The following is a 56234-nucleotide window of genomic DNA, read 5'->3' as shown; positions in this document are numbered from 1 at the left end:
GCGCCCATCGTCCATCCGACCCTACAGCGCCAATATGCGAAATCTGACCCCCGGCCCGTGCAGCGGCCACTGACATATTCGCACCCTTTCCACCCAAAAACCGATCCAGACGGTTGGCCGAAAGGGTTTCTCCGGGTCCCGGCAGGTGCGGAACGTCATAGATCATATCCGCATTGATCGAGCCGAGGTTCCAGATTGTCATGGTTTGCCCGAGATATCGCATGAGGCCAGAATGGCCATGTTCAGGATGTCATTCGCTGTCGACACGGTCGAGCAGATCTGAATCGGCTTGTCGACCCCAGACAGGATCGGGCCAATCACGGTCGCGCCACCCATTTCCTGCATCAATTTGGTTGAGATCGAGGCCGAGTGGCGCGCGGGTACAATAAGGATGTTGGCAGGCCCGGTCAGACGCTGGAACGGGTAAGTGGCTTGCTGATCCACGTTCAACGCAACATCCACGGTCATTTCGCCTTCGTATTCGAAATCAACGCCACGCTGATCCAAAACAGCAGGTGCGCGGTGCATTTTTTCGGCCCGCTCGGACACCGGATACCCAAAGGTCGAAAAGCTGACAAATGCCACGCGTGGCTCAAGCCCCATATGACGCGCAACGGCGGCCGAACGTTCGGCAATATTGGCCAGATCATTCTCATCCGGCCATTCATGCACAAGCGTGTCGCCGATAAGTACGATCCGCCCCTTGTGAAGCAACGCAGTCACGCCTGCAGCACCGTGCGCGGCATCGGCGTCAAAGACATGGTTGATCCTGTCCAGAACATGCGCTGATTTTCGCGTGGCACCTGTCACAAGGCCGTCACCATGTCCGTGCGCCAGCATCAACGCCGAGAACACATGCCGGTCCCGCGCCGCCAGACGGTGGATGTCCTTGCGGTCAAAGCCTTTGCGTTGCAGGCGCTGATACAAAAAGTTCGAATAGGTCTCCAGATGCGTTGTATTGGCGGCATTCACAACCTCCAACTCGCGCACAGCGTCACCCAGACCCGCTTCTTCCAGCTTGGCCTTTACATCATCGGCGCGACCCACAACCAATGCCTTGCCAAAGCCCGAGCGTTGGTAGGTTACAGCGGCACGCAACACACGTGGATCATCACCCTCGGCAAAGATCATTCGGCTTTGTGCCGCGCGGGCACGCGCGTTCAGACCTCGCAGAATGCTAGCCGTTGGGTCCATACGGGATTTGAGACTCAGCTCATAAGCCTCCATGTCGATGATGGGGCGTCGCGCTGCGCCTGTATCCATTCCGGCCTTGGCCACGGCAGGCGGAATGCGGTGAATCAAACGTGGATCGAAGGGCGTGGGGATAATGTAATCCCGCCCGAATGTCAGCGACTTGCCATAGGCCATTGCGACCTCATCCGGCACATCCTCGCGCGCCAGACGCGCCAGCGCATGGGCACAGGCGATCTTCATCTCATCATTGATGGCGCGGGCGTGGATATCCAAGGCACCGCGGAACAGGTAGGGGAAGCCCAGAACGTTATTCACCTGATTTGGATAATCACTGCGCCCCGTGGCCACGATCGCGTCTACGCGAACCTCATGCGCCTCTTCCGGGGTAATCTCAGGGTCGGGGTTGGCCATGGCGAAAATCACAGGGTTATCGGCCATGCTAGCGACCATATCCTGCGTCACGGCCCCTTTGACCGACACGCCCAAAAATACGTCCGCGCCCTTCATCGCGTCTTCAAGCGTCCGCAGGTCAGTCGAGATCGCATGGGCCGATTTCCACTGGTTCATGCCCTCGGTCCGGCCCTGATAGATAACGCCCTTGGTGTCGCAAACGATGCAGTTCTCGTGCTTTGCCCCCATGGATTTCAGCAGTTCGATACAGGCGATACCCGCGGCCCCGGCACCGTTCAGAACGATTTTGACGTCTTCGATTTTCTTGCCAGAAATATGCAAAGCGTTCAGCAATCCTGCTGCGCAGATCACGGCTGTCCCATGCTGATCGTCGTGGAAGACGGGGATATCCATCTCTTCCTTAAGGCGCTGTTCGATGATGAAGCATTCCGGCGCCTTGATGTCTTCCAGATTGATGCCGCCAAAGGTCGGACCCATCAGTTTGACAGCGCGGCAGAATTCATCCGGGTCTTCGGTATCCAGCTCGATATCGATCGAATTCACATCGGCAAAACGTTTGAACAGAACGGCCTTACCTTCCATCACCGGCTTACCGCCAAGCGCACCTAGATTGCCAAGCCCCAAAACAGCCGTACCGTTCGAGATTACGGCCACCAGGTTACCTTTGTTGGTATAGTCATAGGCCGTCTCGGGCGCTTCGGCGATGGCCTCACACGGAACGGCCACACCAGGGCTGTAGGCCAGCGACAGGTCGCGCTGTGTGGTCATGGGAACGGTGGCCTGCACCTCCCATTTGCCGGGGGTGGGGTCCAGGTGAAAGGCCAGTGCCTCTTCTTTGGTGATCTTCGTTTTGGGCATGGGATATGTCGTTTCTTTACAACTTCGGGCTTTAGCGTCTTAGCCTAGGCCCGTCTGTGTCTCAACGACAATAGATTTCACCTTTCGTCGCGGGGGCCGGGTTTGTAAGGTCGCCCGGAATACGCCAGAAGGGATCAGCCTTGTCCACAGTCACGCCAATGATGGCGCAATATCTCGAGATCAAAGAGGCCCATTCCGACGCCCTGCTGTTCTATCGCATGGGCGACTTCTACGAGATGTTTTTCGAAGACGCCGTCAACGCCGCCGAGGCGCTGGACATCGCCCTGACCAAACGCGGTAAACACAACGGGAATGATATCCCCATGTGCGGCGTGCCTGTCCACGCAGCCGAAGGTTACCTGCTGACCCTCATCCGCAAAGGGTTTCGTGTCGCGGTTTGCGAGCAGATGGAAAGCCCGGCCGAAGCCAAGAAAAGAGGCTCTAAATCAGTCGTAAAGCGGGATGTCGTGCGATTGGTGACACCCGGTACCCTGACCGAAGATGCCCTGCTGGAAGCGCGCAGACACAACTTTCTGGCAGCCTATGCAGAGGTCCGGGATGAGGCCGCTTTGGCTTGGGCCGATATTTCAACCGGCGCGTTTCACGTGATGCCTTTGACGTCGGTACGGCTTAGCCCAGAGCTTGCTCGATTGGCACCATCCGAATTAATCGTTGCAGACGGCGCGCAAGACACATTGAACGAACCGGTCCGGGATCTTGGCATTTCACTGACACCCATCGGACGGGCCAGTTTTGACAGCACGGCCGCGGAAAAACGCATCTGCGCTTTGTTTCACGTGGGTGCATTGGATGCTTTTGGCAGTTTCGGTCGCGCCGAAGTGTCCGCGATGGGTGCTTTGATCGACTATCTGGAGATCACACAGAAAGGGAAACTGCCCCTACTGCAAACTCCACTGAAGGAATCCGAAGACCGGGTCGTGCAGATTGATGCCGCCACACGACGCAATCTTGAACTGACGCGCTCGCTTTCTGGCGGTCGTGCCGGATCGCTTTTGTCCGTGGTGGATCGGACCGTGACACCGGGTGGTGCGCGGCTTTTGGAACAGCGCTTGTCCAGCCCGTCGCGCAATCTGGATGTCATTCACGCCCGGTTGGATGCAGTAAGTTTTGCAGCCGAGGATAGCCTGATCGCGTCCGATCTGCGCGAATCCCTGCGCAAGACTCCGGACCTGGACCGGGCTTTGTCCCGTCTGTCTCTAGAACGCGGCGGTCCCCGTGATCTGGCCGCAATCCGCAATGGCTTGACCCAAGTCAACGCGATCGCCGAGCTTTGCGAGGGCCAGGACCTTCCAGTTCTGTTGGCCACTGCACTACAAAACCTCGTCGGGTTTGATGATTTGCTCAATCTGCTGGACGAAGCACTGATTGCAGAGCCACCGCTTCTGGCGCGTGACGGCGGGTTTATCGCACCGGGATTCGATGCGGAACTGGATGAGGCGCGCACCCTGCGTGACGAAGGCCGATCCGTCATCGCGGGATTCCAACAGAAATACGCGGAACACACCGGTATCACTTCGCTGAAGATCAAGCACAACAATGTGCTGGGTTATTTCATCGAAACCACGGCCACTCATGCCGAAAAAATGCTCAACCCGCCGTTCAGCGAAACCTATATCCACCGTCAGACCACTGCCAATCAGGTACGGTTCACCACAGTCGAACTGTCCGAGATCGAGACGCGCATTCTGAACGCTGGCAATCTGGCGCTTGAGATTGAAAAGCGGCTCTATCAAAGGCTTTCTGACGAAATTCTTTCCCTCGCCGCCCGTCTCAACCAAGCGGCACGCGGGTTGGCCGAGCTGGACCTGACGACTGCGCTGGCCGATCTTGCCCGCGGCGAAAACTGGGGCCGCCCACAGGTTGACACGTCACGCGCCTTCGACGTGCGAGGCGGTCGCCATCCGGTCGTGGAACACGCGCTTCGCCAACAAGGAGGTGACGCATTCATAGCTAATGACTGTGACCTTAGCGCGGAGGACGGGGCCGCCATCTGGTTGCTGACCGGTCCCAATATGGCAGGTAAATCGACCTTTTTGCGACAAAACGCCTTAATCGCACTATTGGCTCAAATGGGGAGTTACGTTCCGGCAGAGCGGGCACATATCGGCGTTGTGAGCCAATTGTTCAGCCGTGTCGGCGCATCGGACGATCTGGCACGCGGTCGGTCAACCTTTATGGTCGAAATGGTGGAGACCGCCGCAATTCTAAATCAGGCAGATGAACGTGCGCTGGTCATCCTTGATGAAATTGGGCGCGGAACTGCCACCTATGATGGCCTTTCGATCGCCTGGGCCACTTTGGAACACCTGCATGCAGCCAATCAATGCCGGGCCCTGTTTGCAACGCACTACCATGAACTGACAGCGCTTGCCGGAAACTTGAAAGGCGTGGACAACGCCACGGTGGCCGTCAAGGAATGGGAAGGCGAAGTCATCTTTTTGCACGAAGTCCACAAAGGTGCTGCGGATCGGTCCTATGGCGTGCAGGTTGCTCAACTTGCTGGTTTGCCCGCATCAGTTGTCGCGCGGGCGCGTGTTGTGCTGGATCAGTTGGAAAAGACCGAGCGCGAAGGCGGCAAGCAAAAGGCCCTGATCGACGATTTGCCGTTATTCTCTGCCGCTCCTCCGCCACCGCCGCCTGCGCCGAAAAACTCGCCCGTCACAGATATGCTGGATGACATTTTACCAGATGAGTTAACGCCACGCGCGGCGCTGGACCTGATTTACAAACTAAAAGAGGCGGCCAAATCCTGACCGCCTCGTGATTGTCAAAAAGGTTCGATTAGCTGGCAGGGGTCGACGACACGCCAACTTGCGCCGGACGCAGCAGACGATCGTGCAGCATGAATCCTTCGGCTGAAACCTGAATGATATCGCCTGCACGGGTCCCCGGAACCGGTGCCTCGAACATCGCTTCGTGAATGTTGGGATCAAACCGATCGCCCACTTCGGGCGTGATTACCTCGATCCCGTGTTTCTGAAAGACATCCTTCAGCGCACGCATGGTCAGTTCAACACCTTCCAGCAAACCGGCAGCAACTTCTTTCTGCTCGTCGGTCGCAGCCTCAAGCGCGCGTTTCATGTTGTCGTAAACCGGCAGCATGTCACGGGCCAGTTTCGACCCACCGTATTGTTCCGCATCGCGACGCGCCTTGTCGCCACGCTTGCGCGCGTTTTCGGCGTCAGCCAATGCACGCATGAATTTGTCTTTGAAATCGTCCCGTTCCGCGCGCAAGGCATCAATTTCCAACGCTTCTTCGCTTATTTCAGCGAATTCCTCGGCCAGTTCCTCGGCCTCGGCGGTTGCGATATCGTCTAGAAAATCTTCGTTCTTGGGCTCTGCCATCTTTTACCCTCTAGCTCCGGTCGGATATCAGCTTGCCGACCAGTTGCGCCGTATAATCCACGATAGGCACGATCCGTCCATAGTTAAGACGCGTAGGTCCAATGACCCCGACCGCACCAATTATCTTTCGATCAGCGTTCATATATGGAGACACCACCAAAGAGGAACCCGAAAGTGAGAAAAGTTTGTTCTCAGAACCAATAAAAATGCGAACGCCTTCACCTTCTTCGGTCAATTCCAGAAATTCGGCAATATCACGCTTGCGCTCGAGATCGTCAAACAGGACCCGAATACGATCCAGCTCTTCCGCCTCGCCCGAATCCGCCAAGAGATTCGCCCGCCCGCGCACAATCAACCGGGCCGAGTCGCCAGCGTCCCCGTCCCATGCAGCAATCCCGCTTTCCACCATTGCGCGTGCAAGCGTATCAATTTCCTGTTTACGCGCGTCGATCTGAGACAGCATCTGGCGGCGCACCTCACTGATCGTGCGTCCCTCGATCAACGCATTCAAAAAGTTCGCAGCCTCTCGCATCGAACTGGGCGTCTGTCCGGGCGGTGGCGTAAACAACCGGTTCTCTACGTGGCCGTCAGAAAACACCAAAACCACCAAAGCCCGGTCATGGCCTAACGAGACGAACTCGATATGTTTGATTTCCGCTTCATGTTTGGGGGTCAGAACAAGCGACGCGCCTTGTGTCACGTGTGACAAAGCGGATCCAACCCGATCCAGCATTCCGCCAACATCCCCAGCGTTAGAGCCTAAAGTCTCATCTAATTTCTGTCTGTCGGCGGGTCCCAAATCCCCGACTTCGAGCAATCCGTCGACAAACATCCGCAAGCCTTGCTGCGTCGGAATTCGACCGGCACTGACATGCGGGCTGTCGAGCAATCCCAGAAATTCAAGATCCTGCATCACGTTGCGAACGGTTGCCGCGCTGACTTTTTCGGACAACGTCCGTGTCAGAGTACGGCTTCCAACCGGCTCACCGCTTTCCAAATAGCTTTCGACGATCAGCCGGAACACCTCACGTGACCGGTCGTTCATCTCATTCAGAATTTTGCTTGCTTCGCTCATCCGCGGTCCCCTGCTGGTTCGTCATTAAATCGCAGGTAAATGAAAGGTCAATCGGGGTTGCATCGTAACGCCGTGGGACGTTATCCCCAACCCAGCAAACAAAGGAATTTCCATGCGACCCTCAGGACGTAATCTAGACGAAATGCGCGCTGTTTCCATCGAGACAGGTTTCACCAAACATGCCGAAGGTTCCTGCCTGATCAAGATAGGCGACACCCATGTGCTGTGCACCGCCACGATCGAGGATCGCGTGCCGCCCTTCATCAAGGGCTCAGGCCTGGGTTGGGTCACCGCCGAATACGGCATGCTTCCCCGTGCAACCAACACCCGGATGCGGCGTGAGGCGGCCTCGGGCAAGCAAGGTGGTCGCACCGTGGAGATCCAGCGCCTAATCGGCCGCGCCCTGCGCGCCGGTGTCGACCGCGTTGCCTTGGGTGAACGTCAGATCACCGTCGACTGCGATGTGATTCAGGCCGATGGCGGAACCCGCTGCGCCTCGATCACCGGCGGTTGGGTCGCGCTGCGTCTGGCGGTGAACAAGCTGATGAAAACGGGCGATGTGATTTCCGATCCTCTGGTCGATCCGGTGGCTGCCGTGTCCTGCGGCATCTACGCCGGTCAGCCAGTGCTGGATCTGGATTACCCCGAGGATAGTGAGGCCGGAGTAGATGGCAACTTCATCATGACCGGTTCCGGCAAACTGATCGAAGTGCAGATGAGCGCCGAAGGCTCGGTCTTTAGTCGCGCGCAGATGGATCAGCTGATGGATCTGGCCGAAAAAGGCGTGGGTGAACTGGCCGCCGCGCAAAAGGCCGCCACCGCATGACCCGCAAGTTCGACAGCGACAGGCTGCTGGTCGCCACGCATAACAAAGGCAAGCTTGAGGAGATGGCGCATCTGCTTGAGCCCTTTGGTGTGACCGTGATTGGCGCGGGCGAAATGAACCTGCCCGAACCGGAAGAGACCGAGGATACCTTTGTCGGCAACGCCCGGATCAAGGCGCATGCTGCGGCCAAGGCGACCGGCCTGCCTGCCCTGTCGGACGATTCCGGGATCACCATCGATGCGCTGGACGGCGCGCCGGGTGTTTACACTGCCGATTGGGCCGAAACCGGAAATGGCCGCGATTTCCTGATGGCGATGACCCGCGCCCATGATGAGCTTGAGGCGAAAAACGCCCCCCACCCCCGCACCGCACAATTCCGCAGCACGCTGGTTCTGGCATGGCCCGACGGTCATGACGAAGTGTTCGAGGGCATCGCCCCCGGCCATCTGGTCTGGCCCATTCGCGGCGAAGGCGGGTTTGGCTATGACCCAATGTTTGTCCCCGACGGCTATGACATTACCTTTGCGGAAATGGATCGCTGGGAAAAGAACAAGATCAGCCATCGCGGTCGTGCGGTGGAGATGTTCGTGAAGGGCTGCTTTGGCGGATGATTGGCGCAACGGGGGCTTTGGCCTGTACGTGCATTGGCCCTTTTGCGAGGCCAAATGCCCTTATTGCGACTTCAACAGCCATGTTTCTCGTAATATCAATCAAAAACAATGGCTTAACGCTTATCTGAGCGAATTGCGCCGCTCAGCCGCGGAAACACCGGATCGCGTGTTGAACACGATCTTCTTTGGCGGTGGCACCCCGTCTTTAATGGACCCTGAAACCGTTTCCGCCGTGATTGATGAGGCTCGGGCACTGTGGCGGCCCGCCAATGACATGGAAATCACGCTTGAGGCCAATCCCGGCTCGGTCGAGGCCGGACGCTTCGCCGCCTATCGCGATGCCGGGGTCAACCGAATCTCCATGGGCGTGCAGGCGCTGAATGACGAAGACCTGCGCCGTTTAGGTCGCATTCATACCGTCGCGGAAGCACGCGCCGCGTTCGACATCGCTCGCTCCTGTTTTGATCGAGTGAGTTTCGACATGATTTACGCGCGCCAGTACCAGACGCGAGAGGCATGGCGCGCCGAACTGACCGAAGCCTTGTCAATGGCGGTGGACCATCTCTCACTCTACCAACTGACCATCGAAGAAGGCACCGCCTTTGGTGACCGCTATGCCGTCGGTAAACTGCGAGGACTACCCGAGGATGACCACGCCGCAGACATGTATTTGGCAACCCAGGAAATCTGCGACGCACATGGCCTGCCGGCGTATGAGGTATCCAACCACGCTCGTCCTGGCGCGGAGTCGCAGCATAACCAAATCTATTGGCGCTATGGCGATTACGTCGGAATTGGTCCAGGTGCGCATGGTCGCATCACCATTCAGGGGCAGAAATTCGCGACTGAAACCTATCTGTCGCCGAACGCATGGCTAAATGCTGCCTCCAATGGATCCGGTGAGAAAGAAAGGGCACCACTATCATCCCAGGATCAGGCCAATGAGTACCTTATGATGTGTCTTCGTTTAGTAGAAGGCCTAGATATAGACAGATTCAACCAATTATCTCTGCACCCGATAGCGTTAGATAAGCTGGAAAACCTGTCAGAGCTTGGAATGATCGAACACGCAAACGGACGCTTAGTTGCTACGACAGATGGCCGGGCCGTCTTAAATGCCGTGATCCGGGAATTGTTGGTGTAGAATGCAGTATATTTGGGCCGCTTTGGGATTGATCTGTGTGGCGCTTGCGTTCGTCGGAATCGTTTTGCCGCTGCTGCCCACCGTTCCTTTTCTTTTGCTGGCTGCTTTTTTCTTTGCGCGTTCATCCTCTCGGTTACACAACTGGCTGATGACACATCGTGTGTTCGGCCCGATGATACTGGATTGGCAAAGATCGGGTGCAATTCGTCCGGCCGCAAAAAAAGCAGCAACCGTTTCGATTGCCGCTGTCTTTGGGATTTCTATATTAATTGCCGTCCCGACTTACGTTCTGCTTATTCAGGCCGTGGTGTTGGGCGGCGTTCTGATCTTTATCTGGTCCCGTCCTAACGGCTGAGTTTAGCACAGAGATCATCCAGCTGATCGAGGTTTTCATAGGTCAGGACCACCTGCCCTGTTTCGGTCCCAGCCTTATGATTAATCGTCACCTTCATCGCCAAAATGGCGGACAAGTCCTTTTCCAAAGCCCTTGTATCTGCATCTTTACCCGCATCCAGATTTCGTGACTTAGGTACCGATTTTACAGGATCTTCGTTCTGCTTCTTGACCAAAGCCTCAGTGGCACGCACAGAAAGCCCGTCGCGCACGACAATTTTTGCCAGCTCAGACGGATCTTCGGCGGTAATAAGCGCCCGGGCGTGACCCGCCGAAAGCTTCCCTTCGATTACCAACTTCTGAACATCCAAAGGCAAAGACAACAACCGCAAAAGGTTGGCGATGTGACTGCGGCTTTTCCCTAGTGCCTCGGCCAGCTTTTCCTGGGTATGTCCAAAGCGATCCATAAGCTGCTTGTAACCCGCCGCCTCTTCTACCGCATTCAGGTCAGCGCGTTGGATATTTTCAATGATTGCGACTTCCAGAACCTCGGTATCGTCAAAATCACGAACAATAACCGGTATGTCGTGGAGCTGGGCCATCTGAGCGGCCCGCCAACGGCGTTCCCCTGCAACGATCTCATAATCGCCTTCCGAAATCTCGCGAACAATCAGAGGCTGGATAATCCCCTTCTCTTTGACCGAGGATGCAAGTTCATCCAGCTGTTCCCGTGAAAACGTTCTGCGTGGCTGATTGGGGTTGGCATGCAGCTTTTCAATCGGCACCGTCATATCGGGTCGCCGTGGTTCAATCGGAGAGCGGACTTCGGTGTCCTGAGTCACATCCGCCATCAGGGCAGACAAACCACGTCCCAGACCACGGGGTTTTGCTTTTTTGGCGGCCAAGTTGCCCTCCTCCTACCGCTCAGGCGGCGGCTTTTTTGTTTTTATGGATGACTTCTCGTGCCAAATGCCGATATGCCATCGCCCCCAGAGACCCGGAATCATATTGCAGCACAGGCAACGCATAAGACGGAGCTTCGCTTACCCGCACATTCCTGGGTATCTTGGTTTTAAATACCATCTCACCCAGATTGTCACGCGCGTCTTTTTCGACCTGGCGGGACAAGTTGTTGCGGTTGTCATACATGGTCAACACAACACCTTCGATTCTCAGGTCTGGATTTGCGGTCTGACGAACCTCTCGGATCGTCAGCATCAGCTGGGACAAACCCTCCAACGCAAAAAACTCACTTTGCAGTGGGACTAGCACAGAATGAGCCGCAACCATGGCGTTTACCGTTAGAAGGTTGAGCGATGGAGGGCAATCAATCAGCACAAAATCCAACTCGAACTTGTCGATTGCGGTTTGTCGCAAGGCATCATGCAACAAATAGCTCCGTTTTTCGTTGGATATCAGCTCAATGTCAGCTGAGCTAAGGTCAACAGTCGCCGGGATCACGAACAAGCCACCGATTTCTGTTTCCTGAACCACGGCTTCCAATGGGGCGTCATCCAGAATCAAGTCGTATGTTGTCCAATCCCGATCTTCGACCCCTAGACCTGTCGAAGCGTTTCCCTGCGGGTCAAGATCAACCACCAGCACATTGCAACCAGCCTCTGCCAATCCCGCCGCCAGATTGATCGCCGTCGTCGTCTTTCCAACCCCGCCCTTTTGGTTGGCTACCGCAATAATCCGGGGCCCGGCTGGACGAGACAGATCAACCACGAGATACTCCTTTGATCTTAAGGATAACGGCTTGGGGTTCAGTTAAACTTGTAATCTCCTCAGCATCGAATTTCCATTCTTGGCGAGCGTCTTCAACTTCTTTTTTCCAGTTTGCGCCTTTCGGCAACAATGCCACCCCGGTTGGGCTTAAATGTCTGTCACAAAAAGAAAATAGCGTTTTCAAATCCGCCAAAGCACGGGCCGATAGCACTTGCGCATTCAACGGCTCTACAGCTTCGATGCGCTTTGCGAGAATACTGCAGTTTGCACCACACTCCCGAGCTACGTTTCTTAGAAAAGCAGCCTTCCTTTGGTCACTTTCCACAAAAACAAACTTTGCCTCAGGGTTTTCAATAGCGGCGATTATCGCACAAACCATACCCGGGAAACCGCCACCGCTGCCTAAGTCCACCCAGTTTTCAAAATGGTCTACGCATCGATAGACCTGAACGGAATCATTAATATGCCGGCTCCAGATGTCTTTTAAACTATTTCTGGAAACAAGATTTATCTTTGGGTTCCAGCGATTCACCAACTCAACATAGGTCTGCAACCGCTCAGATGTTTCACGTGAAACATTTAACTCAGCTAGAACACCTTCGCTCATGCTTTCCGTACTCGTTGATCGCGACGAAGCTTCGCGAGAACCAAAGTCAAAGCGGCAGGCGTTACACCCTCTACGCGTCCGGCCTGTGCAATGTTTTCAGGCCGAGCTTTTGACAGCTTTTGCTTCATTTCCGACGACAATCCTTCCAACGCAAAGAAATCGAAGTCATTTGGTATTTCATAGGCTTCATCCCGCTTCATCGCTTCTACATCTTTTTTCTGTCTTTCGATGTAGTTGGCATAAAGCGCGTCTCGTTCGATCTGCTGACGGATGTTCTGATCTACCTGCTCCAATTCGGGAACCAATGGAATTACATCCTCAAAAGTCACGTCTGGAAATGCAAGAACTGCCATTCCGTCTCGTCTGTTTCCGTCCTGGTTCACGTTTATACCAGCTGAGCGAACCTCTTTTGGTGTATAGGTATTCTCAGTTAACAAGGCTTTCGCAGAAGAAAGTTTCTCCATCTTTCTTGTGAATGCCAATTCTCTCTTGGGACCGACACATCCGATATCCAGTCCAACCGGCGTCAGGCGTTGGTCAGCGTTATCTGCACGCAATGAAAGACGGAACTCTGCCCTGGATGTAAACATCCGATACGGCTCAGCCACGCCGCGGGTCGTCAGATCGTCAATCATGACACCAATATAGCTATCTGATCGTGTAAAATGGATCGGATCTCGACCCGATACAGCCAGAGCGGCATTCAAACCCGCAACGAGGCCCTGCGCTGCTGCTTCTTCATATCCTGTTGTCCCGTTAATCTGCCCTGCAAGGTAAAGTCCCGGAACATCCGGCAAGGCCAAAGATGAACTCAGAACTCGCGGATCGACGTAGTCGTACTCAATAGCATATCCCGGTTGCAGTATCTCTGCATTCTCAAGCCCTTTTATGGACTGGACATACTCTTTCTGAACGTCTTGGGGTAAAGATGTCGAAATACCATTCGGGTAAATCGTATTATCGTTTACCCCCTCGGGCTCAAGGAAGATCTGGTGGGACTCCTTATCAGCAAATCTTACAACCTTATCTTCGATCGACGGGCAATATCTTGGTCCCACGCCATCAATATGGCCGCCATACATAGCTGATCGAGACAGATTCTTTTCAATAATCTCATGTGTTCGCGCGTTTGTATGGGTGATCCCGCATGAAATCTGCGGAGCCACGACTGATGTAGACATGAACGAAAACAGTGTTGGAACATCGTCTCCGTCCTGTTTTTCCAGATCTGACCAGTCTATTGTGCGACCGTCCAACCTGGGGGGGGTTCCTGTTTTCAGACGACCTAAAGGTAGCTGGAAACTGTCCAACCTCTCCGCAAGTTTGACAGAAGGCCGGTCCCCCATTCGGCCGCCTGGACGCGCAACATCGCCGATGTGGATGACACCACGAAGAAAGGTTCCGGACGTCAGAATAACCGCGCTGCAGTGGAGCTCGGATTCATCCGCCAGCTTAATACCTATCACTTTGGATCCGGACATCAGGAAGTCTACAACTTCTCCGACGATTACTTCCAAACCAGTCTGAGCCTGAGTTTCCTTTTGCATCGCAGCACGGTACAGCGCACGATCTGCTTGGGTTCTTGGGCCTTGTACAGCCGGACCTTTACGGCGATTCAGCAGTCGAAATTGGATACCTGCCGCATCAGCGACACGGCCCATTACGCCATCCAGCGCATCGATCTCACGTACCAGATGCCCCTTACCCAGCCCACCAATGGCTGGGTTGCATGACATCACTCCGATATCTGAAGCAGACAATGTAACCAGCGCAGTCTTTGCGCCCATGCGCGCAGATGCATGTGCTGCTTCGGTCCCAGCGTGACCAGCGCCAATAACAATGACATCGAATTCCGAATGTTTCACGTGAAACACTCCTTACTTACCAAGACAAAAGCTCGAGAATATTTCATCCAAAAGATCCTCGACCCCTATTCTGCCAACCAACGATTCGAGCGCCCGAATAGCAATACGCAATTCCTCGGCAGCGATATCATACAAGTCCGGACCTGATTCCAGAACAGACATTGCTGATTGCAAAGCATCAAGCGCCTTGTTCAACGCAACACGGTGGCGTTCCCGCGTGGCTATCCCAGATGTAGTAGATCGCTTACTAAGTTCACACGATATATCGGAAATTAGACGATCAATACCTTCACCCGTTTTGCCAGATATTCCACCTTTCTGATCTTTCCTCAGATCAGATTTTGGCAAGACCTGAATATCCCCGACCTGCATTTCAATACCAAGAGTCAGAGGATCCTCTGCCAGAAAAACTCTTAAATCCGCAGACTCCGCTCGTTTGCGAGCAAGTTCGATTCCCAGATTCTCGACATAGTCCGCAGTCTCCCGAAGCCCAGCCGTATCCAGCAATGTGACCGGTAGGCCATCTAGATCCATCCTTACTTCGATAACATCGCGCGTCGTACCCGCGTATTCCGAGGTTATGGCCGCGTCCCGTCCAGCCAACGCGTTCAACAAAGTCGACTTTCCGGCATTCGGTAAACCAACAATCGCGACCTCAAAACCGGTCCGAATGCGTTCTGCGATCCTCACACCCTCTGCCTGATGCTGTAAATCTCGCATCACACCAGACATAAGATCCCGAACCTCTGGTGTTACGTCGGTCGGGACCTCTTCGTCTGCAAAGTCAATAACCGCTTCCAACAGGGACGCTGCCCGGATCAGATCTTTGCGCCACCGTTCAGCCAGATCACCCAAATCTCCGGCGAGAATGATTTGGGCTTGGCGGCGCTGTGCCTCGGTTTCTGCATCAATGAGATCCGCAAGCCCCTCGACTTGTGTCAGATCCATTTTACCATTCTCAAGGGCACGACGCGTGAACTCACCCGGTTCTGCCAACCGCAAACCCTTTGTATCTGACAGACATTGCAGCACTGCGTTTACCGTTGCCGTACTGCCATGTATCTGCAGTTCAGCAACATCTTCACCGGTAAAGCTCGAAGGGGCTGCAAAGGTTAAGACCAAACCATCGTCCAGACGCTGCCCATTGGGCGCGGTAAACGTGCGAACCCGCATTCCGCGAGGCGGCAATGCGCTGCCGGTCAACTCGGCCGCAGCAGCATGCGCTGACGGACCAGAGAGGCGGATAACCGCCACCCCGGCTTTGCCTTGCGCGCTGGCCAAGGCGAATATCGTATCCATTCGAAGGCCTCGCGTCGGTTAAGACCTGTGTCAGGTATTCATCGAATCGAAGAACTCGCCGTTTGTCTTCGTCTGCTTCAACTTCGATAGCAAGAACTCGATCGCGTCGGTCGTGCCCATCGGGTTGAGGATCCGGCGCAGAACGAAGGTCTTGGCCAGGTCGCCCTTGTCGACCAGCAAGTCCTCTTTCCGGGTGCCGGACTTAAGGATGTCGATGGCCGGGAACACGCGCTTGTCTGCAATTTTGCGATCCAGAACGATTTCCGAGTTACCGGTGCCTTTGAATTCTTCGAAGATCACTTCGTCCATCCGGCTACCGGTATCGATCAGAGCGGTGGCGATAATGGTCAGTGAGCCGCCCTCTTCGATGTTCCGCGCGGCACCAAAGAAGCGCTTGGGCCGTTGCAGCGCGTTCGCATCCACACCACCGGTCAGAACCTTACCTGAGGATGGGACCACGGTGTTAAACGCTCTACCAAGTCTTGTGATCGAATCGAGCAAAATAACAACATCTCGTTTATGCTCGACCAGACGTTTTGCTTTTTCGATCACCATCTCAGACACGGCGACGTGACGCGTCGCCGGTTCGTCAAAGGTCGAGGATACAACCTCACCCTTCACCGAGCGCTGCATGTCCGTCACCTCTTCGGGGCGTTCGTCGATCAGCAGGACGATCAGATAACACTCCGGGTGGTTCTGTTCGATCGAATGGGCGATGTTCTGCAGGATCACCGTCTTACCCGTCCGCGGTGGCGCCACGATCAGCGACCGCTGGCCTTTACCAATGGGCGCAACCAGGTCGATCACACGGGCCGACTTGTCCTTGATGGTCGGATCTTCGATCTCCATCTTCAAACGCTCGTCCGGGTACAGAGGCGTGAGGTTGTCGAACAAGATCTTGTGCTTGGCCTTTTCGGGATCTTCAAAGTTGATCTTGGTGACCTTCGTCAACGCAAAGTACCGCTCATTATCGTCGGGCGCCTTGATCTCACCTTCGACCGTGTCACCAGTCCGCAGCGAATGCAGGCGGATCATGTCGGGCGAGACATAGATATCGTCAGGACCCGGCAGATAGTTCGCCTCAGGCGAACGCAGAAAGCCAAAACCGTCTTGCAGGACCTCAAGCACGCCATCACCGCCAACAGTCCAGCCCTCATCCGCGCGTTCGCGCAGAATCTGGAACATCATTTCGCCCTTCCGCATGGTCGAGGCGTTTTCGATCTCCAGCTCTTCGGCCATCGCCAAAAGGTCTTTGGGGCTTTTGGCCTTTAGGTCAGCCAGATTCAGGGATTCATTGGACATAGTGATACGAACCTTGGCCGTAGGGATCACGGCACGGATTTGAATTTCAGTACGGAAGATACGCCGCCCGGACGGGCGTGTTATGCGTTACATACGCATCCAGAGAGCCCGAGTCAAATGACCCTCTCAGAACTTCAGAACGACCGCCAAAACGATGATAACCATCAAAACGGTCGGAACCTCGTTCATCATGCGATACTGGCGTCCTGACAGCTTGTTTTGGCCTGCCAGGAAATCCTTGCGCCGGGCCATCAGCCAGTGGTGGAACCAGGTCATACCGATCACGCCAGCACCTTTCAGCCAAGGCCAGGTCCAGTCCCATCCGACGATCCCCGGCGTGAACACCATGATCAACCCGCACAGCCACGCTACGATCATCGCAGGGCGCATGATCACACGCAGCAGCTTTTCTTCCATTTCAAAGAAAATGTCCTGCGCGCCTTCCACGGCTTGCGCTTTCTCAACATGATAGACGAACAATCGTGGTAAATAGAACAATCCGGCCATCCAAGAGATCACAGCCATGATATGAAGGGACTTCACCCATGGGTAAATCGCGAAAAGAAGATCAGTCATTCTGACTCCGTCGATTGCTCGGGCTCTTCCCTAATAAAAAAATAAGAAAAGAAAAAGGAAGATGGTTTTGTAGGGTGCTTAAATTCCGTGGATTACTTTTTTACACACGCGTTTTCCCCAAGTGGATTAATTCCCAGATGATATGAGTGATTCTGTTGAGGGAATTTATTTCAACATAAAAACAGTTACTTATATAGAATATGAATGTGAATCTCTGGGGATAACTCTATGGTTAAGTTCTGGCAGAACGGTTATCCTCGGGGTTGAAGTTATCCTTGTCCTGATTGGACAGAACTTGAGCGAATCTGGGAAGTTCGCAGCAAAAATCCCGGGCTTGCGTGTCAACTGGAAAACCATACAAACCATCCCGGAACCGTTAACGATTTGCTCAGGGGGTTTTCCACATGTCTGTCCCCATCATCTTGGCCTCGGGGTCGTCCATTCGGGCTCAGCTGCTGAAAAACGCGGATGTGCGATTCAGGGTGGAAACCGCACGGGTCGATGAAGATACAGCCAAACAAGCGTTGTTGGCCGAACAGGCCAGTCCGCGCGATATTGCCGATACGTTGGCTGAGATGAAAGCGCGCAAGGTCAGCGACAAGAATCCCGGGGCCATGGTCTTGGGGTGTGACCAGGTGCTGGACTTTGAAGGACAGCTCATGTCCAAGCCGAAAACGCCCGAGGATGCTTTTGCCCAGCTTAAGAAGATGCGCGGCAAACGGCATATGCTTTTGTCTGCGGCTGTCATCTATGAGAATAGCGAGCCGATCTGGAGGCATGTCGGTCAGGTCCGACTGCGAATGCGTATGAGCTCGGATGCCTATCTGCGTGACTATGTCGACCGTAACTGGGACAGCATCCGACACGCTGTCGGGGCCTATAAGCTGGAAGAAGAAGGTGTTCGCCTGTTTGCAACCATTGACGGTGACTATTTTAACGTCTTGGGTATACCCCTGTTGGAGTTGTTGAATTTCTTGGCCGTCAAAGGGGTGATTGATCAATGAGCAAGGCAAAAATTCCTTTGGCCGGTGTAATTGGGCACCCTGTGGCGCATTCAAAATCTCCGCAGCTGCATGGGCACTGGTTAAAAACCTATGGGTTGCCGGGTCATTATGTTCCTATGGATGTCGCCCCCGAGGATCTTGATACGGTTTTACGTGCGCTGCCTAAGGCGGGTTTTGTTGGAACGAACGTCACGGTCCCGCACAAAGAAGCTGTTCTGAAACTGGCGGATGAGGTCACAGATCGCGCGCGTAAAATCGGTGCGGCGAATACTCTGGTTTTTCGGAATGACGGGACGATCCATGCCGACAATACGGACGGATACGGGTTCATGGAGAACTTGTGTAGCGGCGCGCCAGATTGGAAACCCGGTGATGGGCCAGCGGTGGTTATCGGCGCCGGAGGTGCTGCTCGGGCTGTGTTGCAGGCGTTGGTCGATGCAGGCTTGCCCGAAATATTGCTGACAAACCGAACAAAAGAGCGCGCGGAACACCTGAAAGAAGAGTTTGGCCCGACCATCAAGGTGGTTGATTGGTTGCAGGCCGGGAATGTCCTGGAACTGGCTGAACTTGTGGTTAATACAAGTTCACTTGGTATGCTGGGTCAGCCGGAACTGCGCGTGCCTTTGGACGGATTACAACCGGGTGCCGTTGTAACCGATCTTGTCTATGCGCCTTTGAAAACGCACCTCTTGAAAGCGGCCGAAGAGGCCGGATGCACGACTGTCGATGGGTTGGGTATGCTGTTGCATCAGGCTGTTCCCGGATTTGAAAGCTGGTTTGGTGTTCGACCCGAAGTGAATTTCGATCTGAGAGCCGCCGTTTTGTCATGAGTTTCGCACTTGGACTCACGGGCTCGATCGGGATGGGCAAAAGCACGACCGCGCAGATGTTTGTCGACGAGGGCTGCGCGTTATGGGATGCAGATGAAGCCGTACATAGACTCTATTCAAGGGGCGGAGTCGCAGTTGAACCCATGCAAGCTGCATTTCCTGATGCAGTCGTGGACGGCGCGGTCAGCCGAGAGATGCTTAAACAAATCATCGGACGCGATGCTGACAGCCTGAAACAAATTGAAGCGATCGTGCATCCTTTGGTTGCCGCTGATCGTGCAGCGTTTCGGCAAAATACATCGGCCGACATACTGGTTTTTGACATCCCCCTGTTATTCGAAACCGGAGGGGACGCGGCGATGGACGCCGTTGCCTGCGTTTCAATTCCCGCGACAGAACAAAAACGCCGCGTGATGGAGCGCGGTACGATGACCGAAGCTCAGTTCGAACAGATCCGCGCCAAGCAGATGCCGAATGACGAAAAATGTGCGCGTTCGGATTTCGTGATCGTGACGGATACGCTGGACCATGCCCGCGCGCAGGTGCAGGATGTGGTCAGGCAGATACGGACGGGGATGGCAGATGCGTGAGATTGTACTCGATACCGAAACCACGGGGTTTGATCCCGAAAGCGGCGACCGGATTGTCGAGATCGGCGCGGTCGAGCTGTGGAACCATGTCGCCACGGGTGAGACCTATCACGTCTACATCAACCCCGAACGATCCATGCCCGAAGAGGCGTTCGGCGTGCATGGGATCGGCCCGGACCTGCTGGAAAACCCGCGCCCGCCGGAAAAGGGTGAGGTGACGCTGAAGGACAAACCGGTTTTTGCCAAGGTCGGCCAAGGATTTCGCGATTTCATCAAGGATTCCAAGCTGGTGATCCACAACGCGTCTTTCGATATGAAATTCCTGAACGCCGAGCTGAAATGGATGGGCCTGCCGCAGATTCCGATGGATCAGGCGCTGGATACGCTGGCCATTGCGCGCAAACGCTTTCCCGGATCGCCCGCATCACTGGATGCGCTGTGTCGGCGGTTCAACATCGACAATTCGAACCGGACGCTGCACGGGGCCTTGCTCGACTCGGAAATTCTGGCTGAGGTCTATCTGGAACTGATCGGTGGGCGGCAGCCGGATTTCGGCCTGTCTACATCAGCGGCTTCAGGTGCCGGAGGGCAAGATGACTGGCGGCCCGTGGCACGCCCGACACCTCTGGCGTCGAAGATCACCGAGGATGAACGCGCGGCGCATGAGGCTTTCGTGGAAAAACTGGGCGAAAACGCCTTGTGGACCCGCGCCTGAGCTGATCTCTGGCGCGGGTCAAAGATTTTAGGCGTCGGCCTTTTGCGCCTCTGCTTGACGGCGCATCAGTTCGTTGCGGTAAAGGGCGACAAAGTCGATATTGTCCAGGTTGACCGGCGGATATCCACCATCGCGGGTCACGTCACTGACGATGCGGCGCAGGAATGGGAACAACATCCGCGGGCATTCGATCATCAGGAACGGGTGCAGCTGATCTTCGGCGACACCTTCCACGTGGAACAGACCACAATAGTCGATCTCACACAGGAACAGGACATCTTCCAGACCTTTGGCCTTGGATTTGAGGTTCAGCTTGATCGAAACTTCGTACTGGTGCTCGGCGCCGCGTTTTTTGGCGTCCAGATTAACCTGAACAGAAATCTCAGGCTGTACATCACCAGACACGCCCTTTTGGGCCATTACGTTTTCAAAAGACAGGTCACGAATGAATTGTCCCAGAATGCGCATCTGAATCTGAGGGGCGGCTTGGGCCGCGGTGTTTTCTTTGGCGTCTTCTTCGGCCATGGATCTACTCCGAAACTAAAATTCGCCACTGCTTAGCAAGTTGGGCGCGCCACCTCAATGCAGGTCACGGCCCTTCTACCCATTTCGATGGCTTTGTGGGGTCTTTGCGGGGGCGAACCTCGGTAAATTCTCCGTCAATTATGTCATCCTGTTCGAAAGGATCGGCCCCTGTGTGAAATTGCGCACCCGTTCCCATTTGAAAGTGGGTGACGTTGACCTTTGACTTGAGGTAGCGAAAGACGGCGAAGCGAATACCAGGAACAAGCAACGCGAATCCAACAGCATCGGTGAAAAACCCAGGTGTCAGCAGCAACACACCTGACAGCAAAATCATTGCCCCGTGGGCCAAAGGTTCAGTCGGATCATCTAGTTCCGCAAAAGACCGCTGTAGATTGGCCAGCGCCATGCGACCTTGTGTCCGCACCAAAGCCGTGCCCAAAACCGCTGTCAGGACTACAATCGCGAGTGTTGGCCACAGGCCGATCAAACCGCCAACCTGAATAAACAGGGCGATCTCGATGATCGGAACCAATAGAAATGCCAAAAACAGATACATATGCGTTATCCTTTACAGCGGGTCGGGCGGTGGACTTGCCCCAATCTGTCACCTACATAGTGGCATGAGGTCGCGTATACAAAGCCGCGGTCTGATAAAGAGGATGAAATGAACGAACCGATGATCCAGTTGCTGGTCCTGGCCGGAATTGCCGTTTTCCTGATCCTGCGCCTGAAAAGCGTTCTGGGTACACGGGAGGGTTTTGAAAAACCTCCTGTTCAACAACAACCCGACACAGGTAAGTCGCGCCGTGACTTTGAGGTGATCGAAGGTGGCCCCGACCACGACATCACCGACCACGTCGAAGAAGACAGCGAACAGGCCCAAACCCTGACCGCAATGAAGCGAATCGAGCCCAGTTTCTCGGTCAGTGAGTTCGTGCAGGGTGCGCGCGGCGCCTATGAGATGATCGTCATGGGGTTCGAAAAGGGTAATCTGGATGAAATCCAGCCCTTCCTGTCAGAAGAGGTATTCGACACCTTTGTCTCGGTCGTCGCAGCCCGTGAAGATCAGGGCCTGACCATTGAGGCAGAGTTCATCGGTGTGCGTGAAACATCTCTGGCCGACGTCAAGTTCGACAAGGACACTAATGAGGCCGAGATCACCATGAAGTTCGTGGGTGAGCTGACATCGGTCGTACGCGATCGCGGCGGTGATATTATCGAAGGCAACCCGAACACAGTGAAACGGCAAAAGGACAGCTGGACCTTTGCCCGCGTGATGGGTTCGGATGATCCTAACTGGCTTCTTGTTGCCACGGACGCATGATTGCAACGCTTCGGTCGCTATTGCTGGTTGCTTTCATGAGCACCTCTGCCGGCGCCGAAGCGACACGTTCCATTGTCACGTTTGATGATCTTGATGGCTGGGCCGATGATGACCACGGCGCAGCCCTTTCTGTATTTCTGAATACATGCGGTGATCTGAAAGACCCTGATTGGCGTGCTCTGTGCCGAGTTGCGCGCAGTTATGGGCCAGAAGCTGCTCGTTCCTTTTTTGAGTTGTTTTTCAGACCGGTTCTAGTTGAGGACGGCAAGGATGCGCTGTTCACCGGTTATTTTGAGCCGGAACTGGATGGGTCCAAAACCCGCACGGAACGATACAGATACCCGGTCTATAAAATGCCACCCGAGGCGCGGCGTGCAGAACAATGGCTGTCCCGTCGCGAGTTACTGTCAGGCGACGTCATGCAAGGCCGTGGCCTGGAGATCGCGTGGGTGGACGACCCGGTCGAGCTTTTCTTTTTGCAAATTCAAGGCTCGGGGCGCATCCGTTTACCGGACGGCAGCGCGCTGCGTGTCGGGTACGGAGGTGCCAATGGGCACCCGTATCGCTCAATCGGGTCCGAGTTGATCCGGCGGGGCGCACTGGCTGCGCATCAGGTCAGTGCTCAGATGATCAAGTCATGGGTTCGAAAAAACCCTGAGGCTGGGGCCGAATTATTGTTCCACAATCCCTCTTATGTCTTTTTTCGCGAGGTGACGCGTGTCGCACCCGAATTTGGACCACTGGGTGCTATGAACCGATCTGTAACAGAGATGCGCAGTATCGCCGCCGACCCCGCTTTCACACCACTCGGTGCGCCGGTTTGGGTGGAAAAGGACGGCAAACAACCTTTGCGTCGGCTGATGATCGCGCAGGATACGGGATCAGCTATCAAGGGCGCACAGCGGGCCGATATCTTTTTCGGCACCGGGGATGCCGCCGGAAAGGCGGCCGGGCGTTTGAAAGACCCAGGCCGCATGGTCGTTTTACTGCCCATTCAGCGCGCATATGCCCTGCTTCCGGATGAGTTTTGATGTCACGCCGCAAGCTGACTGCAGACGAAATAGATTTGTGGCGCAAGGTCGCCAAACAGACGGAACGCCTGCACCCAGAGCTGCCTCAGACCGTGCACCCCACTTCCTTGCCGAAGCCCAAACCAAATAAACCACCCAAAACACGGCTAGAACCCTTTGAGCTTGGCCGAAACGTCAGTCTCAAACCGTCCGGTAGTGCGCTGAAACCAACCGTAACCGAAAGCCTTCAGGCCAAACCGATCCAGATGGACAGCAAGGCATTTGGCCGAATGAAACGTGGCAAGATAAAGCCCGAGGGCAAGCTGGATCTGCACGGAATGCGCGTGGACACGGCGCATCCTGCGCTTATTCGCTTTGTTCTGACGGCGCAGGCCCAGGGGAAACGGCTTGTGCTGGTGGTAACCGGAAAGGGCAAGGATCGCGACGAACCAGGCCCAATACCCACACCGCGCGGTGTTCTGCGCAATCAGGTTCCGCAATGGCTGTCATTGCCACCTTTGGCGCATGTGGTTCTGCAAGTGACACCTGCCCATATCAGCCATGGCGGCGACGGGGCCTATTACGTCTATTTGCGGCGCACGCGTTAAAGCGTGTGTGCCACACGTTTGATCCCGATCCAGACCAGCGCGCAAACCCCGAGGAAAAAGAAACCGATCCACAAAAACTGTGCGTCGAGTGGAATTCCTTGATCAATCAGAACACCGGTTAGCCCGGGGCCAATCGCCGACCCCAATACCATCAGCGATGTGGCTATTGCTTTGATCGCCCCGATATGTCGGGTTCCGTAGAACTCAGCCCAAAAGGCGCTGGGCAATGTACTGTTTGCACCCACTGTCACGGCCAGAAACGTCAGGGCAAGCGCAGCTGTACTCGGGGTCGCCATGACAGATACGATCATAAATCCAATGCCCATTGGCAGTTGGTAGAACGGCATCATCCGGGCCGTTCCCCACCTGTCCAAAGCCCAGCCCGCGGCAAACATCGAAACAACCGAAACACCAGTATACAGAGGAAACAGGGCAACAAGGTTTATGTGCTGCCACCCTTTGATTTCCGCCAAATGGACCTGGTGGAAAAAGAATGCAGTCGTAAAGGCCGGGGGCGCCATCAAGGCGGGGGCGATAAGCCAGAACAGCGGGTTGAACAGCGCTTCTTTCCGTGTCCAGTGGCGGCCTTCCATTCCCGTGGCAGAATATTCGCTGGCCAGGCTTTGCGGTGTACGCTCCAGACGCAGCATGCGCCACAACACGGGGATTCCGATCATCACGATCCCGGCTGAGATCACCCAAAGCCAACGCCAATCCAGATAAAGCATTGCTGCCACAAAGGTGACCGGCAGAATGGCTTCGCCGATTGAAAAACCAGCTGATGCTATGGACAAAGCTTTGCCGCGTGTTGCGGTGAACCAGCGCGCCATTGCGACGGCGGCCAGATGGGTGCTCATCCCCTGCCCGAACAGACGCAGCAGAAACACGACCACCGGCAGCAAGAACAACCAGCTGTTTAAGGCCATAGCCAAAGTGGCCAGCGCCAGCCCGGCCAGAACGGCGGGGCCCAGAACGCGCACGCGAAATATGTCGGTCAGCCCACCGGCCCAAATCATGACAATTGCAGAGGCGGTTGTTCCCAGAGAATACAACCCACCCCAGGCACCATGGGTCAGGCCAAACTCAGCCCGGATTTCTCCAGAAAAGACCGAGATGAAAAACGTCTGTCCGAAACTGGACATGAACGTCAGCAAGACCCCGGCGCCTAACCAGGCCGTATTGTCACGCAGATACCGGCCCAGGTTAAATTGTGTCACGGAGCGCTAACCTGCGCCTGACCAGTTTCTGACAGAACTATTTCCGTCGCACCGTCCGGATTGCGGACGCTGGCTGGCGCGATCACATCAAGCCCACGCTGTTCGGTGCCGAATGTGTTGCTGATCCTTCGGGCTGAATTGATGATTGCCAGCAAAGCCGGAGATGTCGCGGCCACAAAATGCGAGGATTCTGCATCATCGTTGAACGCCGTCGTATCCAGAATGTTGATCTTGTATTCAGACAAAGCTTCGGCGGAGCTGATATTGCCCAACCGCTCGCCCTTCGTGGTTCCGCGCAGCCGGGCTGAGATATTCAACAACTTGTCCTTTTGCGAGACCATCACGATGAAAGGATCAGGCGGCGTCTTGATCGTATCCATTTGCGACCGAAACAGATCCACATCCAGATCCGGTGCGATCAGTACCACACCTTCGATATTCTTGTTCGACCAACCGGGTTCTCGCAGTTCGGCCTGCCGCATCATCTCCATCGTCAGGGCAGTACCCATGGAATGCGCAACCAGAACCACGCGCCGTACCCCGATTGATTTCAAATCCCGAACCGTTTGTTCCAAACCATCTCGGGCAAACAACATGCTGTCCAGATCATAGGCATAGCCATATCCCGTAGCCTGGCTGGGCCAGGAATAAACCATTGTGGCACCTGGGATTTTCAGATCATAGCTGAGCTGCGCTGCCCGAAACGCGGTTTCAGATTGGGTCGTGTTATACCCATGAATAAAGATCGAAACCTCGTCTTTTCCCTGCAGGCGCGACCTCAGATCGCTTGGACCCTGCAATTCGTCCACGCGGGCCATGACGAATTGCTTGTCTGGATTGGGATTCGCATATGAGAAATCCAGTGTTCCGGGCGTGTGATTGGGCGGTATCGAGACTGTCATTTCCAGAAACTGCAACGCCTCACCGCGCCGAAACCCATAAGAGCCGTCCGCTTCGCGTGCCCGCGTCGTGGTGGCAAACACAGTTTCCGGCGTACCCACGTCCAACGCGGTGGGTACGGTCTGGGAAACAGTGCGATCGACACAAGCTGTCAGTGTCAATGAAACGAAAGTAATCAAAGCAAAACGAAACACGTTTAAATCCTCAGAGAATCTTGCGCAAAAGCTAACCGATTTCAGCCCTGCGTACAGCGACGCAAGGTGAAAGGCACGGCAAAAACCGGCTTATACTGTTACAGGACGTAACGGCTGAGGTCGGTGGACTTGGTCAATTCGCCAAGGTTTTCGTCAACGAACGCGGCGTTCACGGTAATCTCGGTGCCAGCCTTGTCGGGTGCGTTGAAAGACAGTTCTTCGAACACGCGTTCCATAACCGTATAAAGCCGGCGCGCGCCGATGTTTTCTACAGTCTGGTTCACATCCGCTGCGATCTTAGCCAGCGCTGCAATGCCATCTTCGGTGAAGCCCACCGTGACCTCTTCGGTTCCCATCAGGGCAGTGTATTGGCGGGTGAGCGCATTATCCGTCTCTGTCAGGATGCGTACGAAATCCTCTTCGGTAAGGGCACGCAGTTCGACACGGATTGGCAAACGACCTTGAAGCTCTGGTAACAGATCCGACGGCTTGGCGATGTGAAATGCACCCGAGGCGATAAACAGGATATGGTCGGTCTTGACCGGGCCATGCTTGGTTGAAACTGTGGTGCCTTCGATCAGAGGCAGCAGATCGCGCTGCACACCTTCGCGGCTGACATCCCCGCCGCGCGCATCCGAGCGCGCGCAAACCTTGTCGATTTCATCCAGAAACACGATGCCGTTCTGTTCGACCGATTCAAGTGCCACACGGTTGACGGTTTCATCGTCCAGCAGCTTGTCGGCCTCTTCCCCGATCAGTGCATCATAGCTTTCGGCCACGGTCATGCGTTTCTTGACGGTGCGCCCGCCGAACGCCTTGCCGAAGATGTCGCCCAGGTTCATCATGCCCATCTGACTGCCGGGCTGGCCGGGAACGTCAAACATCGGCATCGGATTCGATGTGTCGGACAGTTCCAGCTCAATCACCGTATCATCCAATTCTCCGGCTTTCAGCTTTTTACGGAACATGTCGCGGGTCGCTTCGCGGGCGTCCGTGCCTGCGATCGCCTCGATCACGCGGTCCTCGGCAGCCTGATGAGCCTTGGCCTTGACGTCTTCGCGCATGAATTCGCGGGTTTGGATGATTGCCGCATCAGCAAGGTCGCGCACGATCTGTTCCACGTCTCGGCCAACATAGCCAACTTCGGTGAATTTGGTGGCTTCGACTTTGATAAAAGGCGCGCGCGCCAGTTTTGCCAGACGGCGGCTGATTTCGGTTTTGCCGACACCGGTGGGGCCGATCATCAGGATGTTCTTGGGATAAACCTCTTCGCGGATATCATCAGCCAACTGTTTGCGCCGCCAACGGTTACGCAGGGCGACGGCGACCGCGCGTTTGGCATCCTTTTGCCCGATGATAAAACGATCCAGTTCCGAGACAATCTCGCGCGGGGTCAGGTCGGTCACAGGGGCAGTCCTTTCGGTCGGCTTAAGGCAGGTGCGGAGTAAGTAATCACCGCAGGGGCGAAAACAACAGAGGCAGCGTTGGTTAGCAATGCGCCACCCGGTTTGCAAATGCTTTCCGTAGGTGAAAAGCGCGCCGTCTGCTACCGTGATTTCAAGGCGTTGAGGGTCAGGAACAAAGTTATGACGAAAATTGCCAAGATCACCCTTCTGTTCGTGGTGTTTGTTGATCTGCTTGGGCAAGGATTGGTCTTTCCCATCATCAACTCTCTGATCATGGAGTCGAAATCCGGTTTCCTGCCCGAAAACACCCCAATGGGACAGCGGCATTTCTATTACGGGCTGGTAATAGGGTGCTTTTTCCTGTCGTGGTTTCTGGGTGTGGTCTATGTCTCGAAGGTTTCGGATTCCATCGGACGCAAGAACGCGCTGTTGGTGTGTCTGGGTGGGGCGTTGATCGGATACGCGCTGACGATCGCGTCGCTTTACCTCAACAGTCTGTTGTTGCTGATTATCGGTCGCTCGATCACCGGGTTCACCGCGGGCAACCAACCCATTGCCCAAGCAGCAATGATTGATGGCAGCACCGATGCTGCCGACCGCGACCGCAATATGGGATATATCGTGACCGGCGTCAGCTTTGGCCTGGTCGGTGGGCCGATCATCGGCGCGCTTCTTTCTGATGCCGCCCTGCTGGGCAGCGTGGCCACGCTGAAAACACCGTTCTACGGCGCTTTTGTTCTTGTCTTGATCGCAATCTTCCTCGTGATCACCTTTTTCAAAGACACCCGTACCGAACGTGCGCCTTTTGTCTTTCGTCCGCGCGACGTGACCGACAGTCTGATCGCCGTGCGTGGGCATCCGATGGTTCTGAAGATCCTGCCTGTCTATTCATTCTTTATGATCGCCAACGTCACTTTCTATGTGTTCGTCGACAATTATCTAACCAGCCGGTTCGGTTACGGCGTGATCGGTGGCAGTGTGGCGATGGTGGTGATCGGCTTTGCGCTGGCTTTTTCCAGCACTTTCCTTGTTAAACCAGCGCAAGAAAAGTTCAGTAAACACAAAATCATCTATACCTCGCTGATCATTATGGTGATCTGCGGCTTTGCTTTCGCATTCAGCCCCAACGGTGTGCTGAGTTATGTGCCGGTCTTTTTCTTCTACTTCTTCTTTGGAGTGTCTTACCCCACACTGCTGGGTCTGTTTTCCTCTGCCGTCAGTGAAACCGATCAAGGATGGGTCATGGGTGTCACGACAGCCGTGTTCTGTCTGGCCGGAGGCATCATGTCCCTAGTCGGCGGTGGCTTAATGAGCATCGACATCCGCGTGCCCTACTACATCGTCATCGTTGCGGCCATACTGGGATTGATCGGAATGCATCGCCGCTGGAAAGGGAAAGAGATCAAGACGCTACTGGCCTGAGATCTCCTCGACCGTCAGATTGCCATTGGTGTAAACGCAGATATCTGCGGCAATTGCCATCGCCTCGCGCGCGATCTGTTCTGCTGGTTTATCGCTGTCCATCATCGCGCGTGCTGCTGCCAGTGCGAAATTTCCGCCAGATCCAATAGCGGCCACGTTATGTTCAGGTTCCAGCACATCCCCTGCCCCGGTGATGACCAACAGGTCCTTGCCGTCGGTGACGATCAACATCGCCTCGAGCTTTTGAAGGTACTTGTCTGTCCGCCAGTCCTTGGCAAGCTCGACCGAGGCGCGGGCCAGTTGGCCGGGCGTCGCCTCAAGCTTGGCCTCCAGCCGTTCCAGCAACGTAAACGCATCAGCGGTCGAGCCAGCGAAACCGGCAACGACTTCGAAACCGCCGGGTGAAAGGCGACGCACTTTCCGGGCGGTGCCCTTGATTACGGTCTGACCCAGGCTGACCTGTCCGTCCCCGGCAATCACCACATGGCCGCCTTTTTTGACGCCAATGATCGTTGTGCCGTGCCAACCGGGAAAGTCGTTGTCTGCCATCGGGGCCTCCAATTTGATCTGGCACCCTATATGGGCCGGACCCGCCGTCAGCGCAACAGTTCACAAACTGCCTAAAAGATATGCAAGAATCGCAGATCGGGGTTACCAGACTAGCAATTGTGAGATTCGAGTGTTGGTTCTACATGAGCCTCACAACCGACATGAGGTCGGCTGTTTCAGTTAAAAGGAATGCGCAAATGGCAACCACCGCGAATATCCATGCGCCGCTCGGAGCAGCTACCATCCTGCATGTAGTGGACGCGTTCTTCGGAACCTATGAAAAAGCAGTAGCGTGGAATGAATCCCGCAAAACACGTAAGGCACTGTGGCAACTCAGCGACGCTCAGTTGGAAGACGTTGGTCTGTGCCGCGCGGATATCAGCAAGTTCTGATCCGCGACCCATACCGTGTGATAGATGAGCCGCTCGTTCGAGCGGCTTTTTCTTTGTCTAACGTAAACGAAAAAAGGCGCCCCGCTTGAGGCGTCTTTCTTTTCCGTCAATTCAGCCAGATCAGATGGATTCGTCGATCCAGCTTTGCAGGGCTGCCTTGGGGGCTGCGCCCGCGCGGTTCGAAACAACCTGACCGTCCTTGAAGATGAACAGGGCCGGAATGCCGCGCACACCCATAGCCGCTGCAGAGTTCGGGTTGCTGTCTACGTCTACTTTGGCGATTTTGACTTTGCCACCATACTCGGACGCCAGCTCTTCCAGAGCGGGGCCGATCTGTTTACAGGGGCCACACCATTCAGCCCAGAAATCGACAACAACAGGGATGTCGGAATTCTTGACTTCGGCGTCAAAGGTATCGTCGGTTACGGCTACGGTCGACATATTCTGTCTCCTGAATGGGGTAAACTCGGGATCAGAACGTAGGGTCGCGATGGCCCAAGGTCAAGATATCTGGGTGCGCGCCAAGGCATCCGTCACAATATCGTGTGGCAGCCACATCAAGTCAGCGGTTCGAGTCCAAAGAATGGCCGTGCTGATTTTCCGATCCGGGTAAACCTGTGCCAAGGCGTTGGCATAGGCCCCCATCTGACGCAGCAAACCCTCGGGGCAGGTTTCGGGGCGATCTGGAACGGTGGCATTTGATTTAAAATCAACCACCTGTACCTCGTCTTCGGTCACGATCAATCTGTCTATCACGCCGTGCATCCTTTGCCCGTTCAGATCTGCGGTCACCGGAACCTCGGCCAGAGCGTCTTTGGCAAAAACCGCCTGCAGGTGTTCTGCGGTCAACACCATCTGCGCCTCGTTTAGCAGCTCCTGACGTTCCAAGGCGGGTGTGTCGGGCAGAATCCTTTCGCTAAGCTGCGGCCAATCTGCCTGGGATATCGAAGGTAAATGTTCCAGCAACAGATGCAGGCGCGTGCCGCGCAGCTTTGCTGCCTCTTCATCTTGTCCCGCGTCCCCGGCAAGGGCTTTGGCCCCACCAAGATCCGATGGGCTGAGCGTTTTCGTCTCGGGCAGCGCGTCCTGGGCCGGGACCAGGAACATAGCTGGCAGATCTGTTTGCGAAACGGTGGCTTCGTCATGTTTGATCAAAGGAAGCCCATCCCAATCGCCATGAGACAGTCGTAAGGTTTCGGTGCCGGGAACAGCTGTGGCCCCTGCCCGTTCCATCGCGGCCTTTATCATCTGGTACCAGCTTGTGCCGTCTTTTCCGACATCACCCGCAGCACCAACGATCAACCATTTCTCTGCGCGCGTCATGGCGACGTATAACAGGCGCAACCGCTCGTTTTCTTCGCGCTGGCGCGCCTCGGCACGGGCGCGGGTAATCAGATCAGGTGATGCGTCAGCCGGTACCTTCCAGACGGGCATTCCGTCGGACACCATGATTTCCGCATCGCGCGGCGCCTGTCGTTTGCCCGTGTCAGGCAGAATGACGATTGGTGCCTCCAATCCTTTTGAGCCATGCACCGTCATCACACGGATCATGTTGCCGACCCCACTCATCTGCCGCTTGATTTCCAGATCGTCGGTCTGCATCCAGACAAGAAATCCGGTCAAACTGGGGATATCGGTGCGTTCGTAGGCCAGCGCCTGAGACAGCAGGGCGTTTATGCCGTCTTCGGCTTCAGCCCCCAACCGACCCAGCAGTTTGCGACGCCCGTCGTGTCGGGTCAGGATTCGTTCGATCAGATCATAGGGACGCAGAAAATCAATCTGACCGCGCAGATCGTTCAAAATGGCCAGCGTTTCGGGGAATTCGTCGGCTCGGCTGCGCAGCGCGGCCCAAAGAAAATGTTCCTGACGCCGGTGCGCCAGATCGAACAGTTGCTGCTCGTTCCAGCCAAACAGGGGTGATTTCAGCACGGTTGCCAGCGACAGGCTATCTTCGGGCGTCGCAAGAAAGCTGAGCAATGCGGCCAGATCCTTGACCGCCAGTTCCGCACCAACCTTTAAGCGATCAGCGCCTGCAATCGGCAATCCTTCGGCCTTGCATGCGCGGATGATTTCGGCAAACAGGTCCGAGCGGCGTTGAACCAGAACCAGAAAGTCCCCCGGCTGCACAGGGCGTCGGTTAAACCTGCCGGGTACGTCGCTGTCGTCGGGAACAGTTTCGCCACCGTCGATCATCGCCTTGATTGAACACGCTACTTTTTCGGCAAGGATCACTGTGTGGTGACGCGCGCCAGGTCGATCGACCGGATCAGTCCAGTCCGTGTCCTCAGCATCGTCGACCTTTTCCACGACAGGCCAAAGGTCGACCCGACCGGGAAGATCAGCCTTAAACGCCCGGTGCTGACTTTCTTTGTGAAATCCCGCCTCCGTCCGGTTTTCGAACAGAATATCGACCAGAGACAGGATCGCGCTGGAAGACCGGAAAGAATACTCTAACGTCGAATCCCACAGTTTAGAGCCTGATTCAGATAGTTTTCGCCCAAACTCTGCCTGCATCCGATCGAACGCCTGAGGATCGGCGCCCTGAAAAGAATAAATCGACTGTTTCTTGTCCCCGACCACAAAGATCGTCCGCTCGACACCCGAACGGGCCCCCTCGCCGCTGGTAAATTCCTGAGCTAGCTTCTCGACCACATCCCATTGATCCGGGCTGGTATCCTGAGCCTCGTCCACCAGAATATGGTCAATCCCGCCATCCAGCCGGTACAGCACCCATTCTGCCACAGCTGGGTCGTTCAAAACTTGCCTTGCCCGCAGGATCAGATCGTCAAAGTCCAGCCAGCCGCGAAGCTGCTTGCGTCGTTCGTATTCTGGCAAAAACGTCGATGCGAACCGGTGCAGGACATGCGTTTTGCGCGCGGCCACCAGTGCCAACCGCTGCTCCCGGGCGACTTCAACCCGCAGCATCAGCGCCTCAAGCTGTGGTATCTGACCTGCAAGTAACCCTTCACGCAGTGCCTTGGTTGGAAAACTGTTGATCTTGGCGGTAAAGGGCTCTTTCGCGGCTTTGCCCGTCAGAAAAACGCTTTCCAGCAGTGGAAGGTGGGTAATGTGCGCTTGGGTAAAAGCATCCAGTTTCGCTGCGGCTTTGGCGTTGTTCCCACCACTTTCGGATAGCGCGGGCAGGATTGAGCGGATCAGCTCGACTTCGCCGCCCAGAAAGACGCGGTCTTTCAAAGCGTCTTCATCGAATCCGTGGGGCAATCCGAAACGCTCAAGGATGTCGTTCCAGTCTAAGGGATGCAAAAAGTAACTGCGTTTTTGCGATATGGCAGAGGTCAGGTTTTCAAACCCGGTGTCCGTCACGAACCGCGCAACATCTTCAATCAAGCTGACTTGCACACCTTCGGCAAAGTCTGAAACGATCTCTTCGCGCAGTAAGGCGGCTGCCCGGTCCTCCATCTCGGTGAATTGGGGGCTTACACCGGCTTCAAGGGGAAAACGGCGCAATAGCGAGGCGCAGAACGAGTGAATAGTCTGGATTTTCAACCCACCCGGTGTTTCGATAGCGCGGGCAAACAACGTACGCGCCTGAGCCAGACGGTCAGGGGTCAGATTGCCCAGAACACCAAGATCGGTCAGTTGCGCCACCAACCGATCGTCACCCAGCATCGCCCATTCGCCCAGCCGTTTGAATAGGCGGTTCTGCATCTCGCTGGCAGCGGCCTTGGTATAGGTCAGGCACAGAATGTGCTGCGGCTGCACCCCGTCCAGCAACAGCCGTGCTACGCGATCGGTCAACACGCGGGTCTTTCCCGATCCCGCATTCGCCGCCAACCAGGTCGAGGCGTCAGGCCGCGCTGCCTGAACTTGACGTTCGGTGGCGTCGTTGCGGGCGCTCATGTCAAATCCTCAGGCGTTGTCTCGTCTGTCCGATCCCATTCTCCGAACCGGGCCAGATGATCATAGTCGCCAATATCGGTGTCCTTGTGCAGCATACGGCGGGAAGAAAAGCCCTGATTAGGGTCTAAATAACCGGAAATCAACTCATTTAGCTCGGCAAGTACCTTGTTAGCCGGCTCCTTCAGTAGCGGAGCGGGAACCTCTTTATAGCTGCCGCCCATACCGATAAAGATCGCTTCGGCCACGGGCAGTGGATCAAAGCCTTCGATCCCGCCTTGTTCGGCAATTGCGGCTTCGATCAGCAATTGTTTGTCGAACTTGCTTTGTTGGCTTTCGGTAGGGGGCGCGCCCGTTTTATAGTCCACGATCCGCAACCCGCCCCTGCTGTTCACATCAATCCGGTCGGCGCGACCTGAAATCGTGAAATCCAACGGGCTTAGTACAAGTTTCATTGCGGCCTCAAACGCGACCGGGCCGCCATCGCCACGACGGGCGGCTTCGGCATTCAGAAAGTCGTCAGCGATCCGTTCCAGCCGCGCGAGCCAGAGTTTGCGTGCCGTAGGCCATGCCACGTGCTGGTCCAGTAGTGTTTCGGCCCGTTTCAAAAAGTTTTCGCGGGTCAGTAGCGCGCTGTCCAGCACGCTGTCCTTCACGAAATGCTCCAATATCTCGTGGATTACGATTCCGCGCAGCAAAGCATCCGGAGCCTGCACAAGCGGGTCCAGCGGTTTGAGACGAAGCACATGTTTGGCGTAAATCGCATAAGGGTCGCGGATCAGTCGCTTGATCTGGGTAACACTCAGGCGGCGTGGTCGGGCAGAGACAGGTGGACGCGGTGAAGGACGTGGTGCAGGCATGATCGGCGGCGCGGATTCAAGCTGGTCAGTCCATTCGAGCCATTGCTGACCTCGGGTTCGCATCGCAGCAAGCGCATCCGGGCCGCCCTGCCCCGGCAACCCCTGCAACAAGTTCGTCAAACGGTTCAGCCACCGGGACGGCACGGTTTCTGCATCGTCGGACCGTGATGCGCGCGTCAGCCAAACCTCAGGCGCGCCAATGGCCTGTTGAAAGTCGTGCGCCGACAGTCCGATACGCCGTTCGGGCAGCAGCAATCCGGCTTTGTTGCGCATTTGCCGATTCAACCAGGGATCGGGCGCTGGGGCTTCGGGCCAGCTGCCTTCATTCAATCCCCCCAGAATAAGAAGATCAGCGCCTTGAACCCGTGCCTCAAGCGTACCCCAGATCATAATACGCGGGTGTGGCGCGTCACGGTCGCGGACCTCTTCGCCAGCCAGCAAGGCACCTAAAAGATCCGCAAAGTCATGCGCGGTCATGATACCGCCGTGATGGGCTTCATTTTCGAGTGTGGTCAGAACGGACAGCGCTTTTTGACCTGCATTCTTGTCCCAAAGCGTTCCGGTTTTGCCCGTGCTTCCGGCCGAGATACCCTCGGCCAGTTGCCTCAGGCGCGTGACCCAATCAGACAAGGAAAGTGCGGCAGTTACGGTTTGGTCGCAAAAGTGCTGGTTCAGCCAGCGAACCCAGTCATCCGGGACGTCCTTGCGGACTGCAAAAGCTGTAAGGCTGATGCTGTCGGGAAACGGAGGCCCGTGCCGTCGCAAATCCAGCTCAAGATCACGCGCATGCAGCAGATGAGCGCCGCGGTTTTCGCCGTCATGGCACAAAGGATGTTTGAGCAGAGTTAGCAGCGCTTCGCCGTCAAGCCGACGCACGAACAGGCCCGCCACATGGCGCAAAAACCGGCCCGGTGGCGAAAGTTGCAGCGGTAATCCCGCGCTGTCGTCGGGAAGTATGTTCCAGCTATCCAGTGCCGCACTGACCTGCCGGGTCAGCATACGGTCAGGTGTAATCAATGCTGCGGTTTGCCCGGTTTCGGCAGCTTCGCGCAGGCGCAGCGCAATGGCCAGCGCCTCATCCCGTGGCGATTGTGCTTCGATCAATGTCAGATCAGCGGTCGCGCCGTCCAGATCTGTTAGTGCGGGTCCTTCGGACATCCATGCATCGGTGATTGGTGCGGGTCGCAATGCCAGTGAAATCAACTTGTTCCGCGCGGTCGAGGGCGGCTGATCTTCGGTCCAATGCTTGATCTGACCGGGCTTCAGATCAAGTTGGGTCATCAGTTTGCGAAACCGGTACTGCGGATGGTCTTCTGAACTCAGCGCGTCGTCCAACCCGTGCCAAACATGATCCGGTTGGTCGAAATCGTAACCAGGCAGGATCAATGCGCCTTGCGGTAGGCAGGCGATGGCCTCCATCAACATCAATGTCGTTCCACGAGAGCCGGTGGATCCCGCAAGGATAACGGGATGTTGCGGGGGTTCATGCTGCCATCGCTTAATCAGGTTCTCAACGACCCGTCTTTGCCGCGCCTGCGCGTCCAGTTCGTCACCACCTGTATCCACAAACTGGTCCGCGATCCCGACAAAAGCCTGGGTACGCGCCCAGTGACCCGACATATCGCTGACATCAAGATTGCGGATGGCGTCTGGAGAAACACCCTCGCCCTGCATCTCGTCAATCAGCGCGGCGAGGCTGTCGGATAAATCGAACAAGGATGATCGTGCGGCCAGATCAGGCTGCTGGTCCAACAGTTTCGCGACAAGCTGGGTCAGTTCCAGCCGCCGCCGCAAGGCTGGAATCGCCGGAGGGATCTGCGCAAGATCGACGCTTTCTCCCAGATCGGTCACAAGTGATATCTGGGGCAAAAGGACCGCTGGGCCTTGGTCAAACAAGTCACGCACCCTGCGCGCCATTCGCCGCGTGTTGACCACAAGCTGGACGCCAGCCAACACTTCCGGAGCCATGCCTTGGGTTCGCGCACGCAAACCTTCTACCAGCGCTTTGGGGAAATCACTTCCTGGTGGAACAGCATAAACGCGCGGATGAGCGTTGGGATCAAACATCGGCCAGCAGCCCTTCGGCCAACGCAATCCCTTCGGGTCTGCCCACATCGCACCAACGGCCGGGATAGGTTATGGCGAACAGTCGGTCTTTTTGATGCATGCGGTCCCATAGAACATTCAGCGAAAAGGCTTTGTCTGGAATCTCGGCCAAGCCTTCTGTTTTCATGATCTGCGCACCGCCATAGATCAATTCTCCACCTCGTGTGATGCGACCGGAGTTGTCCGCAGTAAAATCACCGGTTCCCGCATGCCCAATTGTCTGAGAGATCGGGATGCACATCAATAAAGCGTCCATATTCTGGGGATCCCACGCGTCGCGCAGCATCGTCAGCGGATTAGGTCCGGACCAGATAGCGTCTGAGTTCAAAGTAAACACTGTATCAGTGTCTAACAAAGGCAAAGCGGTACGCAATCCACCGCCAGTTTCCAGAATGTCTGGCTCTTCATACGACAGCAAAACGCCCTTCGGCGCGAGATGTTCTGTAAGCTGATCAGGCAAATAGTGCAGGTTCGCGACCTTGCGCAAAGGTTCAAGGTCGCGGGTCAGATCAAGCGCGTGATCAATTAGCGGACGCCCAGCGCACTCGATAAGCGGTTTGGGCCGATCTTTCGTCAGCGCACCCATGCGGGTTCCCAACCCGGCTGCAAACAGCATGATTGCCTCGGGGGAACGGGTCATTTTGATCGCAGCCTGTCTAGGTTTTCAGAAGTCGGCCGGGGCAGGGCATCGCGAACAAGATCAGCCACTGTAACCAGCGCAGGATGTTCCAGATCTCGCATCAGATGCGCCCATGTCGCTGGAATAAGGTCAACATATTTGGGTTTTCCATATTCGGTCGCGAGGCGCGCAAAGCCACCGAGGATTCGCAAGTTCCTTTGCGCGCCAAGAACGGCATATGCCGTGCGAAAGTCGTGGTCGTTTATGCCGGTTTCCGAGATATACCGGCTGACCATCTGCATTTCCGTTCCAGGCGCCACATCTCGGCGCACGTCCTGCAACAACGAGACGAGGTCGTAAGCGGGATGACCCAACATAGCGGTTTGAAAATCCAGTAACCCGACCCGCGCGACGCCGATACGTTCCGGTAGCCAGATCAGGTTTTCTGCGTGGTAATCCCGTTGGACTACAACTTTAACCCCGGACGTTTCCCGGTGCAAAATATCTGCAAACCTGTCTTCGAACCGCACCCGGACGTCTTCATCATGTGAGCCGTCCACAGATTGGGCGTATTTGGTGAATGATAGGGCAGCAAGCTCGGTCATCAGGGCTGGGTCATAAGACTGCAGCGGTATTGTTGGAGCTTCGTGGAGCGTTATCAGAACATCCGTTGCTGCCTGGTACAGCTCGCGCTCTCTTTCGGGAGTTTTTTTCAAAACCCGGGCGAACAGATCGTCGCCCAAATCTTCGAGCAACAAAAACCCGAATTCGGTATCTTCGGCGTAAATCTCAGGTGCGCTCAATCCGATTGATCTGAGGTGGTTGGCCATGCGCACAAACGCCTCTACGGGTTCTGCTTGCCCTGGAGGGGAGTCCATCAATACGGCTGTTTCACTCGTTTCGCGGATTGTAAGCCGTTCATAACGGCGGTTTGAGGCATCCCCGGCAAGAGGGGCCCTGTCCGCATTGGCCCATCGGGTCTGAGCGATCAGCGCTTCGGCCACTACTGCCCGGTTTGTCATGCGGTGCTCTCCAATTTTCCTGACCATTTGACGTCTGTCCAAGTAAGTGTCACATGCCGTTTTTCCAACGTGTTAGGGTCTGTTTTGAACTGTATTGTCAAGGCCGACGCCGGCCTTAGGGCACCCAGCTTGTCCGGCCATTCGACCAAGCAGATCTCAGTATCGAACGCTTCGATCAATCCCAACTCGTCGACCTCTTCCAATGCGTTCAGGCGATAAAGATCGCAATGCCAGATTTCACCCAAGCTGGTTTCGTAGGTCTGAACCAGTGTAAACGTGGGGGATGGTACATCCTCTGGGGGTGTCATGACCGATTGGATCAGGCTGCGGGCAAAATGTGTCTTTCCACTGCCAATTTCACCCTCAAGAAGAACGATGTCACCGGGCTGCAGGTTTTGGCCTAAACGGGCCGCCAAAGCAGCCGTTTCTGCAGGTGAATTCAAGGTCATTACTAAAGGCGCAGTCGTCATGGCGCCACAATGACCGCGCGGTCGGCTCGCTGCAACCCGGTTCAGGCGCTGATCCGTTGATCCTCTGATCGGGCAGCGATGGCGTCCTCGGTTGCAAAGCGAACAATCGTCGCGCCATTTTGCATTGGACACACGATACAGGTCAGCCGCTGGCCTTCGCGTGTCCGCAATTGCGCAGACCACTCAACCCGATGGTCGCGCATTTCGATAAACTCACGGATTTCTCCAAAAACCGGCGAGGCGGCACATTGATCTTGCCATTTACGTGTGACCTCCAGGACTGTGTCCGGCTCAAACCCGGTGTCGCCCGTGTCGCCCCAGAGTTCTTGATAGGCAAAGTTGGTAAGCGCAAGCGTTCCGTCATCAGCAAAAACAGCGACAGCATCGGCGAGCTTGTCGAGAACGGATTGCATAAGATCCATCTCAGAGCGGAAACGTCGGGTCAGGGTAATCTCGGCCGTGATGTCTTCAAATAAAAAGGCCACGGCACCATCGGGATGTGGGCGACCGCTGACAGAATAGACCGACCCGGACGGCAGAGACCACGTTTCCTGATAGTTACCGTCTTCCGCCGCCTCAAGCAGATCATTCATCTGACTGCGCCAACTGCGATAATTCTTGGGTTCCGGCATCATGTGTTGGTCCCGCAGCCTGTCGAAGAAACTGGACAGACTGGGGCGGCAGCTTAGGAAATCCGGGGGCAGGGTGGTTAGGTCAATCAGGGCGGGGTTGAACAGCGCCAGTTGTCGGTTTCGGTCGAAAATGGCCAACCCGATCGACAGTTGCGCAAAGGTCTTTGTCATCGTTTGCACGAATTTTCGCTGCGCCGTTTCGGCGTCGACAATCGCGTTGATGTCAACGGCATAGCACAGATGCCCTTCGGGATGATTGACCAGCGTCAGGTCGAACCACAGCTTGTTTTGGGTGGTATCCGACGAGATTGAAACACGCGTCTTGGCAGTTGGCCGGCTTTCGTTGTCAAACCCCGGAAATAAAGGAGCCGTCAGGTCGGTATCCTGCCCCCGTACCTTGCGCACCAGTGACACATAAGCGGCGTTGCACCAACGCACACTGTCTTCAGCATCAAGCAGCCAGACAGGGTAGGGCGCGCGCTCCATCGCAAGGCGGATGGGATCGTTTGCGTCGCGGTGAATAGTTGCCGGGCACTGGCTGCTCTCGCGCAGACGGACGCGGATAATGCCGTCAATCCATTCGCACAGCACATCGCGCTCGACCGTGCAGTCTATGGCAGGGATGACCATCCGGCCTTCTTGCTGTATAAGCTCGGGTTTTTCAGGGAAAGCCGGGAAGTCGCGGTGTAAGAGGCGGCGCAGATCGGACCAGGTTCGAATATCCTCGAACCCTTCCAGCGCGATATCGGAATGGCTGATTAACCTTTCACCGTCGAACAGAAAAACCGGATCGAACAGAGAGTTGGGTGAGGACAGGCCGAAGTTGTCACCCCTGTGACGACGGCGCGGCAAGAGCCACTGAACGGCCAGACCGGCAGATACCAAGCTGATTACGGCCAGGATAATCCAATCTACCATGCGCGCGCCCTAAACAGAAAACAACGCAGCGCAGTATGGTTACCAATGGTTAACGAGGTCTTAATTCACACCTCAATGCGCTGATTAACACCCGAAGGCACAGGCGTATCGCCAAGCTGCGCATCGACTAGATTACGCGGCCACGTCACGCGCACGATCGCACCCCGGCGTTCGGGGTTGTCCGACAGGGTTTGATAGGGATCAGAGCCATTGGCAAAATCCAGCTCGGCCCCGCTGCGTTCCAACAGCGTTTTCGCGATGAACAGCCCCAACCCCATCCCTTCATATTCCGGGCGCGTGCGCTGCTCGGTCTCGGCCCGGCGGCGTCGCATGAATGGGTCACCAATCCGGCCGATCATCTGCGATGGATACCCGCGCCCGTCATCCATGATTTTGACGGTGATCTGCGTCGGGCTCCATTCAGCCTCGACCCAGACATTCGCTCGGGCGAAGTCGACGGCATTTTGTATCAGGTTTCGCAGGCCATGAATGATTTCAGGTTTGCGCAGGATCGAAGGCTGTTGCACATCCCCGTCGCCAACCGGTCCTTCGGTGAACTGAACGGATTTGCCACGATGTATATGCGGCTCAGCCGCTTCGTGAACCACCGTTGACAGCGGAGCTTGACGCAGATGCAGGTCATCTTTCCCGGCCCGGCCCATGTCGCGAAGAATGTCGCGGCAGCGATTGGCTTGTTCTCGGATCAGCGCGGCGTCTTCCTTGAGGTCAGGGCGATCGTCAAGCTCTTCGATCAACTCGGAACTTGTCAACTTGATCGTGGCAAGAGGTGTTCCCAGCTCATGCGCGGCTGCGGCGACGACCCCGCCCAGGTCCGTCAGTTTCTGCTCTCGGGCCAGTGCCATATGTGTGGCCGATAACGCCTCGGACATGGACTGAACTTCAGAGCTGACGCGGTGGGAATAGGCCCCCAAAAACACGATTGCGATGACAATTGCAGCCCAGTTTCCAAACAGTAAAATATCCGGAATATCCAGATCCATGCCGCTGTCAGTGCGCAATGGTATGTGGAATTCGGCCAACAGCGAGGTCAGGATGATCGCCACCAAACCAATGATCATGGTTGACCGCGTGGTCATCACACTGGCCGAGATCGTAACAGGGCCCACCAGCAGCAACGCAAACGGATTGTTGAGTCCGCCGGTCAGATACAGCAGAACCGTCAACTGCAGCAGGTCGAACAAGACCATCAGAAAGTTTTCAAACTCAGAAAGCCGCTTGTTTCGTGGAAATATCAGGATCGCCGTCAGGTTACCCATGATCGAAATGCCGATGGCCAGATAACACAGCATAACGTCTAGCTGCACACCATAGGTCTGTTGTGCGACTGTGATGGCGGTGATCTGGCCAACAATGGCCACCCAGCGCAACAGGATCAGCGTTCGCAGTCGGATCCAGCTGCTGCGTTCCTGTCCGCGCCACAATGTGATGTTGGAATTGGCCATTGGTCGACTATGTCCTGTTGCATCGGCTGATCATCTTGATAGGTGTCCCGGCCGAAACGATCAACAACCCCTCTGATCTCAGGATTAATGTCATGGTCCGTCTTTACGCTATTCTTGCTGCTGTTGTTCTGGCCATTGGTATGGGTGCCATGTGGCTGCTGACGCGCGGCCCCGGTTCGGATGACAAGTTCGCTCAATGCCGATCAAGCCAGATCGCAGGCGGAACCGCAGCGATCGGCGGGCCGTTTGAATTGATCAACGGCGCTGGTGAAACGGTCACTGATACCGACGTGATTACCGAGCCAACGCTGGTCTATTTCGGCTATACATTCTGTCCCGATGTTTGCCCGTTCGATATGTCCCGCAACGTCGAGGCCGTGGATGTTTTGGCAGAGCGCGGTCAGTCGGTCACACCGCTTTTCATCTCGGTCGACCCGGATCGGGATACACCCGAAGTGGTGGCAGACTATGCCTTTAACCTTGGTGGCAAGACGATCGCACTGACCGGAACGCCCGAGCAGATCAAGGCTGCCAGCCAAGCCTACAAGACCTATTACAAGGCGCATGACAAAAGCGATGAATACTATCTGGTGGACCATTCGACCTTTACCTACCTGGTCACTCCGCAGGATGGTTTCATCGAATTTTTCAATCGCAACGACAGTGCCGGGCAGATGGCCGATAAGGTCGGATGCTTTCTGGACAAGATCTAGCCTGAAACACGCTGTTTGACCTTTGCAATGGCGCTGCTATTACTCATGTTTAAGCCAAATGCGTGAAATAGCGGAAAGAATAGAATATGGCGGACAGCTCTGACCTGGATATCGGCCCCGACAAATCCCTGCTATTGGTTGATGATGACGAGCCGTTTCTGAGGCGGCTGGCCAAGGCAATGGAGAAACGCGGCTTTGAGGTCGAAACCGCAGGTTCCGTCGCCGCAGGGCGCGCGATCTCGACAGCACGCCCTCCTGCTTATGCCGTGGTTGACCTAAGGCTCGAAGATGGTAACGGGCTGGACGTGGTCGAAGTTCTGCGTGAAAAACGCCCCGACAGCCGGGTCGTGGTTCTGACCGGTTACGGAGCGATTGCCACCGCCGTAGCGGCCGTCAAGATCGGTGCAACGGACTATCTGTCGAAACCTGCAGACGCCACAGACATCACTAACGCCCTGTTGGCCAAGGACGATGAATTGCCGCCGCCGCCCGAAAACCCCATGAGCGCCGACCGCGTGCGTTGGGAACATATCCAGAGGGTCTATGAATTGTGCGACCGGAACGTATCCGAGACCGCCCGCAGATTGAACATGCACCGCCGGACATTGCAGCGGATCTTGGCGAAACGCAGCCCGCGTTGAGTTGAGATCTTACACCGGCAGATCTGGACCCTAGTGTTTACGGCTGGCCTGTTTTCGACTGTCACAGCTTCGTGACTTGCACCTCCGCGCCCTGAGGCCAAGTGTCCGTCTTGGAAAACACTTAACAAGACAGGAATCTCACATGATCGGCTATGTGACCATTGGCGTTTCGGATATGGAGCGCGCGAAGAAGTTTTATACGGATCTGCTCTCGGATCGCGATGCAAAGGTTACGTTTGATGCTGGTCGCATAGCGTTCATCGGCAATGAACCGGGCGCGCCTATGCTGGCTGTTTGTGAGCCCTATGATGGCGGTGACTGCGCGCCGGGGAATGGCACCATGGTTGCGTTTTCCGCCGACTCGAAAGAGCACGCACAAGCGATGTATGAAAAGGCAATTAGCCTTGGCGCCACCGACGAAGGCGAGCCGGGTCAGCGCGTACCGGATGTTTTCTACGGGGCCTATGCCCGCGACGCGGACGGCAACAAGCTCTGCTTTTACGTTTTCGGTTAAAGCTGCGTCAGAAGGGCCGCGTGCCTTTCAGTATACGCCCGCCGAACTTCAACCGGCGGGCGTAAGACGATATTCAGATTCTCCATTACAGACGTATCCGGACGGCCAAAGAACTTGGACGCCTCGGCCTCGGAGAAACCTGCGATCTGGGTTGCTTCCATCCAGGCGCTGATCTTGTCGGCCTTTTTGATCTGCCGCTTCACCGTTTTCGGTACGGCTGCGGGCAGGCCAAAACGGATGTGGATTGCTGCGGCAAGCCGATCATCCAGTGCCCCATAGCCCGGCCCCACTGCGGACTTGACCGGAGATATCATGTCGCCAATCACATATTCGGGTGCATCATGTAACAACGCCGCAAGCCGCCATTTTACCGGCGCATTGGGCGCGATGCGGCCAAAAAGCTCTTCGACCAGAAGTGAGTGCTCGGCCACGGAATAGGCGAAATTACCTGCCGTCTGGCCGTTCCACCGGGCCACAAACGCCAGACCATGCGCGATATCCTCAATCTCGATATCCACGGGCGTTGGATCCAACAGATCCAGCCTGCGGCCTGATAGCATTCTCTGCCATGCACGTGGTTGTGTTGCCATTATGCCATGCCCCGTCTGAACAGCCGCGATTGCGCCGCATTTTTGTGGTATGGTTTACCTGTCAAGATCACCAGCTGCCAACTTTTTCTTGAGCATTCGTGCTTTGAACAAGTGCGCGGTGATACCGACATGAAGTACCGAGGGGGGCGCATGCTTCTCCCGGTGTGCCCCTCTCGATCGAAACTCGTATCGAAAGGAGCTTGTTATGTTCAAGCGTTTGTTTGGAATTGCCCTGGCCTTTGGAATGGCTGCCACTGCCCCCCCTGCTTTTGCTCAGCAGCAAAATTGCGCGCAGCGAGAGCACGTGGTTGCCAAATTGCAGGACAGTTATTCAGAACAGCTGGCCTTTGGTGGATTGCAGAAATCGCGCGGCGGGCAATCGGTTATGGAGGTTTGGACCTCAAAGGAAACGGGAAGTTATACCGTTTTGGTGACCCATGCGAATGGCGTAAGTTGCATCGTCGCCGTTGGCACCGATTTTTTCGAAGCGATCCCCAAGATCAAGGTAGAAGGCACGCCAAGCTGATTATGGCGGCCTAAAATCCCGTTTCCGGCCATCGTCGTTGCCACGTCCGCTAAGGGATGTTAGGGCAACCCGGACCAATATTTACCGGAATGGAGTACCTGATGGCCGGGGACTATATCGTAAAAGACATTTCATTGGCCGGGTTCGGCCGTAAAGAACTTGATATTGCCGAAACGGAAATGCCGGGGCTGATGTCCCTGCGAGCCGAATATGGCGAAAGTAAACCACTGGCAGGGGCCCGTATTGTCGGTTCGCTGCACATGACAATCCAGACCGCAGTTCTGATTGAAACACTGGTTGCGCTGGGCGCGGATGTGCGCTGGGCGTCGTGCAATATCTTCTCAACCCAAGACCACGCTGCCGCCGCGATCGCCGAGGCTGGTATCCCCGTCTTCGCCATCAAGGGGCAGACGCTGGAAGAGCATTGGGATTACCTGGACAAGTCTTTCCTGTTCGACGAAGGCCCGAACATGATCCTGGACGATGGCGGCGACGCGACGCTGTACATCCTGCTGGGTGCCCGCGCCGAAGCAGGCGAAGACATCATCCCCGTTCCGGGTTCGGAAGAGGAAGAGGTCATCAAGAAACAGATCGCTAAGCGGATGGCGGCCTCGCCCGGTTGGTTCACCAAGATGCGGGACCAGATCCAAGGCGTGTCCGAGGAAACCACCACCGGTGTGAACCGCCTGTATCAGCTGGTGAAAGACGGTCATCTGCCGTTCCCGGCGATCAACGTGAACGACTCGGTCACCAAGTCGAAATTCGACAACAAATACGGCTGTAAGGAATCGCTGGTCGACGGTATCCGCCGCGCCACCGACACCATGATGGCCGGTAAAGTTGCCGTCGTCTGCGGGTATGGCGACGTGGGCAAAGGCTCGGCCGCGTCGCTGGCAGGGGCCGGTGCCCGTGTGAAGGTTACCGAAGTCGACCCGATCTGCGCGCTGCAAGCTGCAATGGACGGGTTCGAAGTTACGCTGCTGGAAGACGAAGTTGCCAGCGCGGATATCTTCATCACCACCACCGGCAACAAGGACGTGATCCGCATCGAGCATATGCGCGAGATGAAGGACATGGCTATCGTCGGCAACATCGGTCACTTTGACAACGAAATCCAAGTTGCCAGCCTGAAGAACCACAAATGGACCAACATCAAGGAACAGGTGGACATGATCGAGATGCCCTCGGGCAATCGTCTGATTCTGCTGTCCGAAGGCCGTCTGCTGAACCTCGGCAACGCCACCGGGCACCCATCCTTCGTGATGTCGGCATCCTTTACCAACCAGGTTCTGGCGCAGATTGAGCTGTTCACCAAAGGCGACCAGTACGAAAACAAGGTCTACATCCTGCCCAAGCATCTGGATGAGAAAGTCGCGCGTCTGCATCTGGACCGGATCGGCGTGAAGCTGACCCAGATGGACAGCGAACAGGCGGCCTATATCGGCGTAAAACCCGAAGGCCCCTATAAGCCCGAGCATTACCGCTACTGATCGCGGATCGGGTATGACCAAACGCAAAGGACGCCGCCGGATATTGCATCTGGCGGCGTCTTTCTTTTCGATCATCGTATTTCTATTTCTTGTTGGGTCGGGTGGGTATTTGCTGCTGGCGCACCCAAAGTCCCCGTTGCCCGCACATTGGAACCCTTTGCGGGACTTGTCTCTGACTGCTCCTGTCACGCCGGTCACGAAGTTCCAGTTGAACAAGGCGCTGGCGGATGAGGCACAGTGCCGGGCGACACTTTCACATGCGGATATCGCGTTTTCCGAGATGGAGGATCTGGTGGTTGATCGCAACTGCGGCATTGCCGGGCGGGGTTTGCTGTCGGGGTTGGGAACTGCCCGCGTCAGCGGGGTTGAGACTCGTTGTACAACAGCTCTGCGTTTGGCGATGTGGGAGCATCACGTGGTTCAGCCCGCTGCGCGGGACCTGTTGGGGACTGACGTACGCGCCTTGCGGCATCTGGGCAGCTACAATTGCCGCCGCATGCGCACGGCGCAGGGAGAAAACAGCGGATGGAGCAGTCACGCAACGGCGGACTCGATTGATATTGCCGGGATTGAGCTGGCGGATGGTAGAACACTCAGTCTGCTGCGAGACTGGGCCGAGCCGGGACCCGAGTCAGAGTTTCTGCACCGAATTGGGAAAGGGGCCTGTGACTGGTTTCGCGTGGTGCTGGGCCCGAACTTCAATCGCCTGCACGCGGATCACTTCCATCTGCAAGGCCCCGGTTGGGGCTATTGCCGATAGGTATCCCGGCCCCGCATTGCAGGGCCGGAAGTTTCTTTAGCGTCCGCTGACCGCGTCAGACAGCGATTTGAACCGGACGATCTTGTAGATGCCTTTCGAGGCGTCCTCGCCATTGTTCAGAACGGGTGAGCGGTGCAACTCGTTAATCGTGGCGTAGACATATCCATCCGCACCGATCGAGAATCCGTCTGGCCACGGCAATTCATCATCCGACTGGAACAGCACTTCATAGCTGCCATCAGGCTTGGTGACGCCCAGCGCATTGTCAGTCATCGCGGTGATATAGACGTTGCCGCCGGTATCCACGGTCGAACCATCCGAGATCGGCTTGTCGCCATAACGTTCAACCTTGGCCTCAAGATCGGCATCTGACAGGCTTTCATCCAGCAGTGCGGCCGTCGGGATGCGGTACATCGCGCTGGCTGTCATCGGGGCGAAATAGACCCAAGTGTTCGTCGGATCGACGGTGATCGGGTTGATGCCGATCTTGGCGGGATTGCCGCCCAGCGTGATCTCGCGCCCGTCGATGACCATCGGGGTATCTTCAGGAATCGTATATTTAGAGCCTTCCAGAACCCGCCGAGCGCGCCCTGTTTCCAGATCAACCACGATGATGGCCGAGTTCTGCCCGTCACCGGTATCCGAGATGTAGATAGCCCCGTGATCGCGATCCACCGCCAGATCGTTCAGGAACGAAGTCGGGCGTGCGACAGGTGCGCCGATATAGTGGATCGCATGCAGCGTCTCGGTTTTGGTGTCCCAACCGACAACGCGACCGGTCTGGTTTTCGCCCTGACCGTCCAGCATCCACAGGATACCATCGCGGTCAGCCCGCAGACCTAGAACACCGTTCAGCCCGTCGGCGTCATCTTTCGGTGCGCGGGCCCATTCTTCGGTCGGGTAAGGCTTGGTTGACCCGTCGGGCATGACCTCAACCACCCGCAGTTCGGGGCCGTAGAATTCGTGCACCGACATGAACATGCGCCCGTCCGGGCCAATAGCCAGGTTGCCCGGGGGCATAGCTTTTTCGAACTCAAGGTATGTTTCCAGCTCGGCGGCAGCGGCCGGCAGAGCAAGCGCTAGGGCGCATACACTGGCGTAAAGGGATTTCATCTGTTCCTCCTCTGATGATTGCAGAGCAGATACCATTTGAATTTTTTGCCGATAACTGGCTGAATTTCAAAACCAGTGTTAGGATTTTTCGAATGTACCATGTGAATGACCTGATGACCTTTATTTCCGTGGCCAAAACAGGCGGAGTCGGTTCGGCCGCCAAGGCTCAGGGCCTGTCCGCGGCGACAGTCAGTCATCGCATTACAAAGTTAGAAGAGGTTCTGAACCTAAAGCTGTTTCACCGCAACAGCCGCAAGGTACAGCTAACGAATGAGGGGATGATCTTTCTGGACCGGATTGAACCAATTCTGGCCGAACTGCGCGAAGCTGAATTGGATGCAGGAAGCGGAACCGGTGCATTGCGTGGGCATTTGCGGGTTACGCTGTCTCCTTGGATATTGTCTCGGTTCGTTATGCCTCAGATGGAGTCGTTTCAGCGTGAACATCCCGACCTTTCGATCGAGTTTCTGGCAGTGGATCGCTATGTATCGTTGGTGGATGAGGGGATCGATTGCGCCATTCGCGTTGGTCAGATGGCCGACAGCACGCTCAGAGCCCGGAAGCTGAGTGACAATGATCGGATCATCTGTGCGTCACCTCGATTTTGCGAAACATACGGCACCCCGCAAGTGATCGAAGATCTTCGGGTTATGCGCTGGGCGTGTTTGCCGTGGCAAACGCGGCTAGAGATCACGGGGCCGCATGGTGCCGGTCAGTTTTCAATTCCACGCGGGATTGCGGTTTCAAACTCGGACATGTTGACCGAGGCTGCTGTGCAGGGTCTGGGTTTGGCCGTTAAATCCCGCCTAGCCGTTCAGCGAGAGCTGGAAAGCGGCGCGTTGGTTGAAATAATGCCGGGTGTTCTGCGGTCTCCGGATGCGCCCATATCCTTTGTTCACGCGGGTAACGCGACACCGGGCCGAAAGGTTCGCGCCTTTTCAGACTTAGCCAGCCGCGCCTTTGAAAAACCGGTTGGTTCGAGACCGGCTACTTAGGGGGAAACGAGAAAAATTTTCCCTTTGAGCGAACACATCCTCTGATTAAAATCCATGCACTTGTTTGAAGGACATGTGAAATCGTGGCGAAGGCCGCATTACGGGAGAATTATTCATGGGAAAACGCGACGAGTTGATCGCCAAATATGCCGAAGACCTGAAGTCCAAATGTGGAATGGACGCGGATATGGACCTTTTGACCAAGGTCACGATCGGTTGCGGCCCGGCGATCTATGACGCTGATGCGGCAACTGTGGCGGCAACGCAGGAAGGTGAGATTGATACCGTCAAGAACAACTTCCTGATCAAAAAGCTAGGCCTTGCCGACGGTCCCGAGCTGGATGAGGCGATCAATAAAGTGCTGGAAACCTACGGCATGTCCGAGCGCAACAAATATCGCGCGGTCGTCTACTATATGCTGACCAAGCATTTTGGGAAAGAATCGGTTTACGGCTAAATCCACAAACCTGACGCCCGCTTCACCCGAGGTGGGCGTTTTAAATTTTAAGCAGTTGGTGTTTGTGCTGACAGCCTAAAACCGACTAATGTACCAATGTGACCAGGATGGTCAGAACCGGAATTTCTATACGCGTGTGGTGAGTCGGGAGCACGCGGGGTAGGGAAGGTTCTGCATCCGTCGGAACCTTCCCTTTTTTCATTCCGCTTGTGTTTGTCCTAATTCGCAGATCACCTGCCATTCGGTATCTGTAACCGGTTGCACGGACAGGCGTGAGTTCTTGACCAATACCATGTCGCCCAACCGTTCGTCTGATTTGATCTGGTCCAGCGTTACCTCTGTCACAAAGGGTCGGATGGCTTTGATGTCCACGCATTCCCAGCGATTATCATCGGTGGTGCTGTCAGGATGGGCTTCGGCGCAGACCTCGACGATGCCGACGACCGCTTTGTCCTTTTGGGAATGGTAAAAGAATCCACGGTCGCCCACCTGCATCTGTCGCATGAAGTTGCGGGCCTGATAGTTTCGAACGCCGTCCCATTCTTCGCCTGCCTCGCCTTTTGCAACCTGTTGGTCCCAGCTCCAGGTGGACGGTTCGGATTTGAACAGCCAAAAAGCCATTAGCCGACGACCTTTTTCCAAGTAATCAGGTCAACTGATTGAAACAGACCTGCTTTGGCATAAGGGTCATTGTCCGCCCAGCTTTGCGCAGCGGCCATGTCTTCGACTTCGAGAATAATAAGTGAGCCGATCATAGCGTCCCCATCCAGCAGAGGGCCAGCCTGCGCCACAACGCCTGTTTCCTCGATATAAGCGAGGTGGGCGGCGCGATTGTCCAATCGTGTTTGCAACGCGCCGTCCTTGTCACGGGCGATAAGAGCGATCAGCATTTTTATTCCTCCTTTAGGGGTCGGTTGAGCAGGGTTTCGATGGCTTGTGTTACGCTGTATGCGCCATGGCTCAGATCGGCGACGGTGGCACTGATGGGCATATCCAGTCCTTCGGTCTTGGCAATGTCCGCCATGGCGCGTGCGGTGGCGACACCTTCGACAGTTGTGTTGGAATCAAAGGGCTTCCTTAGACCCAAACTCAGACCAAAACGATAGTTTCTTGACAATTCTGACGCACATGTGAGCACCAGATCGCCCAGTCCCGACAGGCCCATCAAGGTATCGGGGCGCGCACCCCGCATCAGCGCAAAGCGCTGCATTTCGGCGAACCCCCGGGTCATCAAGGCCGCGCGCGCGCTGTCGCCCAGCCCCGCTCCGATGGCCGCGCCGCATGCTATGGCAATAACGTTCTTAAGCGCGCCGCCCAGTTCGGCTCCGATGATATCAGTTGTGCGATACAGGCGCAGATTGCTTGTGGTGAGCGTATGCTGCAAACCCATCGCGTCGTCGGCACAAGCCAGTGTCAACGCAGTCGGAAGACCACGCGCGATATCATCAGCAAAGCTGGGACCCGTCAGCAAAGCAGGGCGCGCATCCGGAACAGTATCGCGAATGACCGAAATTGGTCCAAGGCCCGTGGACAGCTCAATTCCTTTGCAGCAAGCGACCAGCGTCTTTCCAGAAAGAACAGCAGCGTGGTCCAGCAGAGCGCCCCGAAGTTGCTGCATTGGGACTGAAACCAGGATCGTCTCACTCTCTGCGGCCTTCGCAATGTTCGAGGTGGCTGTGATGACGTCCGGCAAACGCATGCTCGGTAGCCGTGCGGCATTCTCGCGCCCGCCCTGCATAAGCTGCGCCTGCTCTGGATCCCGAGCCCACAGCGTGACGGGTCCGTTTCCCGCCAATGAAATCGCCAAAGCGGTGCCAAACGCCCCTGATCCCAGCACTGAAATGCTCATGCTTTGGCACCTTTTTTACCACTGCCCAACATGGCTGGACTGGTCTGATCCAAAGGCCACCGAGGGCGCGCGGTCAGATCCAGCCCGTCACGTGCGCCGGCCCGGAAACGCTCGAGCCCGGCAAAGGCGATCATGGCTGCATTGTCCGTGCAAAGCGCAAGTGGTGGGGCCGTGAAACGCGTGCCTTTTTCATGCGCAACAGTCTCTAACACGGAACGAATGGGCGTATTTGCGGCCACACCACCGGCGACCGCGATCACAGGATCAGATGGGTTTTCTTCAAGATAGCTGTCAATCGCCCGTCGTGTTTTCTCGGCCAGAGTATCGACGATGGCCTGCTGAAATCCCGCGCACAGATCGGCGCGATCCTGCCGTGTTAATCCACCCTTTTCCGCCACGATCTGATCCCGCATGCGCATCAAAGCGGTCTTGAGGCCGGAAAAAGACAAGTCACAACCCGGCCGATCCAAAAGCGGGCGGGGAAATCGGAACCGCTTGGGATCGCCATTGCGGGCTTCGGCCTCGACCGAGGGGCCACCCGGCTGCGGCAGTCCCAAAAGGCGAGCGGTTTTATCAAATGCTTCGCCGGGCGCATCGTCGATCGTGCCCCCGAGGCGGGTAAACTGTTCTGGTCCGTGGGCGATCAGGTACTGGCAGTGTCCGCCCGAAACCAAAAGCATCAGGTATGGAAAGGTAATCCCGTCCGTCAATCGCGGCGTCAGGGCGTGCCCTGCCAAGTGGTTGACACCAATTAGCGGCAACCCGGTTGCCGCGCTGATCCCCTTGGCGCACATGACGCCGGACATTACGCCACCGATCAGGCCCGGGCCGGCTGTTACGGCGATGGCATCCATGTCCGAAAGGGTAAGGTTTGCGGCCTCTAACGCCTGAATCACGCAAGTATCCAGCTTTTCGGCATGCGCGCGCGCGGCGATTTCGGGTACGACACCCCCATAGGCGCTGTGCAAGTCGGTCTGCCCATGAACAATCGAGGATAAGATTTGCGTGCCATCACCGCCTTGGCGCACAACAGCAGCCGCTGTGTCGTCACAGCTGCTTTCCAGTCCGAGGACAGTAAGTGTTTGCACCATTGGCCTGATCCGTTAAACCTTGATTGCCAAGCGGGGTATCACCCTGTGCGGATGCAAACAATCCCAAGGCCCAAGGCGCCGACTGTTGTATTTGTTGATGACCCGCCCGCGCGCGGCCTCTGAAAGGTTCATCGCGCAGTTGCCAACCCGCGTCCGATCCCGGGTTGACGTCATCTATTCTCCGATACTCGAGATCAAGCCTCTCCCGGTCCAACAGCGCATTGACGATATACGTGGGTTGATTTTCACCTCGGCCAATGCCGTGAATGCTGCAGCGTCAATGGGGGTTGATCGATCCCTGCCTGCATATTGTGTGGGGTCTGCGACAACGGGAACGGCAAAGGGTGCAGGATGGGTCGCCAGTATGATGGGGCAAACGGCCGAGGAATTGGTTGCCGCGCTTTTGCAAACCCGGCCGCAAAGCCCGCTGCTGCACCTAAGGGGTGAACACACACGTGGAAACATCGCCGAAAGGTTGACCGAATCCGGTCTGACCGTGACAGAGCAAGCCGTTTATCAGCAGAACCTGTTACCGCTGACACCAGATGCAGCGGCCGCTGCAGCCGGGCACATTCCTGTGATTGCGCCAATTTTTTCGCCCAGAACGGCGCGACATTTTGCCGACATTTGGTCCGGATCGGCCCCGTTATGGCTGGTTGCAATCAGCCAGGCCACCGCTGAACCCCTTTTTTCTTTGCCCCACGCGGGTCTGAAGATCGCGAAAGAGCCTACACCCAAGAAAATGCGGAAAGCCGTTAAAAAACTTGTGAAACATGCGTTGCGGGTTGAGGGCGGCGAGGCCACCGATTAACTTAGTCAGGTCTGTTGTTCAGGTCTTTTCGGATTCGATAAGGGGAATATTGCGGTGGCTGGTAAGAAGAAAAATGATCAAAAGCCGGTGGAAGACCCAAATCTGGATGAAGTGACCGAAACCGTTTCTGCATCAGACGATTCCCTAGTTGACGAATTAGAGGCCAAGGAAGACGCACTTTCCGAAGCCGAAGCCGAAGCCGAAGCCGAAGCCGAAGCCGAAGCCGAAGCCGAAGCCGAAGCCGAAGCCGAAGCCGAAGCCGAAGCCGAAGCCGAAGCGAACCTTGAGCGTTTTAAGGAAAACCTGTCCGAACGTAATACCGAAAAGAAAAGCGCTGGTTTTATGCCCGCGTTGATCGGGGGCGCTATTGCGGCGGGTATCGGTTTTGCCGTCGGAAGCGCGGGGATGTTCTCGTCAGGTGACTCGGACGCGGTCGCCACGTTAGAGGCAAAACTGGCCGAACAGGCAGATCAGCTTGAAACACTGACCAAATCGTTGGCTGATGGCGCGGGTCTGTCGGCAAAAGTAGATGAGCTTTCGGGTCAGTTGGCGCCGGTTTCGTCGGATCTGGACGCGGTTAAGACCGCACTTGATGGTTTGGCTGGAAAGGTCGATCCGCTGACTGACCGTCTGACCGAATTGGAAAGCGGGGCCTTGACCCAAGGTGCCACACCCGAAGCGACCGCAGCTTTTGAAGCGGAACTGAAAAAACTACAGGATTCGTTAGCCGCCCAGCGCGCCGAAGTGGAAAAAATGGTTGCCGATGCTCAGGCGCTCGAGGCCAGAGCGTCAGACGAGGCATTGGCGGCAACCAATGCGGCGATCCTGTCGAAACTGCATAGCCAATTGGATGCGGGCCTGCCCTATGACGCACTGGTGTCTGAGTTGTCGGCAGGCGGTGTCGACATACCCGAGGCTCTGTCTGCTCCGGCGGACAAGGGTGTTGCAACGCTTTCTGCCTTGCGCGAGTCGTTTGATCCCGCGGCGCGTGTTGCGCTTGCCGACGCGCGAGAGGCTGATAAAGGCACTGGTATCGTCGCATTCCTGCAGCGGCAGACGGGTGCGCGATCGGTGACGCCTCAGGATGGTGACGATCCGGACGCGATTTTGTCACGCGCTCAGGCCGCGTTGTTGGATGGCAACGTGTCCGGCGCTTTGGATGAATTGAAATCCCTACCCGAGACGGCTCGGGCCGCGATGACGGATTGGGAACAGGCGGCTCAGGCGCGGGTAGCTGCGGTCGACGCCGCAGATGCGCTTGCCTCTGGCGCGAACTCGAACTGAAGGACCTGCCATGCTTTGGTCACTGTTAAAAATTCTGGTTTTTGTTGCGATTGTCGGGCTTCTCGCTGTGGGCGCGGGCTTTTTGATGGAAACCAGCGGTGGTGTGCAAATCACGGCGGGTGGAACCGAATACACGCTGGGGCCGCTACAATCTGTCATTGCGCTGGGTGTGATGGTGTTTGCGATTTGGCTGTTCTTCAAACTGCTCACCTTGCTGGTCGCCACGCTGAAATTCCTGAACGGTGATGAAACGGCGCTGTCGCGTTATTTCGACCGTAGCCGCGAGCAACGCGGATATCAGGCTTTGGCTGATGGCTTGATGGCGTTGGCCTCGGGCGAAGGGCGCGTCGCTATGAACAAGGCGACCAAGGCTGAAAAACTGCTGAACAAGCCGGAATTGACCAATCTTCTGGTGGCGCAGGCCGCCGAAATGAATGGCGATACCAAGAAGGCATCGGAAACCTACAAAAAGCTTGTGACCAACAACTCCACGCGCTTTGTTGGCGTTCGCGGAATCCTGAAACAAAAACTGGCCGAAGGCGACGACGACACGGCGCGTAAGCTGGCTGAAAAAGCGTTGGCGATCAAACCGCGCCATGCGGAAACGCAGGATATTCTGTTGGGTCTGCAAACCAAGTCCCAAGATTGGAGCGGCGCACGTTCCACGCTGACGGCCAAGTTGAAATCGGGCCACTTGCCACGCGATGTGTTCAAGCGGCGTGATGCGGTTCTGGCCTTGTCCGAAGCCAAAGGCATTCTGGATGAAAACGCCACCGTCGAGCAGCAAGAGCATGCAATCGAGGCGAACCGTTTATCGCCTGATCTTGTGCCTGCCGCTGCGATGGCTGCACGGGCCTACATCAAAAAGGGTAAGCCGCGTGCCGCTACAAAAATCCTGAAAAAGGCGTGGGAGGCACAGCCGCACCCTGATCTTGCGCATGCTTTTGCCGAGATCGCTCCGGATGAAACGCCGGTCGAGCGTATCAAACGCTTTGTTGCGCTGACCCGCGTGCACCCTGAAAACATGGAAACGCGCCTGATTTTGGCTGAGCTGAACATCGTGGCCGAAGATTTCCCCGAAGCTCGCCGTGCGCTGGGCGATGTGGTCGAAAAACAAGCCGACGCACGGGCGTATACCTTGATGGCTGCAATCGAACGTGGCGAAGGGGCCTCGGATGCGGTTGTACAAGGTTGGCTGGCCAAGGCATTGAATGCACCGCGGGGTCCGCAATGGGTGTGTGACAACTGCCATGATATTCAGGCCGAATGGGCGCCCGTCTGCCAGAACTGCCACAGCTTCGATACGCTAAGTTGGCAAACGCCCCAAACACCCGAAATCGCTTCGGCCACTGGTGTGCATATGCTGCCGCTGATTGTAGGCGCGATTGAGGACAAGGCAGAACCAGACATGGATGAGGCGGAAATCGACTCTGACGTCATCGAAATGGATGCCGAGCCAGCTCGTCCAGATGTTGAGCCTGCCGCCGAAGAAAAAGTCTAACGGGCGGTTTCTACGTCAAAGGCATCATTCCAAAGTTTGAATAGTTCTGCACGGCGGTTCTGATCTCTGG

The 56234-nt window shown here is 56.0% G+C and carries 57 protein-coding genes (2 of these 57 running past the window's edge); 25 read left to right on the top strand and 32 right to left on the bottom strand.

The genetic code is table 11. The annotated features are described in order from the left end of the window. On the bottom strand, positions 1 to 202 hold the 5' portion of the coding sequence (locus ACR0BD_RS00550; RefSeq protein ID WP_480828330.1) for a ribokinase. Its footprint begins 668 nt before the window's first position; 202 of the gene's 870 nt are visible here — the first part of the coding sequence; its start codon is at positions 200 to 202; its stop codon lies off the left edge, out of view. Then, positions 199 to 2463: an NADP-dependent malic enzyme gene (locus ACR0BD_RS00545; RefSeq protein WP_480828329.1), complete on the bottom strand. Its 2265-nt coding sequence runs from the start codon at positions 2461 to 2463 to the stop codon at positions 199 to 201. The genes ACR0BD_RS00550 and ACR0BD_RS00545 overlap by 4 nt, the downstream gene beginning before the upstream one ends. 158 nt (positions 2464 to 2621) lie before the next feature. Between ACR0BD_RS00545 and mutS the strand changes: the two genes are divergently transcribed. Then, complete coding sequence (gene mutS, locus ACR0BD_RS00540; protein WP_480828806.1) at positions 2622 to 5237, top strand: DNA mismatch repair protein MutS; 2616 nt, start codon at positions 2622 to 2624, stop codon at positions 5235 to 5237. 28 nt (positions 5238 to 5265) lie between these two features. Here the strand turns inward: mutS and ACR0BD_RS00535 are convergent, their stop codons facing one another. Together ACR0BD_RS00535 and hrcA are read right to left on the bottom strand one after the other, a co-directional pair. Continuing rightward, positions 5266 to 5829 (bottom strand): nucleotide exchange factor GrpE, encoded by a 564-nt coding sequence (locus tag ACR0BD_RS00535; RefSeq protein WP_480699368.1) that lies wholly within the window; start codon positions 5827 to 5829, stop codon positions 5266 to 5268. Positions 5830 to 5839: 10 nt separating this feature from the next. After that, positions 5840 to 6904 (bottom strand): heat-inducible transcriptional repressor HrcA, encoded by a 1065-nt coding sequence (gene hrcA, locus ACR0BD_RS00530; protein WP_480699370.1) that lies wholly within the window; start codon positions 6902 to 6904, stop codon positions 5840 to 5842. 112 nt (positions 6905 to 7016) lie between these two features. Here hrcA and rph point away from each other — a divergent pair, with 112 nt between their 5' ends. The 4 genes from rph to ACR0BD_RS00510 are packed head-to-tail and all read left to right on the top strand — an operon-like array spanning position 7017 to position 9840. Beyond that, on the top strand, positions 7017 to 7730 hold the full coding sequence (gene rph / locus ACR0BD_RS00525; protein WP_480828328.1) for a ribonuclease PH: 714 nt from the start codon (positions 7017 to 7019) through the stop codon (positions 7728 to 7730). Continuing rightward, positions 7727 to 8341 carry an RdgB/HAM1 family non-canonical purine NTP pyrophosphatase gene (gene rdgB / locus ACR0BD_RS00520; protein ID WP_480828327.1) on the top strand — a complete coding sequence of 205 codons (615 nt, stop codon included), beginning with the start codon at positions 7727 to 7729 and terminating at the stop codon, positions 8339 to 8341. The genes rph and rdgB overlap by 4 nt, the downstream gene beginning before the upstream one ends. After that, positions 8331 to 9485 carry a radical SAM family heme chaperone HemW gene (gene hemW / locus ACR0BD_RS00515; protein WP_480828326.1) on the top strand — a complete coding sequence of 385 codons (1155 nt, stop codon included), beginning with the start codon at positions 8331 to 8333 and terminating at the stop codon, positions 9483 to 9485. Before rdgB ends, hemW begins: the two co-directional genes overlap by 11 nt. A 1-nt stretch (position 9486) precedes the next feature. Then, the gene (locus ACR0BD_RS00510) at positions 9487 to 9840 is read left to right on the top strand and encodes a YbaN family protein (RefSeq protein WP_480699378.1); all 354 of its coding nucleotides are present in this window, start codon (positions 9487 to 9489) and stop codon (positions 9838 to 9840) included. On the opposite strand, the gene ACR0BD_RS00505 is transcribed toward ACR0BD_RS00510, so the two are convergent. From ACR0BD_RS00505 to ACR0BD_RS00475, 7 genes are all read right to left on the bottom strand, one after another. Further along, on the bottom strand, positions 9830 to 10723 hold the full coding sequence (locus tag ACR0BD_RS00505; protein ID WP_480699380.1) for a ParB/RepB/Spo0J family partition protein: 894 nt from the start codon (positions 10721 to 10723) through the stop codon (positions 9830 to 9832). The genes ACR0BD_RS00510 and ACR0BD_RS00505 overlap by 11 nt on opposite strands. Before the next feature lie 19 nt (positions 10724 to 10742). Next, positions 10743 to 11546 carry a ParA family protein gene (locus ACR0BD_RS00500; protein WP_480699382.1) on the bottom strand — a complete coding sequence of 268 codons (804 nt, stop codon included), beginning with the start codon at positions 11544 to 11546 and terminating at the stop codon, positions 10743 to 10745. Further along, entirely contained in the window at positions 11539 to 12153 is a 615-nt protein-coding gene (gene rsmG, locus ACR0BD_RS00495) for a 16S rRNA (guanine(527)-N(7))-methyltransferase RsmG (RefSeq protein WP_480828325.1), read from the bottom strand. Before rsmG ends, ACR0BD_RS00500 begins: the two co-directional genes overlap by 8 nt. After that, positions 12150 to 14018 carry a tRNA uridine-5-carboxymethylaminomethyl(34) synthesis enzyme MnmG gene (mnmG, locus tag ACR0BD_RS00490; protein ID WP_480828324.1) on the bottom strand — a complete coding sequence of 623 codons (1869 nt, stop codon included), beginning with the start codon at positions 14016 to 14018 and terminating at the stop codon, positions 12150 to 12152. Before mnmG ends, rsmG begins: the two co-directional genes overlap by 4 nt. A gap of 12 nt (positions 14019 to 14030) precedes the next feature. Then, on the bottom strand, positions 14031 to 15317 hold the full coding sequence (mnmE, locus tag ACR0BD_RS00485; protein ID WP_480828323.1) for a tRNA uridine-5-carboxymethylaminomethyl(34) synthesis GTPase MnmE: 1287 nt from the start codon (positions 15315 to 15317) through the stop codon (positions 14031 to 14033). 30 nt (positions 15318 to 15347) lie between these two features. After that, on the bottom strand, positions 15348 to 16619 hold the full coding sequence (rho, locus tag ACR0BD_RS00480; protein ID WP_170771337.1) for a transcription termination factor Rho: 1272 nt from the start codon (positions 16617 to 16619) through the stop codon (positions 15348 to 15350). 126 nt (positions 16620 to 16745) lie between these two features. Continuing rightward, positions 16746 to 17195 (bottom strand): CopD family protein, encoded by a 450-nt coding sequence (locus tag ACR0BD_RS00475; RefSeq protein ID WP_480828322.1) that lies wholly within the window; start codon positions 17193 to 17195, stop codon positions 16746 to 16748. 404 nt (positions 17196 to 17599) lie between these two features. Here ACR0BD_RS00475 and ACR0BD_RS00470 point away from each other — a divergent pair, with 404 nt between their 5' ends. From ACR0BD_RS00470 to dnaQ, 4 genes are read left to right on the top strand one after another with little or no spacing between them, the layout of a single operon-like run. Beyond that, the gene (locus ACR0BD_RS00470) at positions 17600 to 18199 is read left to right on the top strand and encodes a Maf family protein (RefSeq protein ID WP_480828321.1); all 600 of its coding nucleotides are present in this window, start codon (positions 17600 to 17602) and stop codon (positions 18197 to 18199) included. Further along, the gene (locus ACR0BD_RS00465) at positions 18196 to 19029 is read left to right on the top strand and encodes a shikimate dehydrogenase (RefSeq protein WP_480828320.1); all 834 of its coding nucleotides are present in this window, start codon (positions 18196 to 18198) and stop codon (positions 19027 to 19029) included. The genes ACR0BD_RS00470 and ACR0BD_RS00465 overlap by 4 nt, the downstream gene beginning before the upstream one ends. Further along, entirely contained in the window at positions 19026 to 19619 is a 594-nt protein-coding gene (gene coaE / locus ACR0BD_RS00460) for a dephospho-CoA kinase (protein ID WP_480828319.1), read from the top strand. The genes ACR0BD_RS00465 and coaE overlap by 4 nt, the downstream gene beginning before the upstream one ends. Beyond that, on the top strand, positions 19612 to 20334 hold the full coding sequence (dnaQ, locus tag ACR0BD_RS00455; protein WP_480828318.1) for a DNA polymerase III subunit epsilon: 723 nt from the start codon (positions 19612 to 19614) through the stop codon (positions 20332 to 20334). The genes coaE and dnaQ overlap by 8 nt, the downstream gene beginning before the upstream one ends. Positions 20335 to 20361: 27 nt before the next feature. Here dnaQ and secB read toward each other — a convergent pair whose 3' ends face one another. Together secB and ACR0BD_RS00445 are read right to left on the bottom strand one after the other, a co-directional pair. Then, positions 20362 to 20859 (bottom strand): protein-export chaperone SecB, encoded by a 498-nt coding sequence (secB, locus tag ACR0BD_RS00450; RefSeq protein ID WP_480828317.1) that lies wholly within the window; start codon positions 20857 to 20859, stop codon positions 20362 to 20364. A 64-nt stretch (positions 20860 to 20923) separates the two neighbouring features. Beyond that, a complete protein-coding gene (locus tag ACR0BD_RS00445) occupies positions 20924 to 21415 on the bottom strand; it encodes an FxsA family protein (protein ID WP_480828316.1) in 492 nt (163 codons plus the stop codon). Positions 21416 to 21523: 108 nt separating this feature from the next. Here ACR0BD_RS00445 and ACR0BD_RS00440 point away from each other — a divergent pair, with 108 nt between their 5' ends. From ACR0BD_RS00440 to ACR0BD_RS00430, 3 genes are read left to right on the top strand one after another with little or no spacing between them, the layout of a single operon-like run. After that, the gene (locus ACR0BD_RS00440; protein ID WP_480699404.1) at positions 21524 to 22183 is read left to right on the top strand and encodes a Tim44/TimA family putative adaptor protein; all 660 of its coding nucleotides are present in this window, start codon (positions 21524 to 21526) and stop codon (positions 22181 to 22183) included. Continuing rightward, positions 22180 to 23214, top strand: a complete 1035-nt coding sequence (mltA, locus tag ACR0BD_RS00435; protein WP_480828315.1) for a murein transglycosylase A — start codon at positions 22180 to 22182, stop codon at positions 23212 to 23214. The genes ACR0BD_RS00440 and mltA overlap by 4 nt, the downstream gene beginning before the upstream one ends. Then, positions 23214 to 23801 (top strand): Smr/MutS family protein, encoded by a 588-nt coding sequence (locus ACR0BD_RS00430; RefSeq protein ID WP_480828314.1) that lies wholly within the window; start codon positions 23214 to 23216, stop codon positions 23799 to 23801. The genes mltA and ACR0BD_RS00430 overlap by 1 nt, the downstream gene beginning before the upstream one ends. On the opposite strand, the gene ACR0BD_RS00425 is transcribed toward ACR0BD_RS00430, so the two are convergent. The 3 genes from ACR0BD_RS00425 to hslU all read right to left on the bottom strand — a co-directional run bounded on the left by ACR0BD_RS00425 (position 23798) and on the right by hslU (position 27518). Continuing rightward, positions 23798 to 25018: an MFS transporter gene (locus ACR0BD_RS00425; RefSeq protein ID WP_480828313.1), complete on the bottom strand. Its 1221-nt coding sequence runs from the start codon at positions 25016 to 25018 to the stop codon at positions 23798 to 23800. The two genes, ACR0BD_RS00430 and ACR0BD_RS00425, sit on opposite strands and share 4 nt — an antisense overlap. Beyond that, a complete protein-coding gene (locus ACR0BD_RS00420; RefSeq protein ID WP_480828312.1) occupies positions 25015 to 26112 on the bottom strand; it encodes an alpha/beta hydrolase in 1098 nt (365 codons plus the stop codon). Before ACR0BD_RS00420 ends, ACR0BD_RS00425 begins: the two co-directional genes overlap by 4 nt. A gap of 98 nt (positions 26113 to 26210) precedes the next feature. After that, positions 26211 to 27518: an ATP-dependent protease ATPase subunit HslU gene (gene hslU, locus ACR0BD_RS00415; protein ID WP_480828311.1), complete on the bottom strand. Its 1308-nt coding sequence runs from the start codon at positions 27516 to 27518 to the stop codon at positions 26211 to 26213. A 180-nt stretch (positions 27519 to 27698) separates the two neighbouring features. Between hslU and ACR0BD_RS00410 the strand changes: the two genes are divergently transcribed. Further along, positions 27699 to 28940 (top strand): MFS transporter, encoded by a 1242-nt coding sequence (locus ACR0BD_RS00410; protein ID WP_480828310.1) that lies wholly within the window; start codon positions 27699 to 27701, stop codon positions 28938 to 28940. Here ACR0BD_RS00410 and hslV read toward each other — a convergent pair. Further along, entirely contained in the window at positions 28929 to 29489 is a 561-nt protein-coding gene (gene hslV / locus ACR0BD_RS00405; protein WP_480699418.1) for an ATP-dependent protease subunit HslV, read from the bottom strand. The two genes, ACR0BD_RS00410 and hslV, sit on opposite strands and share 12 nt — an antisense overlap. 197 nt (positions 29490 to 29686) lie before the next feature. Between hslV and ACR0BD_RS00400 the strand changes: the two genes are divergently transcribed. Next, a complete protein-coding gene (locus tag ACR0BD_RS00400) occupies positions 29687 to 29881 on the top strand; it encodes a DUF1127 domain-containing protein (RefSeq protein WP_480699420.1) in 195 nt (64 codons plus the stop codon). 120 nt (positions 29882 to 30001) lie between these two features. Here the strand turns inward: ACR0BD_RS00400 and trxA are convergent, their stop codons facing one another. The 8 genes from trxA to regB form a co-directional block, all read right to left on the bottom strand. Next, complete coding sequence (gene trxA, locus ACR0BD_RS00395; protein ID WP_170397826.1) at positions 30002 to 30322, bottom strand: thioredoxin; 321 nt, start codon at positions 30320 to 30322, stop codon at positions 30002 to 30004. A gap of 60 nt (positions 30323 to 30382) precedes the next feature. Next, entirely contained in the window at positions 30383 to 33742 is a 3360-nt protein-coding gene (gene addA, locus ACR0BD_RS00390) for a double-strand break repair helicase AddA (RefSeq protein WP_480828309.1), read from the bottom strand. Further along, positions 33739 to 36666: a double-strand break repair protein AddB gene (gene addB / locus ACR0BD_RS00385; protein ID WP_480828308.1), complete on the bottom strand. Its 2928-nt coding sequence runs from the start codon at positions 36664 to 36666 to the stop codon at positions 33739 to 33741. Before addB ends, addA begins: the two co-directional genes overlap by 4 nt. After that, entirely contained in the window at positions 36659 to 37345 is a 687-nt protein-coding gene (locus tag ACR0BD_RS00380) for a nucleotidyltransferase family protein (RefSeq protein WP_480828307.1), read from the bottom strand. Before ACR0BD_RS00380 ends, addB begins: the two co-directional genes overlap by 8 nt. Then, positions 37342 to 38346: an aminoglycoside phosphotransferase family protein gene (locus tag ACR0BD_RS00375; RefSeq protein WP_480828306.1), complete on the bottom strand. Its 1005-nt coding sequence runs from the start codon at positions 38344 to 38346 to the stop codon at positions 37342 to 37344. Before ACR0BD_RS00375 ends, ACR0BD_RS00380 begins: the two co-directional genes overlap by 4 nt. Further along, positions 38343 to 38816 (bottom strand): tRNA (adenosine(37)-N6)-threonylcarbamoyltransferase complex ATPase subunit type 1 TsaE, encoded by a 474-nt coding sequence (gene tsaE / locus ACR0BD_RS00370; protein ID WP_480828305.1) that lies wholly within the window; start codon positions 38814 to 38816, stop codon positions 38343 to 38345. The genes ACR0BD_RS00375 and tsaE overlap by 4 nt, the downstream gene beginning before the upstream one ends. Positions 38817 to 38857: 41 nt before the next feature. Further along, entirely contained in the window at positions 38858 to 40366 is a 1509-nt protein-coding gene (locus tag ACR0BD_RS00365; RefSeq protein WP_480828304.1) for a PAS-domain containing protein, read from the bottom strand. Between the two features lie 65 nt (positions 40367 to 40431). After that, the gene (regB, locus tag ACR0BD_RS00360; protein ID WP_480828303.1) at positions 40432 to 41829 is read right to left on the bottom strand and encodes a sensor histidine kinase RegB; all 1398 of its coding nucleotides are present in this window, start codon (positions 41827 to 41829) and stop codon (positions 40432 to 40434) included. Between the two features lie 92 nt (positions 41830 to 41921). Here regB and ACR0BD_RS00355 point away from each other — a divergent pair, with 92 nt between their 5' ends. The 3 genes from ACR0BD_RS00355 (at position 41922) to ACR0BD_RS00345 (ending at position 43697) form a co-directional block, all read left to right on the top strand. After that, positions 41922 to 42542: an SCO family protein gene (locus tag ACR0BD_RS00355; protein ID WP_480699519.1), complete on the top strand. Its 621-nt coding sequence runs from the start codon at positions 41922 to 41924 to the stop codon at positions 42540 to 42542. 86 nt (positions 42543 to 42628) lie between these two features. After that, positions 42629 to 43183, top strand: a complete 555-nt coding sequence (locus ACR0BD_RS00350) for an ActR/PrrA/RegA family redox response regulator transcription factor (protein WP_480699436.1) — start codon at positions 42629 to 42631, stop codon at positions 43181 to 43183. A gap of 142 nt (positions 43184 to 43325) precedes the next feature. Then, positions 43326 to 43697, top strand: a complete 372-nt coding sequence (locus ACR0BD_RS00345; RefSeq protein ID WP_480699438.1) for a VOC family protein — start codon at positions 43326 to 43328, stop codon at positions 43695 to 43697. On the opposite strand, the gene ACR0BD_RS00340 is transcribed toward ACR0BD_RS00345, so the two are convergent. Then, the gene (locus ACR0BD_RS00340) at positions 43694 to 44287 is read right to left on the bottom strand and encodes an HD domain-containing protein (protein WP_480828302.1); all 594 of its coding nucleotides are present in this window, start codon (positions 44285 to 44287) and stop codon (positions 43694 to 43696) included. The genes ACR0BD_RS00345 and ACR0BD_RS00340 overlap by 4 nt on opposite strands. Before the next feature lie 205 nt (positions 44288 to 44492). On the opposite strand from ACR0BD_RS00340, the gene ACR0BD_RS00335 reads away from it, so the two are divergent. The 3 genes from ACR0BD_RS00335 (at position 44493) to ACR0BD_RS00325 (ending at position 47063) form a co-directional block, all read left to right on the top strand. Beyond that, positions 44493 to 44813 carry a hypothetical protein gene (locus ACR0BD_RS00335; protein WP_480699444.1) on the top strand — a complete coding sequence of 107 codons (321 nt, stop codon included), beginning with the start codon at positions 44493 to 44495 and terminating at the stop codon, positions 44811 to 44813. A gap of 101 nt (positions 44814 to 44914) precedes the next feature. After that, positions 44915 to 46303: an adenosylhomocysteinase gene (gene ahcY / locus ACR0BD_RS00330; RefSeq protein ID WP_480828301.1), complete on the top strand. Its 1389-nt coding sequence runs from the start codon at positions 44915 to 44917 to the stop codon at positions 46301 to 46303. Positions 46304 to 46316: 13 nt separating this feature from the next. Next, positions 46317 to 47063: an extensin-like domain-containing protein gene (locus ACR0BD_RS00325; RefSeq protein WP_480828300.1), complete on the top strand. Its 747-nt coding sequence runs from the start codon at positions 46317 to 46319 to the stop codon at positions 47061 to 47063. A 36-nt stretch (positions 47064 to 47099) separates the two neighbouring features. Here the strand turns inward: ACR0BD_RS00325 and ACR0BD_RS00320 are convergent, their stop codons facing one another. Further along, a complete protein-coding gene (locus ACR0BD_RS00320) occupies positions 47100 to 48176 on the bottom strand; it encodes an L-dopachrome tautomerase-related protein (RefSeq protein WP_480828299.1) in 1077 nt (358 codons plus the stop codon). A 92-nt stretch (positions 48177 to 48268) separates the two neighbouring features. Between ACR0BD_RS00320 and ACR0BD_RS00315 the strand changes: the two genes are divergently transcribed. Together ACR0BD_RS00315 and ACR0BD_RS00310 are read left to right on the top strand one after the other, a co-directional pair. Beyond that, positions 48269 to 49171, top strand: coding sequence for a LysR family transcriptional regulator (locus ACR0BD_RS00315; RefSeq protein ID WP_480828298.1), 903 nt, complete (start codon positions 48269 to 48271; stop codon positions 49169 to 49171). Between the two features lie 115 nt (positions 49172 to 49286). Continuing rightward, positions 49287 to 49628 (top strand): DUF2853 family protein, encoded by a 342-nt coding sequence (locus ACR0BD_RS00310; RefSeq protein ID WP_480828297.1) that lies wholly within the window; start codon positions 49287 to 49289, stop codon positions 49626 to 49628. 198 nt (positions 49629 to 49826) lie between these two features. Here ACR0BD_RS00310 and ACR0BD_RS00305 read toward each other — a convergent pair whose 3' ends face one another. Genes ACR0BD_RS00305 through tsaD form a run of 4 tightly spaced genes read right to left on the bottom strand, consistent with a single transcriptional unit; the run spans position 49827 to position 52568 of the window. Beyond that, positions 49827 to 50249: an EVE domain-containing protein gene (locus tag ACR0BD_RS00305; RefSeq protein WP_480828296.1), complete on the bottom strand. Its 423-nt coding sequence runs from the start codon at positions 50247 to 50249 to the stop codon at positions 49827 to 49829. Continuing rightward, the gene (locus ACR0BD_RS00300) at positions 50249 to 50518 is read right to left on the bottom strand and encodes a YciI family protein (RefSeq protein WP_480699458.1); all 270 of its coding nucleotides are present in this window, start codon (positions 50516 to 50518) and stop codon (positions 50249 to 50251) included. Before ACR0BD_RS00300 ends, ACR0BD_RS00305 begins: the two co-directional genes overlap by 1 nt. Before the next feature lie 2 nt (positions 50519 to 50520). Continuing rightward, positions 50521 to 51477, bottom strand: a complete 957-nt coding sequence (locus ACR0BD_RS00295) for an NAD(P)H-dependent glycerol-3-phosphate dehydrogenase (protein ID WP_480699460.1) — start codon at positions 51475 to 51477, stop codon at positions 50521 to 50523. After that, positions 51474 to 52568 carry a tRNA (adenosine(37)-N6)-threonylcarbamoyltransferase complex transferase subunit TsaD gene (tsaD, locus tag ACR0BD_RS00290; RefSeq protein ID WP_480828295.1) on the bottom strand — a complete coding sequence of 365 codons (1095 nt, stop codon included), beginning with the start codon at positions 52566 to 52568 and terminating at the stop codon, positions 51474 to 51476. The genes ACR0BD_RS00295 and tsaD overlap by 4 nt, the downstream gene beginning before the upstream one ends. Before the next feature lie 85 nt (positions 52569 to 52653). On the opposite strand from tsaD, the gene ACR0BD_RS00285 reads away from it, so the two are divergent. From ACR0BD_RS00285 to ACR0BD_RS00275, 3 genes are read left to right on the top strand one after another with little or no spacing between them, the layout of a single operon-like run. Beyond that, positions 52654 to 53379 carry a uroporphyrinogen-III synthase gene (locus ACR0BD_RS00285; RefSeq protein ID WP_480828294.1) on the top strand — a complete coding sequence of 242 codons (726 nt, stop codon included), beginning with the start codon at positions 52654 to 52656 and terminating at the stop codon, positions 53377 to 53379. 54 nt (positions 53380 to 53433) lie between these two features. Next, a complete protein-coding gene (locus ACR0BD_RS00280; RefSeq protein WP_480828293.1) occupies positions 53434 to 54663 on the top strand; it encodes a COG4223 family protein in 1230 nt (409 codons plus the stop codon). A 10-nt stretch (positions 54664 to 54673) separates the two neighbouring features. Further along, positions 54674 to 56164: a heme biosynthesis HemY N-terminal domain-containing protein gene (locus ACR0BD_RS00275; protein WP_480828292.1), complete on the top strand. Its 1491-nt coding sequence runs from the start codon at positions 54674 to 54676 to the stop codon at positions 56162 to 56164. Here the strand turns inward: ACR0BD_RS00275 and ACR0BD_RS00270 are convergent. Next, positions 56161 to 56234, bottom strand: partial view of an ABC transporter substrate-binding protein gene (locus ACR0BD_RS00270; protein WP_480828291.1) — the 3' portion only. Its footprint extends 961 nt past the window's final position; only the last 74 of its 1035 coding nucleotides appear in the window; its start codon lies off the right edge, out of view — the gene reads right to left on this strand; it ends in the stop codon at positions 56161 to 56163. The genes ACR0BD_RS00275 and ACR0BD_RS00270 overlap by 4 nt on opposite strands.

It is taken from the genome of Ruegeria sp. G5, assembly GCF_056533365.1.
Note: the sequence above shows the minus strand (reverse complement) of the source record. Positions and strands in the feature narration are given on the sequence as shown.

Bases quoted from the DNA above. Each gene is read 5' to 3' on its own strand.
- ACR0BD_RS00545 (WP_480828329.1), bottom strand. From the start codon at position 2,463: ATGCCCAAAACGAAGATCACCAAAGAAGAGGCACTGGCCTTTCACCTG.
- mutS (WP_480828806.1), top strand. From the start codon at position 2,622: ATGATGGCGCAATATCTCGAGATCAAAGAGGCCCATTCCGACGCCCTG.
- ACR0BD_RS00535 (WP_480699368.1), bottom strand. From the start codon at position 5,829: ATGGCAGAGCCCAAGAACGAAGATTTTCTAGACGATATCGCAACCGCC.
- hrcA (WP_480699370.1), bottom strand. From the start codon at position 6,904: ATGAGCGAAGCAAGCAAAATTCTGAATGAGATGAACGACCGGTCACGT.
- rph (WP_480828328.1), top strand. From the start codon at position 7,017: ATGCGACCCTCAGGACGTAATCTAGACGAAATGCGCGCTGTTTCCATC.
- rdgB (WP_480828327.1), top strand. From the start codon at position 7,727: ATGACCCGCAAGTTCGACAGCGACAGGCTGCTGGTCGCCACGCATAAC.
- ACR0BD_RS00510 (WP_480699378.1), top strand. From the start codon at position 9,487: ATGCAGTATATTTGGGCCGCTTTGGGATTGATCTGTGTGGCGCTTGCG.
- rsmG (WP_480828325.1), bottom strand. From the start codon at position 12,153: ATGAGCGAAGGTGTTCTAGCTGAGTTAAATGTTTCACGTGAAACATCT.
- mnmE (WP_480828323.1), bottom strand. From the start codon at position 15,317: ATGGATACGATATTCGCCTTGGCCAGCGCGCAAGGCAAAGCCGGGGTG.
- rho (WP_170771337.1), bottom strand. From the start codon at position 16,619: ATGTCCAATGAATCCCTGAATCTGGCTGACCTAAAGGCCAAAAGCCCC.
- ACR0BD_RS00475 (WP_480828322.1), bottom strand. From the start codon at position 17,195: ATGACTGATCTTCTTTTCGCGATTTACCCATGGGTGAAGTCCCTTCAT.
- ACR0BD_RS00470 (WP_480828321.1), top strand. From the start codon at position 17,600: ATGTCTGTCCCCATCATCTTGGCCTCGGGGTCGTCCATTCGGGCTCAG.
- ACR0BD_RS00465 (WP_480828320.1), top strand. From the start codon at position 18,196: ATGAGCAAGGCAAAAATTCCTTTGGCCGGTGTAATTGGGCACCCTGTG.
- coaE (WP_480828319.1), top strand. From the start codon at position 19,026: ATGAGTTTCGCACTTGGACTCACGGGCTCGATCGGGATGGGCAAAAGC.
- dnaQ (WP_480828318.1), top strand. From the start codon at position 19,612: ATGCGTGAGATTGTACTCGATACCGAAACCACGGGGTTTGATCCCGAA.
- secB (WP_480828317.1), bottom strand. From the start codon at position 20,859: ATGGCCGAAGAAGACGCCAAAGAAAACACCGCGGCCCAAGCCGCCCCT.
- ACR0BD_RS00445 (WP_480828316.1), bottom strand. From the start codon at position 21,415: ATGTATCTGTTTTTGGCATTTCTATTGGTTCCGATCATCGAGATCGCC.
- ACR0BD_RS00440 (WP_480699404.1), top strand. From the start codon at position 21,524: ATGAACGAACCGATGATCCAGTTGCTGGTCCTGGCCGGAATTGCCGTT.
- mltA (WP_480828315.1), top strand. From the start codon at position 22,180: ATGATTGCAACGCTTCGGTCGCTATTGCTGGTTGCTTTCATGAGCACC.
- ACR0BD_RS00430 (WP_480828314.1), top strand. From the start codon at position 23,214: ATGTCACGCCGCAAGCTGACTGCAGACGAAATAGATTTGTGGCGCAAG.
- ACR0BD_RS00410 (WP_480828310.1), top strand. From the start codon at position 27,699: ATGACGAAAATTGCCAAGATCACCCTTCTGTTCGTGGTGTTTGTTGAT.
- hslV (WP_480699418.1), bottom strand. From the start codon at position 29,489: ATGGCAGACAACGACTTTCCCGGTTGGCACGGCACAACGATCATTGGC.
- ACR0BD_RS00400 (WP_480699420.1), top strand. From the start codon at position 29,687: ATGGCAACCACCGCGAATATCCATGCGCCGCTCGGAGCAGCTACCATC.
- trxA (WP_170397826.1), bottom strand. From the start codon at position 30,322: ATGTCGACCGTAGCCGTAACCGACGATACCTTTGACGCCGAAGTCAAG.
- addA (WP_480828309.1), bottom strand. From the start codon at position 33,742: ATGAGCGCCCGCAACGACGCCACCGAACGTCAAGTTCAGGCAGCGCGG.
- addB (WP_480828308.1), bottom strand. From the start codon at position 36,666: ATGTTTGATCCCAACGCTCATCCGCGCGTTTATGCTGTTCCACCAGGA.
- ACR0BD_RS00380 (WP_480828307.1), bottom strand. From the start codon at position 37,345: ATGACCCGTTCCCCCGAGGCAATCATGCTGTTTGCAGCCGGGTTGGGA.
- ACR0BD_RS00375 (WP_480828306.1), bottom strand. From the start codon at position 38,346: ATGACAAACCGGGCAGTAGTGGCCGAAGCGCTGATCGCTCAGACCCGA.
- tsaE (WP_480828305.1), bottom strand. From the start codon at position 38,816: ATGACGACTGCGCCTTTAGTAATGACCTTGAATTCACCTGCAGAAACG.
- ACR0BD_RS00365 (WP_480828304.1), bottom strand. From the start codon at position 40,366: ATGGTAGATTGGATTATCCTGGCCGTAATCAGCTTGGTATCTGCCGGT.
- regB (WP_480828303.1), bottom strand. From the start codon at position 41,829: ATGGCCAATTCCAACATCACATTGTGGCGCGGACAGGAACGCAGCAGC.
- ACR0BD_RS00355 (WP_480699519.1), top strand. From the start codon at position 41,922: ATGGTCCGTCTTTACGCTATTCTTGCTGCTGTTGTTCTGGCCATTGGT.
- ACR0BD_RS00350 (WP_480699436.1), top strand. From the start codon at position 42,629: ATGGCGGACAGCTCTGACCTGGATATCGGCCCCGACAAATCCCTGCTA.
- ACR0BD_RS00345 (WP_480699438.1), top strand. From the start codon at position 43,326: ATGATCGGCTATGTGACCATTGGCGTTTCGGATATGGAGCGCGCGAAG.
- ACR0BD_RS00340 (WP_480828302.1), bottom strand. From the start codon at position 44,287: ATGGCAACACAACCACGTGCATGGCAGAGAATGCTATCAGGCCGCAGG.
- ACR0BD_RS00335 (WP_480699444.1), top strand. From the start codon at position 44,493: ATGTTCAAGCGTTTGTTTGGAATTGCCCTGGCCTTTGGAATGGCTGCC.
- ahcY (WP_480828301.1), top strand. From the start codon at position 44,915: ATGGCCGGGGACTATATCGTAAAAGACATTTCATTGGCCGGGTTCGGC.
- ACR0BD_RS00325 (WP_480828300.1), top strand. From the start codon at position 46,317: ATGACCAAACGCAAAGGACGCCGCCGGATATTGCATCTGGCGGCGTCT.
- ACR0BD_RS00320 (WP_480828299.1), bottom strand. From the start codon at position 48,176: ATGAAATCCCTTTACGCCAGTGTATGCGCCCTAGCGCTTGCTCTGCCG.
- ACR0BD_RS00315 (WP_480828298.1), top strand. From the start codon at position 48,269: ATGTACCATGTGAATGACCTGATGACCTTTATTTCCGTGGCCAAAACA.
- ACR0BD_RS00310 (WP_480828297.1), top strand. From the start codon at position 49,287: ATGGGAAAACGCGACGAGTTGATCGCCAAATATGCCGAAGACCTGAAG.
- ACR0BD_RS00305 (WP_480828296.1), bottom strand. From the start codon at position 50,249: ATGGCTTTTTGGCTGTTCAAATCCGAACCGTCCACCTGGAGCTGGGAC.
- ACR0BD_RS00300 (WP_480699458.1), bottom strand. From the start codon at position 50,518: ATGCTGATCGCTCTTATCGCCCGTGACAAGGACGGCGCGTTGCAAACA.
- ACR0BD_RS00295 (WP_480699460.1), bottom strand. From the start codon at position 51,477: ATGAGCATTTCAGTGCTGGGATCAGGGGCGTTTGGCACCGCTTTGGCG.
- tsaD (WP_480828295.1), bottom strand. From the start codon at position 52,568: ATGGTGCAAACACTTACTGTCCTCGGACTGGAAAGCAGCTGTGACGAC.
- ACR0BD_RS00275 (WP_480828292.1), top strand. From the start codon at position 54,674: ATGCTTTGGTCACTGTTAAAAATTCTGGTTTTTGTTGCGATTGTCGGG.